This is a genomic window from Exiguobacterium sp. NPDC077395, assembly GCF_050269125.1.
In the GTDB taxonomy this organism is placed as follows: Bacteria; Bacillota; Bacilli; order Exiguobacteriales; family Exiguobacteriaceae; genus Exiguobacterium; species Exiguobacterium aestuarii_A.
In genome coordinates this window covers 57,672-114,444 of record NZ_JBNNHU010000003.1, presented here as the reverse complement: position 1 = coordinate 114,444, position 56,773 = coordinate 57,672, and the positions used below count along the sequence as shown (strand labels likewise).

Genomic DNA, 56,773 nt, shown 5'->3' with positions numbered 1-56,773 from the left:
GCTTCATATAACATCAGTCCCGTCGCCGTTCCACCGACTTGATCATGCACATTTCCATTTTGGAAAGCGACTTGATTCGTCCCCATAATCATCGCACCCGTCAGGTTATGATGTAGTTCAGGTACAGAAATCATAACGTCAGTCGGAAACATCAAGTGAATGCCATAGCGTGAATGCGAGACGACTGGTCGCACAATCGTGTGCTGAGATCCGTTTTCTATGTATATCCCGTCTCGCACCTCTTTCGCGACGACTCCTCTGAGCTCTGACGCTTCGCTATTGAGAAGTACAATCCCATCTGCCTGTCCGTTTCCTTGAATTGATGTTCGAATGACACGTACGCCGTAACCATTCTCAATCAATAGTCCAGTGCCCGAGGATTCGATAGACACATCGATTAGTTGGTGTCCGAGACCCGACATTTGAACGGCGGGTACACGATCACCCTCGCACTGTTGAACCGACACACGTTCAAGAAGAGCACCCGTCCCTCGAAGAATGAACGCCGGGTGTCCACAGCTTGCATATGTTTTTCCGATCCCATCAAATATTTCGTTTGATTCGATGACGATTGGTTCAGTTAATGGAGTCAGCGTTCCTTCCGCATTCACATGCGGCATCCAACACATAAATAGAATCCCCACTAGTAATCGTTTCATGCCCCCTCCTTCTCTCAACCGCTTACATCACTTATTTTACTGAAACCCCCATAGGTATGTGTGTGGTTTATATGGGATTCTTGTGACAGTTTCTTCATAAAAAAAACACAGACGGTGAAGGGGTCGTTTCACCGTCTGTGCGTCGCTTATTTCACTTTGTCTTGCCATACTTTCGTGAAGTCTTGAAGCATCTCTTCACCTGTTTTTTGTCCACCGACATATGCCTGCATGAGTGCACCGTATTCATTCACCGCACCATCCGGATACTTGAACCAGTTCCACGAGATGGTCTTTCCTTCATTCGAATATGCAAGGATGTCATCTGCGAGCGGTCCGAGGTCGTTCGCTTCAATCGACTTGAATGCAGGGATGAACTTGAATTTGTTGACCATATAGTCTTTCCCAGTATCAGATGTCGCCATCCACTCTAAGAAATCTTTTGCTTCTTCTTTATACTTTGAGTTCTTGTTGACGACCCAGTTGTTCGGGACACCAACCGGAAGACGGTCCATTTTCTCGGCATCGTCGTTGATTGGAATTGGAACGAAGCCCATTTCCATATCCGGATTCACATCGAGAATCATCTGTTGTGCCCAGTTTCCTTGTTGGAGCATCGCTGTCTCTCCTTGGGCGAACTGTGTGACTTGTGTATTATAGTCTGTCGTCAATGGATTCTTATTCCCGTATTTGATCGTCAAATCAAATAGCTTCAAAAACTCTTGGAACTGTTCGTTGTCTTCAAACTTCGCTTTATTTTCGTTCAGTGCTTGAATGAACGCATCCGGATCATCTTGCTGCGCCATCGGAATATTTAAGAGATGAATGCCTAAAATCCAAAACTCTGCATAACCGACAGAGAATGGTGTGATGCCCGCCTTCTCTAATTTTTCTGCTGCTGCAGTCAATTCAGAAAGTGTTTTTGGTAACTCATCAATGCCAGCTTTTTCAAACAATGCCTTGTTATAAATAAAACCGTATCCTTCAAGGTTCATCGGCATTCCGTAAAGTTTACCATCCATCGTCATCGGTTCTTTGGCGACTTCCGTCAAATCTCCGACCCACTTCTCGCTCGACAAGTCTTCAAGTTTGTCTTTCCACGTCTGTGCTTCTGTGAAGCCACCGTTATTAAAGATGTCCGGTTCATTGCCCGAAGCGAATTGAGACTTGAGGGCCGCACCATAGTCCGCACCGCCACCGACCGTTTGAACGGTCACTTTGACGCCAGTCTCTTCTTCATACTCTTTTGCCATCGCTTCAAGATCTTTGGCGATCTCCGCTTTGAACTGGAAGACATTTAACGTAACGTCTTTTTTGTCACCGCTATCCGCACTACCTTCAGAAGACCCTTCGTCTGTAAGAGATCCTCCTCCACAAGCCGCTAATGAAAGTACCATTCCAGCAGTCATGACCGCAGTCGACAATTTCCACTTCCGTTTCATTTCATTTCCTCCCTTAACCTGATCCATTCTTTACAAAATCAACTTTAAATGAAAACGCTTCCATAATGTAGGTGTCAAATTTGACGAATAGGGTGGAAAATGTTGCACAGAAAAACAGGACTCACGTTTGGAGTCCTGTTCCGTGTTTCTTCTTATTATATTACAACAAGCTGATGCCAGCTGCTTCGCACGACTGAATCACTTCTTGTGGCCAAACCGACGTTTGTACTTCTCCGATATGGCGCGCACGCAAGAGATACATCGCCACACGTGATTGACCGATTCCTCCGCCAATCGTCAGTGGAAGCGTGCCTTCGATGACACCTTGGTGGAATGGATATGCCCGTTTCTCGTCCGCATCCGCTTTCTTTAGCTGTGCGTCAAGAGCCGTTTCATCTACCCGGATCCCCATCGATGATAACTCAAATGCCGACTCGAGTTCTGGATGCCAGACGAGGATGTCACCGTTGAGTGACCAATCGTCATAGTCAGCCGCACGTCCATCGTGCTTCATGCCAGATGCGAGAAGGTCACCAATTTGCGAGATAAAGACGGCGCCATGTTCTTTACAGATGGCACTCTCACGTTCTTTCGGTGTCATCGTCGGATATGCGTCCTCTAACTCTTGACTCGTGATGAAATAGATGGCTTCCGGAAGAATCGCTTCAATGCCATACGTTGTTTCCACTTCCGATTCTGTTTCACGGAGTGCCGCATAGATCGACTCGACCGTTGCTTTTAAATATTCCATCGTCCGCTCTTCCCGAGCGATGACCCGCTCCCAGTCCCACTGATCAACGAAGAGAGAGTGTGTCGCATCGAGTTCTTCATCACGGCGAATGGCGCGCATTTGCGTGTATAACCCCTCTCCGACTCCGAATCCATAACGTCCGAGTGCCTCACGTTTCCATTTCGCAAGCGATTGAACGATTTCAAGTTCATGTCCTGGATACATCGTATCGAACTGAATGATGCGCTCCACGCCGTTTAAATGGTCGTTGACACCACTTGCCGACTCCACGAATAGTGGTGCCTGCACTTGCGTGAGTCCGAGTTCACGTGAGACCTTCTCCTCGAAGAGTGCCTTTACTGTTGCGATTGTCTGCTGTCTTTCCTTCATCGTGCTTGTTGCTGTTGTCATTTTCCGTTTCCTCCAATTGTGGAATATTTGAAAATGAAGCCATGAAAAAAAGCCCTCCATTCCCATTGAACATGGGACGGAAGACTTCGGTTCCGCGGTGCCACCCAAATTAGTAGACGAATCTACTCACTTTTTCGAGACAATCATCTCGTAACTCCGATAACGGGGAGCGGTCCGGCTACGTCTACTGGCAAAGCGTTCGGGTAGCGACTCCAGGAAGTTTTTCGACGAAGGGTTAAGACCGGGCTCACACCACCCCCGGATCGCTTGACTCACTACCTTCGTGTACTCGTCCTTTCGACGTCGTTCACAATTGAATTGAGTTCATTATTATAAATATTCAGACTAATGTCAACGACTTTTTTCAAAAAAAATTAATCCTCCGTGTAGCGAACGGAGGATTCCCTTGGGAGGGTTATTTAATCGAGCCACTTGTAATCCCTTTGATGATATGTTTTTGCATACCGAAGAAAAAGACTAAAAGTGGAACGATTCCTAACACTAAACCAGCTAACGCCAAATCCCATTGCTTCGTGTACTGCCCAAAGAAATAGAACGTTGCGAGCGGGATGGTCCGCAACTCCACATCACGGAGAACAAGTGATGGCAATAAGAAGTCGTTCCAAATCCATAGGCTATTCAAGATGACGATCGTCACCGTGATCGGCTTGAGTAACGGGAAGACGATGCGCCAAAAGACGCCCCATGTTGAACAACCATCGATGATTGCGGCTTCTTCAATCTCTTCGGGAATCGATTTCATGAATCCGTGGTATAGGAACACGGAGATTCCAGAACCAAATCCGAGATACATGACCATCAGTCCCCAATGACTGTTGAGTAGCCCGAGAATGCTTGAGACTTTCACAAGCGGAATCATGATCGATTGGAACGGAATGACCATCGCTGCCACGAATAAGAAGAAAATCATCGTAGAAATCCAATGCTTCGTCCGAACAAGTTTCCACGCTGCCATCGATGTGAAGATGACGATGATTGCATTCGCCCCGACTGTAATGAACAGCGAGTTTAAAAACACACGTCCATAATTCATCGCTTCCCATGCTTCCGTATAGTTTGACGTCAACCACTCATTCGGCAACGCCGATGTGTTCGTAAAGATTTCAGCCATCGATTTAAACGAATTGGCAACAACGTAATAGAACGGGACCAAATAGAGAAGTCCAAGCAAGATGGCGACGAGCTCAATGATTCCAAGGTTCCAAGAATATGTTCCCGGGCGAAGTGGACGTTGCGGAACGCGCTTCGGTGTTTTCTCTATGTTTCTCTCGACATGTTCCAATTTCTCAGTCGTCATGCTTCTACCTCCCGTTTCTTCGTCACGTACACTTGTGTCACCGTAATCGCAGCCACGACCAAGAAGAAGATGACCGCTTTCGCTGACCCAAGACCATAGTTATTATTCACAAAAGACTCCGTATAAATATTTAAAGCTAACATCTCCGTTGATTTGAACGGTCCGCCGTTTGTGAGTGATAAGTTCGTATCAAACACTTTGAACGACCAAGAAATCGTCAAGAATAAACAGATGGTGATGGACGGCATAATCATCGGCAACGTGATGTGACGAAGCATTTTGAAACGGTTGGCTCCGTCAATCCGAGCCGCCTCCATCAAATCCGTCGGTACATTTTGTAGCGCCGCGATGTAGATGACCATGACATAACCGCCTCCTTGCCAGATGGCGACAATGACGATTCCCCAGAATGCTGTTTGCGCATCCCCGAGCCACGGTAATTCAAATAAACTCCAACCCGTCAACGCTCCGATTGAGGCAAACCCTTTAACATAAATGAACTGCCAAATGAATCCGAGAATCAATCCACCAATCAAGTTTGGCATGAAGAAGATTGTACGCAAGAAATTTCGTGTTTTAATATTCATCGTCAACAGCAATGCCAACGAGAATCCAACGATGTTCGTCAGTAAGACAGAGATAATCGTATATTTTGTCGTAATCCAAAATGAAGCGCGGAACTGTTCATCTTCAAAGAATAGTCGCTGATAATTATCAAATCCGACAAAATTCAATTCTCCGGTCACACCGTTCCAATCCGTAAAACTATAGTAGATCCCATTGAAGAACGGAATGAGCACGATCGCGACGAACGCTAGAAAAGCAGGTCCGACAAATGCTACAAAACTCGCTGGTTTCTTCCAATTTCGTCTTCGTTTCATCCGTTTCGAAGTTTCAGTCATGTGTATCGCCTCCACTATCAATGTATCGTGAAGAATCTTTTATGAAAACGGATACATTTGACGGAAAGGGTGGAAAATATTGAACGGAATGAATGAATTTCACGATCTGATGAGTTATGATAAAATCAATGATATTACGAACGGGTTGGACATGAATTCATTCGTTTCGTGCTTAAAAACACCAAAACCGAATATTAAATAATATATAAAAACATATCGTTCGAAAAACGGAGGTACTTTTTTATGACAACAACGAAACCATTATCTGACCTAACCATCGCACAACAAGCTAAAACATTGCCCATCAAAGAGATTGCAGCAAAAATCGGATTACAAGAAGACGATCTTGATCTTTACGGAAAATACAAAGCCAAACTCTCTTATGATGTCCTCGAGCGTGTGAAGACAAAAAAAGATGGAAAACTTGTACTCGTTACAGCCATCAATCCAACGCCAGCTGGAGAAGGAAAATCGACGGTTACGGTCGGACTCGGCCAAGCCTTGAACCAATTGAATAAACAGGCAATCGTCTGCCTTCGCGAACCTTCACTCGGACCGACGATGGGCTTAAAAGGTGGAGCGGCTGGCGGTGGTTTCAGTCAAGTTCTTCCGATGGAAGACATCAACCTCCACTTCACAGGAGACATGCACGCCATCACGTCAGCTCATAATACGATCAGCGCCATGATTGACAATCACCTTCATCAAGGAAACGACCTCGGCATCGATGTTCGTCAAATTGTTTGGAAACGCGTGCTCGATTTGAACGACCGCGCCCTTCGTCAAGTCACTGTCGGTCTCGGTGGTCCCGCTCATGGCGTACCACGTGAAGAAGGATTCGATATTACTGTCGCCTCTGAAATTATGGCCATTCTCTGTCTCGCAGATTCTTTAAAAGACCTCGAAGATCGGATTAAGCGAATCGTCGTTGCTTATGATCATCAACAAGAACCGATCACCGCTGAACATATCGGAGCAGCTGGTGCGGCAACATTGCTGTTGAAAGAAGCGTTCAAACCAAATTTAGTTCAGACGATTGAACAAACCCCTGCCCTCGTCCATGGTGGACCGTTTGCGAATATCGCCCACGGCTGTAACTCGCTCATTGCGACAAAAACAGCATTAAAACTAGGCGAATATGTAGTGACAGAAGCAGGATTTGGAGCCGACCTCGGAGCAGAAAAGTTCTGCCATATCAAGTCTCGTGTTGGAGAATTAAATCCAAATGCGGTTGTGCTCGTTGCGACCGTTCGTGCTTTGAAAATGCATGGCGGTGTGGCGAAAGACCAACTCCATATCGAGAATGTCGGTGCGGTCGGTAAAGGGATGAAACTGCTTGCGAAACATATCGACACGATGAAAAAACTTGGTCTCCCGACTGTCGTTGCCTTAAATCGTTTCAATTCAGATACCGAAGAAGAGATCGCAGCGGTACTTGACTGGTGCACAGCACATGAGATTCGTGCTTCACTGAGCGAAGTATGGGCAAACGGCGGACTCGGTGGGCAACAACTCGCTGAAGCTGTCATTGATGCGGTTGAGTCAAACGAAAGTAAACTATCACCACTTTACGAATTGACCGATTCGATTGAACAAAAGATTAAAACGATTGCCCGGGAAGTATATGGAGCGGCCGATGTCACGTTCACAGCAAAAGCTAAAAAACAAATGCTTGAGATTGAACAGAAAGGTTGGGCAGACCTGCCGATTTGTATGGCGAAGACACCGTTCTCTCTATCGGACGACCCTTCCAAATTCGGTTATCAACAAGGATTCACCATTACGGTACGCGAATTAAAACCATCAGTAGGAGCAGGTTTCCTCGTTGCTCTCACAGGTAACGTTTTAACGATGCCGGGCTTACCGAAGCATCCGGCTGCCCTCAATATGGGTATTGACGAATCTGGAAAAGCAATCGGACTTTTCTAATAGGAGGATGACACATGGTTCTTTCGGAGTTGACGTATCCAGACGGATATCAGACAGAAGTAATGGAAATTCGAGCAGAGCAGTCCATTGGAAAAATATTCATCTTCCATGGGATGCTTGAACACCATGAAAGATATATTGAATTCGCTCATTTTCTAACAGAAAATGGATACGACGTGTTCATATGCGACTTACGAGGTGCCGGTTCAAGCGCCCACGAACAACAGACTTATGGACACCTCTCTCCGGGCGAGGGCTTTCCGCAACTTGTCGAGGATGCTCAATATCTGATCAACCGTTACGAAGATGAGCGCCCTACTTATGTGTTAGGCCACAGTTTCGGTTCTCTGCTCGCTCGTCGACTCGGTCAAATCATGGGACATGCCTTGACTGGAGTGATTATCGTCGCTCCGCCTCCACACCCTGGGGTCGCAGGTGAAGTCGGGCATCGTTTAATCGCTACCGTCATGAAACGTAAAGGTGCCACGCATCAATCACGTTTCTTTGAACGCCTCTTGTTCGGGCGCTACAACCTTAAGTTTTTGCCTGCTCGAACGGATAGTGACTGGCTATCAAGCGTCCCCGAGGAAGTCGATTCGTATATCGATGATTCGAATTGTGGGGGGCTTCCCTCACTCGGATTTTTACATGAAGTGACCCGTGCCTCACTTGATGTCACGACCGTCGCACGCATTCATGAGCATCCGAAGTCTCTCCCGATGTTGCTCGTCGCCGGGATGGACGACCCTGTGATCCATGACGGGGAGGGATTGAACGGAATCATCGAAAAATATCGCAAGGCGGACGTCGAACTGTCCGTTGCGACATATGACGATGCCCGACATGAAATTTTGCGTGAAGCGGACCGGGAACAAGTATGGTCAGACATACTCATGTGGATGAAACAAAACAAAACCCATTAAATGGTTTAAGCTCCTTTTTGAAGGAGCTTTTTTATTTTCCATTTTTCATACATTTCACTTCAAGGATTCACCTCTTTTTTAAAAGATAACCTTCTTATCAAAATTTAAGTACGTTATACTTAGACCGCATAGTGAAAATTATCTACATCGACCGATGACCAATCGGTTGGTGAAAGGAGTAAATAGACTTTGAAATCAAACCTTACACGATTGAGTGCAGCCGTCCTTGTTTCGACCTCGTTATTTAGTGGATTGGCTCCCACTCCATCATACGCAGCAACATATGAAGGAACCGTCAACACAAAGATTTTAAATGTTCGTTCTGACTCGTCTACGACTTCATCGATTGTTGGGAAACTAACAGAAGGAACAACGGTAAACGTCTATTCATCAAATAACGATTGGGCACAAATCGAATTTGAGGGTCAAACACGTTATGTCGCTTCCGAATATTTAACCGTCAATACATCTATTTCCAAGTCTTCTACATCTACTACTTCTACTGCTTCTACTGCGCTATATATCGCTAAAGAAGCGACAAGTATGTATTCATCGATGACGACCTCATCTTCTGTCGTAAGCGCAATCCCGAAAGGTGCGACCATCACTTACATATCGACGCATGGGGCGACGGGTTCGTGGTACAAAATTTCTTACAATGGGAAGACGGGTTATGTCGCTCAAAAATATTTCGCTGAACAGTCATCTGCGAAGCAATATGTTGCGGAAATGAACGTCAATTTAAGAGCTGAAATGACGACTTCTTCTGCTGTATTGACGATCATTCCTAAGGATGCGGTCGTGAACTATATTTCGACGCACGGCGCGACGGGATCGTGGTACAAAGTTTCTTATAACGGGAAAATTGGTTACGTCGCTCAAAAATACTTTTCTGCATACGAAGGTGGAAGTGTGACACCTCAAGTGAATCCGACACATATGACAACTGATTCAACAAAAGTATATGCATCGATTACGACGACTTCTCGTGTATTGACGACTCTCCCGAAAGGCGCGAAAGTCAGTCTTCAATCTTTATATGGTGCGACAAATTCGTGGGGTAAGATTTCTTACAACGGAATTACTGGATATGTGGCCATGCGCGACCTCCAATCGCTGACGGCACCTAAACCGATGTATATTAGTAATCAAACGACGCTTTACAACTCTATGTCATCAACTAAAAAAGCTATCCGTACGTTAACGCCTGGCACGGCGGTATCTCAACTTTCGACTCATGGCGCGACTGGATCATGGTCTAAAGTGACCTATCAGTCTACGACAGGATATGTCCCGACACGTGATCTATCTGAGAAATTCACGCAAGTGGTGACACCGTATTACGCTCAACAAGAAACGAAGTTATATTCTTCGATGTCTAGTTCTAAAACGGTGCTACAGACCATCCCAAAAGGGGCTAAAGTTGATCAATTCGCTAAATTTGGAGCGACTGGTTCATGGTATCAAGTGCGTTACAACAATACGACTGGTTATGTCGCTGCTCGTGACTTTGCGTTGACGCCACCGACAACAACACCGACTGAACAGTACGGTCCAGAAGCCGAATACCGGATTTATGTAGAAGGTGGAAGTACATTAAACGTACGTTCTACTCCTGCACAACTTCCAGACAACCTTGCTGGAACGTTGAACACCGGGACGATTGTCAGTGTGAAACCAATCGTCGGTTCAGATTGGGGATTATTAACGAACGGTACGTATAGTGGAAACTATATTCATATGGATTACGCAATTCCTGTCACGACAACGCCCCCGGGAAGCGGTGTCATCAAGAACGTATTCTATACAAGTTATCCGATGACTGTTCGTGACATGGCAGAGCGCCAATATAATCAAATCGCCTTGACAGATTTCCATCGCTACGAAAAAGCTTATTTGCCAAGAGCTTGGGTCAGTGTCACTGATAACGTGGGTACCATCGTCAATCAGGATATGACCGTCATCTCAAATGTGGGTGCTGCGTTAAAATCATCTGCCACATCAAGTTCTGTGACAGTAGCCACTATTCCAAAAGGAGCAACAGTTCAATATGTAGAACGCGCTTCCTCTTCTTGGTATAAAGTCAAATACGGTACGGCAACGGGTTATATCACATTGAGTTCCGTCGTCGGTAAGGCCAATATTTTAAGCCAACCAAGCCTTACATCTCATCCATACGGTCAAATCAATCCGGGCGAAAAAGTAACCATCACTGGACAGACAGGCACATACTATACAGTTTCTTACAACCGTCCATCCGGTCACAACCTTCGTGTGTTTGACAACATGTGGCGTCGGGCATCGCTCAATGAAGTGTTGACATATGTTGACCCGACTGGCATCGACCCGAATTCGCGCACGTTCTATCAATTTTTGGATTTATCGAAGAGTGCTGGAACGACAGCGACAACGCTCAATAAATTACTGTTGTCGAAAGGGACGCTCAGCGGATTAGGTCAAGCGTTCGTAGATGCCGGCAGTCAGTATAATATCAACGAAGTCTATCTGCTTTCACATGCACTTCATGAAACGGGTAACGGTACCTCAAAACTAGCGTCGGGTGTACCCGTTGATAAAGACGGAAACGCCTTGATTAACTCAAACGGTGACCGCATTTATCCCGAGCGACCTGTAGCCGCTACCGTATACAATATGTATGGCATTCAGGCCTTCGACAGCAATCCACTTGGAAGCGGAGCCAAGTATGCATTTGAACAGAAATGGTTCACGCCTGAAGCAGCAGTAATCGGTGGAGCCTACTGGATTGGTTCTAGCTACATTAATCATCCGACTTATAAACAAAACACACTTTATAAGATGCGTTATAACCCTGATTCACCAGGCACGCATCAATACGCAACGAATATTGCTTGGGCAGATATTCAAACGAGAGATATTTATAATGTCTATCAAATGCTTGATTCGTACACACTCAATTTCGATGTTCCAAAATATCAGTAAAAAAATGAGACACGCGCCTATGACTTGGCGTCGTGTCTCATTTTATGTCCATTCGACTGAGTCGATGATCGATTCGATCTCCATCTTTTCATTCGTCACTTGATCGGCGACATACGTCATGAACAAAAGACGTTTTCCGTCCGTCAACGACCATACATCTAGATGCATCCCGTCTTCGATGCCGCTTGCGTAAGCTGTCGTCATGTCACCTGTCTCGTCAGTCACGCTTGGCGCAATTTTTACGTCAATCGGGAACTCTCCTAAAAAGGTGTTTAACTCGCGTAAGACAGCTTCTCTTGGTTCTTGTGAATCCTCAGACTCATAGATGGAGATTTGAAGCGTTCCTTGCGCATCCTCTTCTGTTGAATAGAAGCTCACGTAGTCTTCTTCTTCACTGTATTCGTAATGTTCCGGATACGTCAGGCGGAACCACCCATCAATTTCATACTCTTTCATGCTGTTTTCTCCTTTACTTGCTTAAATGCCAGTCCTGTGACCATTTTCGCTTGTAGTGCATATTTTAGTCGTTCGGTCACATACAGACGTTGGCTATTTACATCTTGGGCAATCATATGTCCAAATAAGTTCATTCGAACCGTTTGATTGGATAGGAAATAGAATCGATCCGTACTCAACGGGCGAAATTCGTTCGAGTGTTCGAGGTATTCGATTTCAAAGCGTCGGAGCACATTAAGCGCGCAATACCGATCAGTCTTCCCTGTACTTGTATGAAGCTCGACACGGACGAGCTGAACGTCATATGGACAGACATTCATAAAGATTGGACTGACTCGCTCATGAATCAAGAGGATGCCCATATCGGTTTCAATCAGATCAGGTAAAGACCCTTCATCTTGCGAAATGCTCAGGACGACATACGGCCGGTTCGATGGTGCGAGCAATTCGCCTTTGTAAAATCGAAATCGCTGAATCCCTGTTAGAACCCGGGCCCGCCAAGCACTCCCTCGTGCTTCCGCTTCCATTCGATACAACCTCTCTTCACTCACGCTTACTCCCCCTTCACTTGTTTGAGCGCATCGACGAATGTTTCCCATTCTAGGTTGTCACAAACAACCTTATTTTCCAATCCCCATTCTTCATCGATTGTCAAACGTACTTCGTTCGATTCAGGGTGACGTATGATTCGAAGATTCCCAATTTGAATCGAATCAAGAGCAATATCAAATGTATGACTCGGCAATCCGACCCACTTGACACGATTCGAACGTAACACGACATACCATTCATTATCATGATGAATCGAGAACGTCCAGCTTCGAAGAGACACTGTTTGATCCGTTTGTTTGGACTGTTTCAACATTCGAAATCCTTCGCCCATCAGTTGTAAATATGATTTTCGTTCACTCATATTTGATTTCTCCCCTTTTTTCTATTATCTTCGTTGTGGATAGGATTCTGCAACCTAAAAAGTTTTTTAAAAAAGGGTTTGCAAATAGAATCTGATATGCTATTATATCAAAGTAACGTTAAGACGTAACGCGGGTGTAGTTTAATGGTAAAACCTCAGCCTTCCAAGCTGATGACGAGGGTTCGATTCCCTTCACCCGCTCCATATTTTTTCTTCATGCGGGTGTAGTTTAATGGTAAAACCTCAGCCTTCCAAGCTGATGACGAGAGTTCGATTCTCTTCACCCGCTCCAATATCGACATATACGCGAGAGCTTCTCGCACACATACAATGCACGGTTGAGACCTTGCAAAAGCAGAAAGTCATCTGACTTTCTGCTTTTTTGTTGTTCCATCGATTGTTTTGGGGAAAAGAGTGAATGACTCTAATCAGATGAGGAGGAACTCTTTTGATTCAAGCGAAACTTCAATCATTCACGATTTACGAAAGTGCGTTGATGCGAACGACATCCACCTTAATCGATACACCAGACGCCATGCTTTTGATTGACCCCACATGGCTTCCTGAAGAAATCGCCACGATTCGTCGGGATATCGAGCTAAGACGAGATAATCGACCACTTTACGTCATCTTCACCCATCATCATTTCGACCACATTATCGGTGCTTATGGTTTCAAGGATGCGACAACGATTGCCTCACAGGCATTTGTAGATGCGGACTCGTCCGATCAACTCGATGAGATTCGTGAATTCTATGAACAGCATTACATCGATCGCCCGATTCAAAAACCTGAAATCGATATCGTGATTCAACCGAATCAGACACTTCTACTTGGATCGTTACCCGTTACGTTCATCCCGACACCTGGCCATGATGCAACTCACCTATCTGTTCTAATCGAGCCGATGCACCTACTCGTATGCGGAGATTACGGTTCGAATATCGAGCCACCTTTTATCGAGCATGATCCGACCGCATATCTCGAAACATTACAAACGTTGCAAACCCTCATTTATGAACATGAAGTTCAATGGTTCGTGCCTGGACATGGTGACCTATGCGACAATCGTAGCCAAATGATTGAACGTTTGAGTGCGGCAGAAGAATACATCTTAGCACTTCCCGAAGAGCGCCACTGGTCTCCTATGTGGCCAAAACATTCTTTTTTCGACCGTGTCCATGAACGTAATCGAAAAATGGTGGAACAAAAAGAGACCGATCGCCGGTCTCGTCAACAAGACTATTAAAAAAATCGCAACGTCTCCCCAAGACGTTGCGATTTCCCCCTATGTAGACCTATTTCTTTGTGACGCGTTCTGAGCGGACCGTGAACATACGGTCAACCCCATAGATCGTTACTCCCGTCAGAGCGAGTAACCCAATCATTGCAGAAGAAAACATGACCATCCCCCCATTGTTCACAGTTTCGTCATAATCACCCCGTGCTTTCATTATAGAAGACCATTTTAAAAAAAGAAAGCGTTTTCTTCAAACTTCCTTCACATTTATCAAATTTATCCTCATGCGTTTCTTGGAATAACTTCCCTTATCCGATTGGACAGACACTCGTAAAAATGTGTAGCTTTTGTGGAATGTGGGAATACATGATGTAAGGATAAAAAGAGACAGAAGCTGCTCGTCGAGGAGGAAGAGGCATGATTAAGTACGGTACATTGGTGCGAATCGAGGGAAAATATGCCGTATTGAGATGGAATAACGGCTCAAGTTTCATTCCTAGACGATTCTTACCTTCCGAAGCACGTGTTGGTGATACAATCATTCGAGACAATCATCATTATTATCTTGAAGAAGATATGACCCCAAATTTTGATGCATTGATCAAGCAACACTATAAAAGCTGAACGATCTGCTCTCCCATTAAGGGCAGATCGTTCAGTTTTTTTTGAAATATCACATTGACGTCTTTTCGATCTGTTGCTGAATCCACGCTTCGTCGACGGGACCTGTCTGCTTCGCAACAATGACTCCTTGTTCATCTAAAACGTACGTTGTCGGTAGCGCGACGACACGATACTGTTGCTCTACGACCGCTTCTTCATCTAACAAGATTGGAAAATCAACCGGGTACTCCTGTAAAAAAGCCTCGACGTCCGCTTTTCCTCGTCGTTCATTTTTGGTGACATTCACACCGAGAACCGGAATGCCTGTCGCTTCTTCAAACGAAACCAGTTCAGGGAACTCATCTCGACAAGGCGGGCACCAAGAAGCCCAAAAATTAATGACTACCGGCTGTCCTCGGAACTGTGAAAGGGTCAGACCCTCACCCTCTAGCGTATTCAAGGTAAAGTCCGGAGCTTGTTGCCCCACTTCGAGCCCTCCTAATACCGATTCATTTTGGACGATTGGAACCGCTTCTTCTTTCTTTTGTGTCGTCATATATTCTTCGTAGCCCTTGTAGGCAAGCCCAGCAATCAATAGAAGGATGAGCGTTCCGATTACGATTCTTTGTAAGCGCATCATTTACCCCTTGTTTGTTTTACTTAAGATTTCTACACTTAACTTATCACAAACCGTAAAGGAGCGTATGTATTGTGCAACTTCAAAACAAAAATGTTCAGATTACGTTAAAAGCACAGGGTGCTGAGATGACTAGTTGGAAAATAAACGAAACGGAATACTTATGGCAAGGTGATCCTACGTTTTGGGGACGACAGGCCCCCATTCTTTTCCCGATTGTAGGGCGATTATTGGATGATCAATATGTATATGAAGGCAATACGTATACGATGAGTCAACACGGATTTGCTCGTGACGCGATTTTCGACATCGAATCATCGACTGAAACTTCCGTTCGTTTCACCTTGAAAGATACACCCGAATCAAGACAACATTACCCTTTCCCGTTTACTCTGAACGTATCGTATCAACTTGTAGGAGAAGAAGTCATTGTCACCTATCGTGTCCATAATCCGGGCGAAACCATGTTACCGTTCAGTATCGGTGGTCATCCCGCATTCAATATCCCTTTTAAGGGTGGTGCGTTCGAGGACTATACAATCGACTTCGGAGAAGTACGTACACTTGACCGCTATCTATTAGAAGGACCTTATTTGACAGGAGCCTATCAACCACTAGGCGAACGGCAATACATCCCACTTACCCGTTCTCTATTTGACGACGATGCATTGATTTTCGAAAATGTGGAGTACGCCGCGCTACGTCATCAACCGTCAGGAACTGCAATTGTGATGGAAAGCCCTTCATTTACTCACTTTGGCATTTGGTCACCACCCCATAAGGATGCTCCATTCGTTTGTCTTGAACCGTGGTTCGGTCACGCAGATTACAAAGGACACCGAAAAGATTTTCTACACAAAGAAGGAGTTCAACTCCTTGCCCCAGACGAGACGTTCGAAGCAAGCTACACCTTATACATCGAAAAATAAAAGCAATCCGACAGTCATGTCGGATTGCTTGTTTTCGTTAAAAACGATCTTCTTGTTCCGCCTCATATTCTGATGGCGGCTTTTTCATGATGATGGCCAGAACGATATAAATCAGAAGCCCTGGACCACCTAAGAGCGCCATTGCCACAAACAGAACACGCATGATCGTGACGTCCACTCCTAGATAGTTCCCAAGCCCTGAACAGACCCCGGCAATCATTTTATTATTCTGATCTTTATACAATTTTCGTTCCATATCATCTTCTCCTCAACTCGTTATGATCGTTGTGGTCGGCGTAACGTCGTTCTACCTCCGTTTGCCACTTCTCCACGGCCTTCAAAATCAAGCGCTTCATTAATCGGCGTACTACCCGACTTGATTTCGATTCGGCGACCGTATAGTCCACGGTTGTCAAGAGATGCAGAGATGACAGTCGCGACATCTGTCTCGGAAATCGTTGCACCGTCTGCATCGTTCAAGTCTTCAGATGCTTCGATGGAACCTTTACTCGGTTCATCGACAATGGTCACTGGGCAAATGATCGTATAGTTCAAACCGCTATGTTCGATGTATTCGTCGGCGGCATTGTTGGCTGACAGAAAGTTAAAGAGTTCCTTTGGTGCGGAATTCGGTTGGTCCGCGCCATATGCACTGAGCAAGACGACGTGACGTACTCGTTCTTTTTTAGCAGCATCAATCGCGTTCATCGCGACGTTTCGGTCGAGCAGTTCAATTTCGGTACTCGATCCGTCTGCGCCAGCAGTCGCCGCAATGATGACTGCATCTTGTCCACTTGTCGCCTCATGAACCTTTTTCTCAAGTTCTTTCTCGACATCAACCGTCAATACGCGCGCACCCATTTTCTCGTACTCTGCTTGTAGTTCAGGATAACGAATTAAAGCGGTCACTTGATGGGTCTTCGCTAGACTTTTCAATACACGTTTCCCGATCTTTCCTGTTGCTCCAATGACTAATACTTTCATTCAAATTTCCCTCCTCAAAAGAGTAGTTCATTTGTTTAAAATTCCTCTTTCAAGTCAGAATCAAACCCTTTTCTTAAAATTATCTGACCGTTCCCCACATCGATAAATCGAGGGCATCCCGAATGGATTGCACACTCTCTTCTAACGGTTCGTAGTAATAGACATTGTTGATATAAGCATCTTGTCCTTCAATTTGCATCTTATTCACGTCCGGGTTCGAGATCATCGTCAGACCGACAGACGCCATTTGTAAGACATTCATCTCAAGACCCATTTCCTCTTTCATGAAACGATACGTTGCCGGAATCTTCGTCCAGCCCGAAGGACTAGCCAATTTTTCTGCGACGGCTGTCATGACTTCGGTTTGACGATTCGAACGGGCACCGTCCGTATCCGACTTACGGTGTCTCGCATAGGCAAGTGCCATGTCTCCATCCATCGCATAAGAGACACCTTCCGTATATTCATACGTCTGGTTGAACCCTTTCTCACTGAACGAGTGTGTTGCCGTCACATTGACACCACCAATCAAATCAATCAATTCCATGAACGACTCAAATGTGATCACGACTTGTCCATCAACCGACGCATCGGTCAGTCCTTCAACAGCACCTACCGTACACGTTGCACCACCATAAGCGAAAGCATGGGTGATTTTATCGCCATCCCGGTCTGGCTCACATGGAATGGCCGTATACGTATCGCGTGGAATCGACACGTTTTGAACAGTACGTGAACGAGGGACAAATTCCATCAATTGTAGAGAATCTGTGCGGGACCCCGAGAGGGATTCCCCCACCCGTGCGTCACTTCCCATAATGAGGAACGTGAACGGAGAAGTCGCGACATACCCTCCGACAAGCAACATGAGAATGAGAAGAAGGGCCACTTTCCCTTTCCATTTACGCTTTCGTTTAGTTGCTGGTTTTGCTGATTGATCGACTTCACCTTTTGATGGTTTTGACGGATTGGACGGTCTTGATTGCTGCGCAGCATGATTTGACTTAGGTCGAGACGTTTTGCGCTTTGGTTTTGAGAATGACAGCATTCGAGGCATCCGTTTTCGCCGGTTTTTCGATGTTCCCTCAGTTGACTTCGACGCTTCTGACGATTTCTCGTTTAAGAAAGGATGCTCCGACTGAGAAGTCGTCCTTTCTTGATGTCGATCCGGTTCCGATACTTCATTTATATTCTGTCGCTCGTCCGTTGATTGCTCATGATTCAAACGAGACGCTTCGATTTCTTGTTGTTCGAGTTCGCGCTTTCTACGTTCTACACGCGATAAACGTTGATCATCTTTCATATTTTCAATCCTCAACTTTATCAATTTTTCTCTATTATCCCGAACCCGCATTGATCTGACAACGTTTCTAAGGAAAATCCGTCTTAAGCATGAGACCATATGATTGTTTCAGATGAAATCCGGGAAAGGAATAATAATTGATGTCTGCCCAAATCAGAGATGCATACAACAAGTATGAATGAAAGGAGGAGAGCTGATGCGCATCGGAAAATTACGCATGTTGTTGGAGCAATATGGTGAGGCGACGTTACGTGATTTATTGGTCGAGATGTATCGTCATACTCCAAAAGATGTGATTGATGATCAAGACTTTGATTTTATGATCAGCCAGTTCACACGCTATAAAGAAAAAAAACATTCGGAAGAGCGTCATTCGCTCTCACAAACGATTACGTTAGCTGAACGTTTTGTCGATTCAGCATATGAACATTTATATATTCGTCCCAATCAAGTCATGTCCGATCGTGATCAAAAAAATTGGTATATCCACGCCAAAAAAATCATCCGCGATTTAGCCCACTATGCCGAAGAATATACAGAGGCACGCACGATGTATGAAGAGATGTTTTATCTTCTGTCAACGTCAGCCGGAGAAGAACCTCTCTTTTCAACGAGCGACCCGTTTCGCCTATTGAAAATCTCACAAGTCACGATGCTCCAAAAACTCATCCACTACTACCAACTAGACGCACCCATTGATACCGTCTGGATTGACCGCGCTTTATATACTGCCCTCCACGTGCCAAAAGACGTGGATTCCACACGAATCGATTTACTATCAACCTTGCCGATTGAACACAGCCAAGCCAACACGAGAAAGATTCTTCACGCACGCATTCTCAAACTGTGTGAGCGGATGTTAGAAAAATCCCAGACAGAAGATACCGCACTTGAAAACTATCAAGCTCTTAAAATGTTAGAGCTCCGCCTCCTCGTCGCCGAAGGTAACTTACAAGAAGCCGAACAGAAGCTATTTTCAGAGTATATCCCTTTCTTTTCACATCGTTCCGAACCGTTCCGTGTCTACGTCGATTTTTTAGAAAGTCATGGTCATACGGATGAAACAAAGCGATTAAAACGATTAGCAAAAGAAAAACGTATTCGATTTTAGATCAGACAAAAAAAGGGAGTCAATCGATGACATCGGTTGACTCCAATACATGATATGAACGAGGGGTGTTCATTTGAAAAGGAGGACAGAAAGTTGGTGCAGAACTTTCTTCCTACACAAATAAGTATAAAGCAACGTTTGTAACCGTTACCAAACGACTTATTGCGTTTTTGTGAACGTTTTCACGTTATTCGATCGTGTTCATGATTCCTAAACCAACGACAGATAATAACACGATTAATACGAAGACATATACCATCTCATTGGGTGATTGAAATCCTTCGTGAATCTCTACCTCTTCTTCGACAATGATGTTCTCATGAATCACTACTGGTTCAGTTTCGGCCATAACCGTAGTCGGAGCAGCAATCATGAACAACATAGCGACGAGAATCAGTTGATAAATATATTTCATCATAAACTCCTAATTGATTGGTTTCATTGTGTTTAAGTATATCATGTCTTCGCCACACGTCACGTCTGACATTTGATGAAACTCACAGACCAACATGTATAATTAATCATTTATTCAAAATCATGTGCGAACAATCTATTTTATTTTATTTTTTTATGAAGGATGTTGATTATTTTCATCCATCAGGTGTCATGAAAATGCCATACAACTTTAATTAAGATAGCGCTTACAATTTAATTGTACTTATTAACTCATACAGAAAGAAGGATTCTCCTTGAAACGAGCGCTACGCTTTGTAGAATGTAGGCAATTACCTATCCAGAAACGTATCTCCATTCAAACATTATACCCTTTATCGAAGACACCCCCGCTTCTTTCCTTGCCGCCCCATCATCACGTGTATAGCGCCTTAAATAAAGATATACCGTTAGCTGCATTCGCTGCGAACGACGAACATCTAGAAGCGTTTCAAATCATTCAACTCTCAAAGGTCTCATATATTGATCGTCATGTGTTTCGCGGGTTGCTTGACCGAATCATGTATGAACGAAGTCGTGAAAACACACACCCAATTACATACTATCTTCAGGAAGAGGACTATCATAATCAAGATAAGCTTCGAATATATGAGGCAACTGGGTTTCAAGTATTCCATCAAACGAATACGTATCACTTGCCATTCATTCCTTGTGAGAAAGCATCGCATACGTACTGGACCCTCGAATTGATAGACTATTCACGAAGAGCGGATTGGCTCACTTTTCGTAATGCGCATTGTCATGTCTTACCGGGCGCCATCCCGATGACGGATGAACAATTCGCACATGAAACTCGGCAACAAACACTGTTCTACACATTAAACTGGTGTGACCAACCAATCGGAATCATGAAAGTACGACTACATATGTATCACGTGTGCGTCCAAGAAATTCAGTTAGATTGTGACGAATCTATGTTGCGGGATGCCCTTTCCTTTCTTCAACAAAAGTTTTACGATGCGTTCAGATATATCGACGAGGCTCGTATTTCTACGACCAACCTGCAATCTGACTTGAATTTTGCACTTCGAAAGCAAGGTGCTCAAGTGTCGTCAGGCGGGATATATATGCTTACACAACAAGTGCTACCGACTCCACTCTATTGATCAATAAAAAAGACGTCGATTGTATCAACTCGTTCTCACACGAAAAAGTTGTTCATTCGACGTCTTTTATTCTGCAGCAGTTGTCGACTCCATCGCCAAAGGCGGCATTTCCTTAAACAGTTCTGTCCGGAGTCCCGTGTCTCTCAAATCGAGCGATTCAATCCGATCAAATTTGATTTGGCGATCTACGACACTGAACCAATACGTGATGTTCGGTTCATCCTTGAAACGAATCGCATAATTCGATCCGTTCAAATGAAAATCGACCTCGGTAGACAGCAACTCCGTCGGACCAATCTGTTTATGGGTGGTTAACCGTTCGAGCACAACTTGCTCTTCATTGATGCGATAATCGACAAACGTCGCAAGCGAGAGTCCAAACACAAATGATACTAGGGCGAACATGCCCACCAATCCCATTGTGATTTTTCCGTTCATTTCGCTGTCCCTCCCTCTCTTATTATATCGGATATGGTCGAAACGTTGTGAAGTGACATTTTGTTCAACTTTAGGCAAACTGAAGGTGGAGGAGGAATGTTTATGCAAATCGATCATACTGGAATCGCCGTCCGTGATTTAGACGAAGCGATCACATTTTATACAACTGTGCTTGGCGGAGAACTGATTGACCGTTATACGAATACAGCCATTGGGGTGGAAACCGAGCTAGCTGTCATTCACATCGGTGAAGATGTCATCGAATTGTTGCGACCAACAAGTAATACGAGTCCGATCGCGCGTTTCATGAAAGCACGAGGAAAAGGCGTCCATCATATCGCATATCGTGTAGAAGATTTAGACATCGCCATCGCTACACACAAACAAAATGGCATCACTTTTTTAGAAGACACACTACGTACGACCGCAAAGGGTCGACGTTTGATCTATATGGACCCACGTCATTCAGGCGGTGTCATCACCGAGCTCTGTGATTATCCTACGCAAAAGCAGTAAGAGACGTCGCTCTTACTGCTTCAATAAAGTGTCTTCTATGATTTGACGGTTCTTTTCTTTTAGACGTTCGTTATGAGAAGAGACCATTGCCGTAGCGGTCGCATTCGGGTCAATATATGTTTTGGCCCGATTCACCGCATTCGCCGCATCTTGGAATGCCCCTGCAATCAAATGGACCTTTCCTTCATGCGTCAGAATATCACCTGCAGCATATAATCCCGGAACGGACGATTCACTCCCCGCGTTCCCTTTCACATAAAATCCATTGACCATTTCGACGTTCAATTCACTGTTCCTAAGGAGTTCCGCATCTTGTTCATACCCGTGATTGATGACGACCTCATCGACATCGACCACACTTGTTTCTCCCGTGTCAATCTGTGTTAACAGCACTTGCTGAATCGATTGCCCATCATGAGAAATCAAGTCCGTGACTTTTGACTGGGGGCAACAATCGACTCGGCTTTCTTTAACCTTGTCGACTTGCGCTTCATGACCTCCGAGCTCTTCTTTTCGGTAAACCAAAATGACTTGCTCCGCAATCGGTTCGAGTGCATTGGCCCAATCGACGGCACTATTTCCACCACCTGAAATCAAGACTCGCTTCCCTTTAAATCGTTCTAGTGACTTCACCGTATAATGAAGGTTTGACAATTCAAATCGCTCTGCACCGCTGATTTCGACCTTGTGTGGTTTCAGAATACCGCTCCCGGTCGCGACAATCACCGTTTTGGATACGTGATGACCATTCGACGTGTCAATCCCGAATAATCCATCCTGGCGTTTTGAAATCGACTCCACTTTCTCCCCTAGGATGACCGTCGGCGAAAAAGTGAGGCCTTGTTGGACGAGTTGATCGATCAGATTTGCTCCCGTCGTCGGGAGGAGCCCCCCTACATCCCACACCATTTTTTCTGGATAAACGTGCAGCTTTCCACCTAGTTGAGGTTGAAATTCGATTATTTTTGTTTTCATGCCTCGTAATCCACTATAAAAAGCAGCATATAACCCTGCCGGACCCCCACCGATAATCGTCACGTCAAATTGTTCTTCGCCCATCGTCGTATCCTTCCCTTCTATGTAGATGATCTATTCACCTTAAAAATGATAATCATTCTCATTAGATGATAACCCGTTTCTTTATCTTTTACAAACTTTTTCCCAACACCTTCCTCCATTGGTTTTTCTTCATTGAAGGTCGGGTAAGGAAAGATGAATCAAAAGGAAGGATGTGCGCTATGGAGTGGATGGATCTTGCATTGATCATCGTGTCCTGTTTTTGGCTTGTGGAGACATGGAAATTTCGTAATCGAAAAGAGGCAACGGACGGTTCCGTCGAGCGAAAAAGCTTTTATTTCGTCGCGTCGACGATGCTTGTCATGTTCTCTTTGTCTATCATCTATTCAATCTTTGTTGAGGCGCGTCCATCAATGGCTCAACGCATACTTGCTCTTTCGTTTTACATAGCGGGTGTATCATTACGGTATTGGGGAATTTTCCACCTTCGTCATCAATTCACCCGACACGTTGTCGTTCGTCCTCAAGACGAGCTCGTCAGCTCTGGCCCCTATCGTTTCTTACGCCATCCCTTATATACAGGATTATTATTCATTACGTTAGGCTTCTCATTGTATTTTCTTCATTGGGCAGTCGCTTTGATCGGTACCGGTCTTACGGCTCTTGCGTTACTACATCGGATTCGGATTGAGGAAGGGATGCTGACCCGTCACTTCGGTCAATCGTATGTATCATGGTCAAAGTCACGCAAACGATTATTTCCGTTTATCTATTAAAAAAGGAGTCCGGTGATCCCGGACTCCTTGCTGTTTTATACGGAGTAGCGACTGAGCAATCGGACGACAACAATCCCTGCGATGAACGCGATGACACTGAGTCCCCACATGAGCCCCGTAGCCGGCACTCCTGGAAATACGACGGCGAGCGAACCCACTACCAATCCGATGATGACCGAAAACGTCATTCCTGGGAAATTCGCCAACAAATAGCGAATCACTTTACTACTGACAATAAAGCCGACCGCAACGCCTGCCCCAACAATTCCGATAATGAGTAAATTGAAGTTCGAGATGGCGCTGATCACTGTCGGATAAACCCCAATCAGCAACAACACGAACGATCCGCTGATTCCAGGAAGTAACATCGCCATACTTCCTAACCACCCAGACAAGAACAAGAGGAGCGCTGTTCCAAAGGTAACGTCCGTAATGATAGACGAATCAACCGGATTGAGAAACGCCATGCTCGCTACAAGTACCGTTGCTACAATCATGGCAATCACATGAATGGGACGAATCGATGCACGTGACTTAAACTCTACAAAAAGTAACGGAATGATCCCTAAAATCAATCCGATAAAGAAGAATTGTGTCGGTGCATAATACTCGAGCAACAAATACTCGATAATTCGACTTAAGGCGATGATGGCTGTTCCCATCCCAATCGCTAGCGGGATTAAGAAACCAATATACTTTTTCCAATATCGGCTGAATACACCGCTGATTGCTTCAATCAATTGATCATAGATGCCTAAAATAACTGCGATGGTACCGCCGCTTACACCAGGAATCAAATCACTCGTTCCCATGGCCATTCCCCGCCAAATGTTCTTCCACTCCATAATGTATCTCCTTTACATATATCTTTCCTCAAGCACTTAGTATAGTCGAGAACGAGCGTTTGCGCATCCGCTTTTAGACCGAGAAAGGAGTCGAGCGTGTCTCTTTTTTCATATAGTCAAAACGAGATCCCGAAATCATAATTTCCTTTTCTTTTTGGAATCCGAGTCGCGTATACAAACGATGAGCCGCTTGATTGTCTTGATCTACATTCAAGGTGACGGCCGGGACACCACGTTCTGCCGCGACAGTACAAATCTGTTCAATCAACTTCGTCCCGATACCACGGCCACCATATGCCTCTAGTACAGCGAGTGAATCGATGTATTGAACGAACCCTTCCGTCTCAACATCTAATTCCACTTTGCTCCCATGCGCCGTCAACCATTCCCGAATCGGGCGATCTAATGCTTCCGCCTCGTCCCCTCGATACGAAATGATCATTCCCGCCACTTCCCCTTCTACATCGGCGACCCATATGTTTTCGTGGCTTAAACGATTCTTCGGTTTTTCCACCCACATCGCCAATCGCTCTAATACTTCATCGGTATTCGTTGACCCCGTCAACGTATACGCGATGTCATGAATCGCCTGATACATGAGCGGTGCGATTTGTGTACAGTCTTGCTTCGTTGCTTGTCGAATATTCATCATTGATCCCTCCATCACCTAGTCTAGCATAGGCAAACACATCGATTGTTTGTCCACGCCCGTTTTGTGGCATGATATAGAGAGAAAGGGGCGACATGAAATGAAAGCAATCATTACTGGAATGAACGGCACGGTAGCACCGGTTGTTGCCGAAGCGTTACAGCGTCATGGCATTGAGGGGATTGCATGGAATCGTGAGCAAGTGTCCACGACCGACGAGCAGGAGATGCGACAATTCATTGAAAGCATCCGCCCGGACTATTTTTTACATATCGGTATGGGACCGGTTGAATGGGCCGAGACGCTCGCTCGTTTATGTGGGGAGATGAAGATTCCGTTCTTGTTCACGAGTACAGTGTCGATTTTTTCAGATGATGTGACTGGACCGATTTCACCGGACACGGCGCCAGATGCTGAAGATGACTACGGAAAGTATAAACGTGACTGCGAACGAGCCATCGTTCGTGTCAACCCGGGTGCTCAGATTGTTCGTCTTGGATGGCAGATTGGGGATGAAGCCGGATCGAACAATATGATGGACTATTTTACGAACGAGATGAAACAACGAGGGGTCATACAAGCGAGTGAGCATTGGTATCCATCTTGCTCATTTTTACCGGATACAGCGGAAGCTTTATTCGAAATCTTGACGAAACGCGGACCCGGCATCTATCAGCTAAACGGGAATGCGAACTATTCGCTTTATGACATTGCCGTCGGACTAAAAGAGCTTCATGACGCCGATTGGCAGATTGAATGCACGGATGAACCGAAACGGGATAACCGAATGATTGACCCGTCCGTCCCAATTCGTCCGATTTCAAAGCGTCTCAATTTACAAACAAAATAAACCGCACTCTATACTAAACGCCTACTCCATCAAGAGTAGGCGTTTGCTTATTCGATTCATTTTACATCAGTCAAACGCAGTTTACTTTTCGGTAGACTCGGCATATCAACGAAGCTATAACTCAAATCTTGAGGAGGAACGGTATACGAGAACTCCTCCTTGACACTCCCACGGCTAAAGCCGCAAGCTCACCCTTCCGGATGAGTGGGATTCTGAAGTGCTTGTGCGAGCGCAGTCCATTTCTGTTTTGCTCAAACCTCCAGATGAGGGTGTGCCATCACCCCTCCTGAGACAGATCATATAGATTCACAGGCTGATTGACTTTTACCATCAACCACAGGTGCGTATCGGATATTCATCGCACCAACTACATCTCGATGTTTATTAAATCCGCAAGAACACGAATAGGCACGGTCTTTCGCTTTATTCCGACTCCCGCAAGAAGGGCATGTTTGAGATGTATATGCAGGATTGACATATTCAACCTTGATTCCTTCTAGTTTCGCCTTGTAATCGATAAATAATGCCAAGCGATAGAACGACCATGTATGCAGATTCTTATTGTTTTTACGGCTTGTTCTTGCCGTCTGCCGGATATTCGCTAGCTTCTCTAGGCGAATGACAGAAATATTGTTCTCTTTTGCGAAGTCGACAATCTCACGGCTCACCTTGTGATCCTTGTCTTTCATCCAACGCTGCTCCTTGTTGTTCAGTTCCTTGATTGCGTTCAGCTTCTTCTTTTGACCGAGTTCTTTTCGTTTCGCCCGAAACTTGCGTTTCATGTACTTGTTTTCACGACCGTTCCCAAAGAATCTTACCTTATCGCAATCAGTCGATGCGACCGCCGGGACTTTTAGACCGAGGTCAACACCAAGAACCTTCGTATCGGTCTTCTCCGTCGTGGGGATTGTGACGGCGATTTGGGCAATCCACTTATCAGACTTTTTCGTAATGCGCACCGCACCCAACTTGTTATTCAGAAGCGAGAAGTTGCGATTGTGTTTGTCGACCATTTCTGCTCTAATTGGTGTTTTCTTTGCTTTTCCATCTACCATGATAGGAAGGGAGATTGACTCGAAGTCAAACGAATAGTTCTGATTGTTCCATGTGCAGTAAGGTTTCTTCAGGACAGGGACGACCCTGTATTTCGACTTCTTCACTTTCCGGAAGACACTCTGGGCATCTTTGATGACCTGGTTCTTGACGGCACTAGGCAGATGGGCGCAAACACTTTTACTTGTCAATTTGAGCATCGCTTTAGCATCCACCATATCAGAGATAAGTTGATTGACCGTCTCGATATATGTTTCTGCCATGCTTTTTAACACAACTTCCTGTTCTTTTGTCGGCTTCAGTTTAATGTTAACTGTCAGCGTCTGAGACACGGTGTCACCCCCTTGTTTTTTGTTGTCCGACATAACGTTTAATCGTTTCGCTCGATACATTTCCAGCGGTGGAGACGAAATAGGATCGTGTCCAGAGACTCGGCAAATGTTGAAGATGAGGAAATTCTTCTCTTAACTTTTTAGACGTTACTCCCTTTATTTTTGCCATGATGTCAGCAGGACTCAGTGTTGGAGGGGCGTCAAGGAACATATGCGTATGATCTGTATCGCATTCCAAGGCTATCATTTTGATATTCAGTTCTTCGCATATTTCGGACATCAAACCTTTGAAACGTATTTCCACATCGTCACGAAGGAATATCTTTCTTCTGTATCGAGGACAGAAAACAAAGTGATAATTGATTAGAGAAACAGTAGTATGAGTTCTTCTATAGTTGGTTTCCATATGAATATCGTGTCAGTTTAACCAACAAACTGCAACAAGAAGATTTCCAGATACTGAAAGCGCCAAAACCTTCGGATTCTTTTCCATTCACGGTCCGTCAATCGAAGCAGACGATCGATGTTTTCTTTCGTCATCAATGACATGAACATTCGTTTTCGGTGTGTATGGGCCGTCCCATTCAATGTTTGCACCCCATCTCCCCCGAATAAAGTTTTGAGAAGACGTTTCGGCGCGGCATCCTGACGTGTGAATTTGTCCGCATCATAGAACAAGGCAGCGGCGTCCTCTCCTCCGAGACAAATCACGCGTTCCCCGAGCAAACGCGTTTCAAAAATATTCGACTGAAAACTTTTACGTCGATTCGCCACAAACAAATATCCTTCCCGTAGAAAATCGACACTATGGTCGAGCCCTTCTTGCTTTGGAATGACTTTCCCCATCCTACTCACCCTTTCTCTTTTTTCGAACTACAAAGGATGTTCCCCCGTTGTTAGCGAACAAACCTAATATCGAAAGGAGCGAGTGACATGCTACCGTTCTTACTGACATTACGCCGGATTGTCCGCGGGATTTGGCGCGGCCTCCGCGACCCTGAATTTCAAGTGCTATTTAGCCTCGCCTTTCTTACCGTTCTGTCCGGTACCCTTTTTTACACACGGTTCGAGGCGATGCGTTGGTTAGACGCACTTTATTTCAGCGTCATCACATTGACGACCATCGGATATGGTGACTTCGCCCCTCAAACAGATATCGGAAAAATTTTCACAATCGGATATGTGTTAACGGGGGTCGGCATTATGGTCGGCTTCATCACAAAAGTATTTGACCACTTACAAAAGGCACGACTCGATGAATTAGAAGCGAAACAAAAGACGCCACCCTCTGATTCATGAGGATGGCGTCGATGCGTTTAGGATACTTTTCGATTCTCAATTTCAAGCTGTTGGTTGAATCGTTTCGTTTCGGCGATGACAACGCCTGACAAGAACAAGAGACCAATCAAGTTCGGAATGGCCATCAAACCGTTGAAGACATCGGATAGCGCCCATACCAAATTCAAGTTTGTCGTCATGGCACCGAGACCGGCGACGAGCACGAAGGCAATCCGATACGGAAGAATCGACTTTTGCCCAAACAAGTAATGGATGGACCGTTCGCCGTAATACGACCAACCGAGAACGGTCGAGTAAGCGAATAGGACGAGACCGATCGTGACAATGTAGCCACCTGCCGGACCGAGGAACAGTTCGAATGTGGCCGAAGTCAATTCGACTCCTTCTAGTCCTGTCCCGATTTGACCACCCATGACGAGTGTCAACCCTGTCACCGAACAGACGACAAGCGTGTCCAAGAAGACTTGTGTCATCGAGACGAGCGCTTGACGACCAGGCATATCTGTTTTCGCTGCCGCTGCAGCAATCGGAGCGGAACCAAGACCTGCTTCGTTTGAGAACACACCACGTGCGACCCCGTAACGAATAGCTGCCCCAATCGCACCTCCACCGATGGCTTCTGCACTGAACGTACTGCTAAAGATCAGCGCGAATGCATCTGGAATAAGCGAGTAGTTCATGATCATGATCAATAGGCCGCTACCTAAATAAAAGGCGATCATGACAGGAACAAAATAGCTGACTACTTTTCCGATCGAACGCACGCCTCCAAGAATGACTGCCCCTGTAAAAATCATGATCAGAATACCGGATATGTAGAGTGGTACGTCAAATGTCGTTTTGAGCGCTAGCGCGACAGAGTTCGTTTGGACCCCATTCCCAATCCCGAACGCCGCAATCGAGGCAAATGCCGCAAATGCTACGGCTAACCAACGTTGATTCAATCCTCGTTCCAGATAGTACATCGGTCCACCAGCCATCTGACCGCGTTCATCGGTGACCCGATACTTAACAGCCAGAACAGCTTCCGCATATTTTGTTGCCATCCCAAAGAATCCGGACACCCACATCCATACGATGGCTCCTGGTCCTCCTAACACGACTGCTGTCGACACCCCGACGATATTCCCCGTACCGACGGTCGCCGCAAGCGCGGTCATGAGCGCCTGGAAGTGACTGATATCCCCTTTAGAGGATTGATCCTGGTTTTTCGAAAATGCCAACTTCAACGCATACGGTAATTTGGTGATTTGAATACCACCTAAACGCACCGTCAAGTAAATGCCTGTCCCCACAAGCAAAATTAAAAGCGGTGGTCCCCATACAAAATTGGATGCCGTACTCACCCATTCACTAAATGATTGCCCCATACAAAGTATCCCCTTTCCCCGAAAAATAGTGTACATCCCTATTTTTTCAGAATACTTAGAACAATGCAAAAGTATTGTGCTAAAACAACTGTTCGAAACGTACATCTGTATACAAACAGCGAGACGAATTCACTCGTCTCGCTGCGACTCAGGCTTCTCTCGTTGTAAAGGCGCTTTCCAATCAAATGTATCCGGTACATAATCGAGCCCACCTGGGTGAAACGGTTGGCAACGGATCAGTCGGCGAGCGGTTAAATAACTCCCTTTGACGGCCCCGTGTTTTTCAATTGCTTCGATCCCATAATGCGAACAGCTCGGATAAAATCGACATGTCGGCGGCTTTAATGGTGAAATAAAACGTTGATAACCTTGAATCCCTTTTACTAGTACACGTTTCACACGATTTCGCCTCACTCTTTTGAATTAGTGCCATCATAGCGCGATTTGAAACGTTTGTCATGTGCATCGTTTTATGTATCAAATCCTTTTCCATCTCCTTACAAATGAGCAAGATGGGCGATATTCGAGAGCAGGTTTGTTATGATAGTCAACATAACTATTGACCGAATCGAAAAGAAGAGGTGACGGATGATGAAACAATTACTAATGGTCGGCGCAGGATCTATGAGTGAGGCACTCGTTCGAGGATGGATTGACTCTGGGATCGAACCGACAAACATCACGATGACGAACCGAAGCGACCGGGAACGATTGCTCGCACTACAAGACGAACTCGGCGTACACATCGTTGAAGAAGAAAATGTCAACGACTATGAAATCGTCGTATTAGCGATGCAACCGGACGGTGTCATTCCATACGTGGAGTCGAAAGAGTGGAACACCCCACTTCTTGTATCTGTCGCGGCACACATCGAACCGAGTCAATTAGAAGAAGCTTCAGGGCTTCCTGCCGTATGCGCGATGCCAAACACGCCTGTCGCATATCGGAGCGGGATGACAGGCTTATGGTTCGGTCCTGAAACAGATGAGACCGATCGTACAAAAGCGACTGCCCTCTTTGAACGTGTCGGTCGAACGGCCATCACGGATGCGAAGACGATGTCGGCATTCATGGCAGCCGCAGGTTGTAGCCCAGCTTTCTTCTATGAAATTGTCGGTGCGATGACACCGGTCTTGACCGACGTAGGATACGACGAAGCAACGGCTCGTCAAATTGTCGCCCAGGCGATGAAAGGCTCTGCAGAGTTGCTGTCACACGAAACACGCGAGACGAACGAACTCATTGCTGACGTCGCTGCTCCAGGTGGACCGACGGATCGTGGAGTCGGCGTGCTACGCGACCGCAACCTTGCCGATGTGATGTCTTCAGCCTTACGCGAAAGTGCCAAAGAAGATCATGAAACAATTGAGAAACCATAAAAATGGACGGAAGCGTGGCTTCCGTCCATTTTTTTACGTCGTCATCTGTATGACCGATACAATAAGTGCCACGATTAAAATTCCCGGCAATAAGTTGGCCACGCGAATTTTTGTGATCCCGACCAAGTTCAAGCCAATCGCCACGATCATCACACCACCGGTCGCAGTCATTTCTAAAATAAAGCTGTCCATGAGCGACTCCGGAATGAACTTCATGATTTGAATGGCGAGTAGTGCAATCCCACCCTGATACAATAACACCGGAACGGCCGAAAACATGACACCGATGCCGAGCGTCGAACTCAACACGAGGGCTGTAAATCCATCAATCAACCCTTTCGTATACAGGACGTCATGATCGCCACGTAACCCACTATCGAGCGCCCCAATGATTGCCATCGCGCCGATGACGAAGATGAGCGTTGCCGTAACGAACCCTTCCGCTACACTCGATTGACTTCCAAGACGCCGCTCAAGCCGGTAGCCGATTTCATTCAATACTTCATCTAGCTTCCACCATTCCCCGAGCGCAGACCCCACGACAAGACTTCCGATGACAATCAAAAAGTTTTCACTTTTCATCCCCATTTGAATGCCGAGCAAGATGACCGCAAGCCCGATTGCTGCCGTCACCGTCTCTTTCATACGCTCTGGAATGCGGTGAAATAAGAGACCTAACAATGACCCGATGACGATTAATCCGGCATTGACGAGGGTTCCCGTTAGCACCATGTCGCATTCCCCGTTTCTATATGTATTGAGAGGAATATACCAATTGCTTTCGTGCCGTGTCAATATACAAAAAAAGAGCCACTTCTCGCAAGAAGTGGCTTCGCGGAAACCCATGTTCCGGTGGGTTTCTCGAGGGTTTGGCACCCAAGTGATTCTGACTGGGCTCGAACCAGCGACCTCTACCCTGTCAAGGTAGCGCTCTCCCAGCTGAGCTACAGAATCAGGTCGTGTCCTCTCTTAAGGACACTATTAATATATCAAGAAACTATTAAGTTGGCAACAACTTTTTAAAAGTTTTTTGTACTTTTTTTAACGCGTCATTTGTTGGCGATCAATATGCCGGCAGAGGCGTTCCAAATCACCTGCATAAACGGATACGAGCATGTTCTGATATAAGGTGTCACGGTCCCAATGAAGACCGTTCGCTTTAGCCACACGCTGAGACGGAACGTTTTCTGGATGAATGAGTGAAATGATTTCCTTCTCTCCTTCAGTGAAGGCATACTGCATCAATCGCGCGGCCGCTTCACGTCCGTAACCCATATGCCAATGCTTCGGTGACAACCAATAGCCGACTTCTAGCTCGAGTTTACCGTCTAACTCATGAAGCAACGTACCTGCATGACCAATCGGTTCATCACTTTCGAACGTCATCAGCTTCAATAGTCCCGTCTGGCGTCCCGTTTCATAGCGGGCCAATTGACGTTCGAACCATTCGATTGTTTGTTCGTCTGTATACGGTCTCCCATCCGGACTGATGAAGCGCATCACCCGAGGATCTTGGAGAAGCGACTTAACAAAATAGAAATCAGAGATCGTGTACGGTTCAAACCGCAAACGTTCGGACTGCAACTCGACAAGATGCATCGTTTTCCGCCCCTTTCTTCCATCTCATAATCTGAATTATTCAATTCCCGTTTTCAGCTTGTTTCAATCCTTTACGATACAACTTTTAAACCGACCACACTGCCGATAATCATCATTAGATAAAAGATTCGCCAGCGGCTTTTAGACTCATTTAAATAGAGCATACCTAGAATGACCCCACCTGCCGCTCCGATTCCGACCCAGATGGAGTAAGCCAAGCTTAACGGAATGTCTTCAAGCGACTTCGATAGCCAATAAAAACTGAGCGCGAACGACAAAATCGATAAGATTGACCATTTCAAAATTTGATACCCTTTCGATTTCCCCATAAAGAAAACGGCTGTCATCTCAGCAATCCCTGCACCGATCAAATATACCCAACTCATGCTTCTTCTCCTCCTGTCACTTGTTTCAACCCGATGATTCCGATGATCAACGTCGTCACAAGTAAAAGTTTCCAGCCGCTGAGCGCCTCGTCAAAAAGAAGAGCACCGACAATCACCGTTCCAACCGCTCCGATTCCCGTGAAGACGGCATACCCTGTACCTGCAGGTAAAACCCGGAATGCTTTGGCCAGTAAGCCGAAACTGACAACCAAGAGTACAATCGTCCATAACGTCGGACCAAGAACGGTAAATCCTTCAGACAATTTCATCGTCGTTGCCCAAATGATTTCAAGCAATCCTGCGAACAAGAGAGAAATCCAGGCGACTTTTTCTTTATCCATTCCAGCCCACACCTTTCTTGAAGATTCGGAAAGCGGCTTGTTGTCGCATCTCCCGCTCATCTTCAAATGTAAATAGAGACAATAAGGCACCATCTAGAAAGCAATAGTACGCAGCATAGAGCTCATCGAGTGGTTGCGATGGTAAGTCTCCACGCTCCATCGCGAGACGAAACTGTTCTTTTTCAAACCGCTTTAACTCCGTCTCTACCTTTCCGATGACTTCTTCAATATAGTCCCGAAATTCTGGGGGTGGTACGAGGAGCATCCGTTTCGTCAACATCCACGTCTCGTGATCGCTAAAGAATGACGTGAGCGTACGAACGATCGACTCAATCCGTTCTAAAGGTGGTCGGTCCTCGGTATCCTCACATGTCTGTCGCCATGCTTCTTCGTAACGATTCGCCATATCGGTCACGACTTGCTTAAACAATTGTTCTTTCCCATCGATGTGAGCATACAAAGAAGCCTTGCGGATGCCAACGTCTTCGGCAACCGCCGCAAGTGATAATCCTTCATATCCTTCACGGGCAAACCGTGTCCGAGCGGATTGCATAATTTTCTCTTTTGTATTCACGCGTCTCACTCTCCTTTCTCCTCACTTTACCTAACGAACGGTAGGTAGTCAAGATTTGTGTTTGTCTTTTCGCTCATGATTCTCCACAATACAAGGTGAAAGAGGTGATGAAGAATGATTGATCAATTGAACGTATCGATTCCAACGGAGAAGGTCCGTGGTCAAAAACGGATCGTCCGCGTGTTTCGACCAGACTGGGTCAATGCCGACACCCCACTTCCTGTCCTTTATATGCATGATGGGCAAAATGTATTCTCAGGAAGCACGGCTACATATGGAGAAGGATGGGAAATTGACCGTTGCATCGATACACTCCAGCTTCCACTTATGGTCGTCGCCATTGCAAGTGCTCCGAACTGGTTAGATCGTTATGACGAGTATTCATATGAAGAAGATGAGATGTTATATCGCCGTATCGGACCGGAACTTGCGAAAACGCGCCCAACCCTTGGTGGTCAAGGTCGTTTGTATACAGAATGGCTTATGAACGACTTAAAACCACGAATCGACAAAGAGTATGCGACAGATCCAGAAGATGTCGGCGTCATGGGGAGCTCGATGGGAGGTGTCATCTCTTTATATATGATGGCAACCTATCCTTCCATCAAAAGAATCGGATCTCTCTCCACCGCTGCATGGGCGAATCTGGATCCATTGATCCAGGCTATTCAGGAAACCGATATCTCTGGAAAACTGTATATGGACATCGGAACGAATGAAGAGAGCGGACCGATCACAGCGAAGGATTACTTGTTCACGAATGCAAAACTGATTGAAGCCATCGCTAAAAAGAGTATCGCTTTCCGATATGAAGTGGAACCGGATGCGATTCATCACGAATCATCCTGGCGCCGCCGTTTACCTCACGCTCTTCGTTATTTGTACGACGTCACATGAAAAGAGCGAATTCCTTTTACGGAATTCGCTCTTTCGTTTAGATGACCCAGTTGCCGTCACGCATGATTGCTTCGCGCGTGCCGTCTTCCCGTTCACCATCGATATTCATTTCAGCTGACCCAATCATGAAGTCAACGTGTGTCATCGAGTCATTCGCGCCGTTCGCCGCGAGTTCTTCTTGCGACATCGAAGGACCACCTTCGAGACATGTCGAGTAAGCACGACCTAATGCCAAGTGGCATGATGCATTCTCGTCAAACAACGTGTTGTAGAAGAGAAGACCTGAGTTTGAGATTGGCGAATCATCTGGAACGAGTGCTACTTCACCGATGCGGCGCGCTCCCTCATCCATGTTCAACAACTCATCAAGAGCCGCTTGTCCTTTTTTCGCTTCTGCCTTGACGACTTTCCCACCTTCAAACCAAAGCGTGAACTCGTCAATCAAGTTCCCGCTGTAGCTGAGTGGCTTCGTGCTCGACACGTGACCTTCCACAGAATCTTTATCCGCGAGCGTGAACACTTCTTCTGTCGGCATGTTCGCGATAAAGTCGATGCCATCGACGTTTGGACCGCCACCGCCAAGGAAGACGTGCTTTTTCGGAAGCCCGATTGTAAGTTCAGTGCCTGGTGCTTGGTAGTGCAACTTCGCGTACTTCTTCTCTGTCAGCAACTTCGCACGGCTACGGAGTGATTGATCATGTGTATCCCATGCCGCGACCACATCTTCTTGATCCATACGTGTTGCTGCGAAAATCGCTTGCCATAAAGCTGCGACCGCATCTTCACGCCCCGGGAATACTTTTTCAGCCCACGCTTCTGACGCACCCGCAACGATTGACCAACTCACGTTGTCACTCATCACATATTGACGCCATTTCGCAAGTGCTTGTCCGGCTGCACGGTTCGCATCCGAGATGCGTGACGATTCGACACCATTCAAGGCATCTGGGTCATCACTGACGATTGACAAGAATGCCGTCTTCTCTTCAGCCAATTGTTCAAAACGAGCCTTTAACCAATCTGGAAACTCTTTGAACGAGTCTGCTGGTGCATCGAAATAACGAATCTTCGATGTCTCCTCATCGCTCCAATTGACAAATACTTGTTTCGCGCCTGCCGCATACGCGGCTTTCACCACGTGACGGACAAGTGGTGCCTGACTGATATCGGCACGTACCTCTAGCTGTTGTCCTGGTTGAATGTTTACACCTTTTTTCACAGCTAGCTCTGCATAGCGTGCGAAATCTGCCTCTGTCGGCATAGAAATCATAGACATATGTATCGTTCCTCCTTTTCAGTTATCTTTATTTTCTTAAATTTCAGGAAAAGTTGCAACCAATGCGCAAAAACGGGCATATTAGTAGATGAAGAATGAAGGAGGAATTTACTATGGCAGATTGGAAATCAACCTACACACACTTTTTGAAACAAGCGAAAGAAGACATCCACGACCGCGAACAACTCGGTGACTTACTCGTCCAAGGTGAACGCGCCCTCGCAAAAGTGACCGTAGACGTGGCATCCAATGAGATCAGCAATATCGAGCGCGAAGAAGAACTGACGCTCTACTTCCAGATGAAACAAATGCTGAATATGTTGCGCGCGCTATACAATGATCAATTTGAAATGCAACCTGACAAACAAGAAGAGCTCGTCGCGGCAATTCTATACTTCGTCTCACCGTTCGATGCGATTCCGGATGATGTACCACTTGGCCTATTCGATGATGCTCAAGTCATCGACTATGTGCATGAACAATTAGCGAGTGATATCGACCGATTCCATAACGAATTGTGACTTGAAATGAGGAACGAGTAGCAGTACGCTAGCAGAAGACTTACCAAAAGGAGGCGTAAGGCCTAGCCATTATCTATGTATGCTAAATCTCGAAAACGGGTTGCCCTTGAAACGGTACTGTTCATCATTGCCGGGACAATCCTTCAGTCTGTCTTTGTCAGTTTACTGCTCAAACCTAATGAAATCGGTTCGGGGGGAATCGTCGGAATCACGTTGATTACGAACGAACTATTCGGAACGCCAATCGGGATGACCCAGCTCGTGCTCAATATCCCACTCTTCATCTTAGGGTTAAAATACTTGGGACGTCGCTTTATTTTGATGACGGGGATTGTTGTCGTACTCTCTTCTATCTTAATCGATAGTTTACCTGTCCTTATTCCGCCGACTCCACTTGACGATCCGCTCGTCGCTTCCGTGTTCAGCGGAATCGTTTCGGGTCTCGGACTTGCCCTTCTTTTGTTCGCAGGCGCATCTACCGGCGGTCTCGATATTTTAGGGAAAGTCATTTATATGAACAACCGAAACTTGTCGTTACCTAAAATCTTTTTGACACAAGATCTCATCGTTTATGTAATGGTCTTCATCGTCTTTGACATTAAAGCGGTCATGTATGCCCTTGTGTTAAGCTTTGTCCGGTCACGCACGTTACTCACGATTCACAAGTTCTTCTCCGCTCAAAAGCAATGTTTCATCATTTGTCAGAAGGCGGATGAAATCAACTTGGTCATTAAGCAGAACTTAAAACGTGGCGTCACCATCATGGATGCGACAGGCGGATATTCGAACGATTCGAAAAAAATGCTGTACGTCGTCGTCCAGAACAATGAAATCCCTCGACTTCGTCAGATTGTTTCCGAGATTGACTCTGAGGCATTTGTCACCGTATCAGAAATCGATTCCATCGTAGGGAACTTCAAAGAACACTCGTATACACTCTAATATTTACCTGTTCGACAACAATCTCGTATTGTTGTCGATTTTTTTGTGTAATCTTCGGTCACCTGTTCCGATAATAAATAAGAGACCCCTATATATAAAGAAGGAGGTGCATGAGTTGTCAGTTCACTCGTTGCGCCAATACGTTCCGGCGATTCTCATCGGAACGTTTTTGACCGGACTTTTATTGTTATTTTTGACCCCTCATGATCTGCGAAACAGCACGTTGCTCATCTATTATCTCGTCATTTCAGGAGCAGCCATCTTATTTAGTGGAGTAGCAATTGTTAAACATAGAGGGATGAGAAGATTTATTCATGTTTTGATTACTGCGGGAAATGTGTGCTTCGCACTTTATATACTAATGCACTATGATTCGACAGGTGCGAATACTCAATACCTCTTGTTTTTACAAAATTTCTTTTACTTAATCATGGCTCTGATTGTCATTACTCAATCCATTGAGATTCGCACATTGAAATTACGTACGTTTGACTTGTTCGCCTTATTTAGTTTCTTTGTGATTGGTGCACTACATATATGGTTTTATTCAACACAAGACGTGTCACTCGTATCTCAGTTGAGTGGCTTTGAAGAGCAGATGCTCCTGATCAGCCTGTACATGATGCTATCCTTCTTGTATTTAAATCGCGTCGTCTCGGCTGGACAGCAATTCCGGATCCTTGTACTCGTCGGAATTTTAAGCTTCACGGTCGCCTCAATCGCGAACACGCTCTTTGTATTTTCAGGCATCACACATGAACTAGTTCATCTCGTTCAAGTCAGTAGTATCCTTATGATTTCCATCAGTTATTGGGTTGAGGATATATCGGAAGACGCCCTTGCTTACGATTCCATTTTGGATTACATTCTGTACAGTATCGTCGTCATGCTATTTTTACTCGCTTCAGACCGCCTTCTCGGTACGTCTGTAACCGATTCAATGATTGCGAATGCCGTGCTTCTCTTGCTCATTCGCCAGTTCGTCGTTTCAAAACAGAACGCGCTCATCAGCCATCGTCTTCATTCCGTCAATACAGATTTAGAAGTGGCCGTGTCGACAAAGGCGCATGAACTCGAGATTCGTGAACAGCAATACCGCTCGCTCTTCGCCTATCATTCAGAACCAATTTTCTTATTCGATTTGCACGGCGAAGTGTTGTCGGTCAATGAGGCAGGAAGTTCGATTCTTGGATTGACGACGGACAAGTTACTTGGGTCAAACATCCTCGACATCATCGAATCGAAAGATCGTGCACCGTATACGATTATTCTTCAAGAGTTATCAAACGGTCGACCGAGAACGATTGATGTACGGATTATGACCGAAGAAGGCGAGACACGTGTTTGGCAACTCGTCAATGTTCCCATGATTATCGACGGGGAAGTCGAAGGTATTTACGCTATCGCGAAAGACATCACGCAAATGATCGAGCAGCAAGAACAAATTTTATACCAAGCCAAATTCGATAGTCTGACAGGGCTTCACAACCGTTACGCGCTACAAGAGCAAATTGAACGTTTGATCGAAGAAGGTCGCACGTTCACGCTCATGTTCTCTGACTTAGACGGCTTCAAAGAAATTAACGACCAGTTTGGCCATCATATGGGAGACGAGCTTCTGCAGCATATCGGAAAACGACTGCGGACCGCACTCCTTCCAAACGAATATGCCGGACGTCTCGGTGGTGATGAATTTATTGTCGTCGCCGAGCACGGTGATGATGAAATGTTGACAGAACGCTTACGGCGTCTCGTCTATCGCCCACCTTATTATATGGCTGGGACACTGGTTGAAGTGCATGCCTCGATTGGAATCGTCCGCTTCCCGGAGCATGGTAAGAAATTGAAACACCTGCTCTCGAACGCCGATCTCGCCATGTATCGCGCAAAAGACAAAGGTCGTGACGAAACCGTCATGTTCGAACCAGAATTACGGGAAGACAAGGAAGAACGGAAAGTATTGATGGAAGGACTTGATACCGCACTTGAAAAAGGAGAGATTTCACTTTTCCTCCAACCTCAAGTCGATGCGTCTACGAAGGCAGTCATCGGAGCGGAGGCGCTCATGCGTTGGCAACATAACGGGACGTTCATTCCCCCGAGTCAATTCATTCCGATTGCTGAAGAAACCGGTCATATCCACGATTTAGGTCGTTGGATGATTCATGAGACGTTCCAACTGATTCACGTATTCGAACAAGGGGATATTCATTTGCCGAAGCTTTCGGTCAACTTGTCCGTTCGGCAATTGTTTGATGAGCATTTAATTGATTACTTGAATACGTTGTTCGAGCGATTCCCAATTGATCCGTCCCGACTCAATTTTGAATTAACCGAAACGGTCGCCGCTCATCATTCCGATCGCGTCTTGAATCGAATCCTAGAATTAAAGTCGCTCGGTATCAAACTTTCGATTGACGATTTTGGGACAGGTTATAGTTCGCTGGCCTATCTCGTTCGTTACCCAATCGATGAATTGAAAATCCCTCGTGAATTCACGATGCAACTTGAAGAGAATCGTGAATATCAGATGGTCACGACGACCATCGTCGCCATGGCACGACAACTTGGTATGGCACTCGTCGCCGAAGGTGTAGAAACTGAATATCAAGAGACGTTCCTTCGTAAAATTGGATGTGACTCCATGCAAGGCTATCGCTATGCAAAGCCGATGCCACTTGATGAGTTCGTCATTTATTACATGAAACACGCAACGCCCTGAACCGAATGATGTATCGGTTCAAGGCGTTTTTTCATTTCATCTCATACACTTTGACTTCACCAGGTTTTAAATCGACATGGAGATTCCATTGTTCATCAAACGCATGTTCCGCATATGGCCACGAAGTCGGTGAGTAGACCATCTCTGCAAAGCGACTAGCGTTCCAATTTCGGCGACGTACACCATCAAGGGAAACCACGCCTCGTAACGACTCCCACATATTTGTGTTCGCTACAACGAGCAACGTATCGTTCGTCTCCGGACGTAACCACGCGAACCCGATAAACGGTGCAAATGGCTCGTCTAAAATAAGTGGTTCAAAATGGTTCGGATCAACGAGTACATCAAGCCAACGGCGACGAATCTCTGCCACTTGATGCATCACTTCAATCATCTCATCTCGCTCCGGATGATCCCAATGGAACTGATACGCATCAAAGAACGCGAGTTTTCCGAAATACGGGTCAGTCGGGAAGAGTTGATACGCTTCTTCAGGACGGCAATCGAGTCCGGTATTCATCGGCTGCGTTTCATATAATTCAAGTCCAGAGTTTGTCATCGGGACGCCATTCGGCATAAAACCGTTCAGGACTGTCAACAATCGACTTGCTTGTCGTCCCCCTTCTCGCGTAGCAAGGCGACGTGTATCCGCTGTTTCCCCTGCCGCGAATACTGGAAGTGGTAAAAAGCGTGAGTCGTATAAAAATTGATGGGTCTCATGCGTCTCGAATCGAGGTTCTTTATAAAAGCCATATCCGATAATCATGTTATAACCGGCATCTTTCGCCGCCCATGCTCCTGCTTCAATCAATTCTTCCGCGATAAAGCTAAAGTTTGAGTCGAGTGAGCGTGGTTTTGCTAAAATGCGCTGTGCCAAATCGACAGGGAGTGCATGTCCCATGTCGATGCGTGCGCCATCAATGCCATATTCGCGTTGATAGTGTGGAATGATATCGGCGAGCATCTCCCAGAGTGGCTCGTTGATCACATTTCCCTGGAATTGATTGGACTTGATTGAATCAAACAGAATATAAGGAGCGATATTCGCATCGTTCACATAAGGAGCCGCCGCAAGCGGATGGTCTAAGAAGAGACGGAAGTAAGTCACATCCGACCAAGGCGGTTGCGGATCGTTGATACAGTCTGAAAAGGCAGGCGCTGTCGTCAATCCGAACTCTCGTTCAATCGTCGCGAGGACGTTCTTTTCTGGATGATTGATCAAAAAAGCGCGTACCCGCTCCCATTTTTCAGCATCAAGTAAGTTCGGAGCCATCGAGAACCGTCTTAAGTGTTGCCAGACATCTTCTGAGTTGTACACCATTGGTAAGAAAGTAAATTCTGGTTTTACATTCTCTCCAATCCCTGGCACAGATGGTGGATGATAATAATCGACTTCGGCTAGCGGAATCCAATAGAACCACTCCGGATTTTCAAGGATGAGTCGATTGTCTCGCGCACATGTCCGAGGAATGACGTCGATGACGACACGAATCCCTACCATGTGACAAGCTTCCACAAATGCTGAAAACTCTTCTTCGACAGTCATCGAATCGCCAGTCAATGTTTCCTTTAACTCTTCATCAATGGCAAAGAAATCTTGAACGGCATAAGGAGAGCCAAATTCACCTTTCTTATTTTTATGACTATGCTGAGAAATCGGTAACAGGAATAATGTATCAATCCCCATATAAAGGAGATGTGGAATGAGCGCAAGCGTTTTCACAAATGTGCCCGTGTCTTTCATTCCTAGTGAGTTCTGCATCTCCACATAACCCGATCCATCGTGATCCCAAGAAGTCGATGTACGAACTTGCATCGAATAGACAGACGCACGCTTAATCCAATCGCCACCCGTCTGTAAATGACCATCCGCACTCGCGATGGACGTCTGATATTCTCGATTTTCTACCGCATATGGAAGAATCGCTTTCTCTATTGTTTCTACTAAAAAATCATACGGATTCACACGCTCGACCCCGTCACGAATCGGTTCAGAAGGAAAACGCATACGATTCCATAGACTCGGAATCTCATAAGTAAGATTCGTTCGCTGATCTTGTAACACCTGGTACAACTTGTGTAACGATGAATTCTCTGACATATTGACTCTCCTTAAGCTTCTAATGGTCTTCTGTTGTATAAAGTTCTTACACTAATTGATTATACATTTACCCGTTTTTTCCTTTTTCAAAAAAATATTTTCTGTCGACTTTTCCAAAATCATGTACGATGGAGTAGAAAGGAGGGTCACGATGTCACAACGAAAGTGGATTTTACTATGGATCAGTCTATCCGTGCTATCCATCTCGATCATCGGTATTTTTATTTTTCAATTGAGAGAGACGAATGAGCGGCTCGAAATCATACAAGATGAACAACTCGGTTCTTACGAGGCGATTGAAGATATCATGTATTATAACGTCGAGCGAGCAAACGCCATCCGTGGTTTACTCGCCTACGAAGACCGACACTTTTTAGAAATGTACTATAGCATGTCTCGACAAGCCAAGACGTTAAAACAGTCCGTCATCGATGACCCGGACACACCGAGTTCCGTCCTCGATTTACTCGAGCGAGATGCCATATGGGAAAAAGAAGCCGACCGTGTACTTGTCATCTATGAAGAAGGCGACCTGACGAAAGCCACTGCAGTAGCAGAGACGATGACACAGCAACGTCAGACCATCCTAGAAGACTTACGGTCGCTCAAGCAGATGCAGTATAAAGATATCCAGAAAGAGTTGATTGCTGCAGAAAATCAAGTCTCATTCTTAACTCAAGTACTGTTCACCATCACGTTCTTATTGATTGCGATCATCGTCATCCTTACCTTTTTACTGGTGCGCATTAAACCTGAACATGAAACAATCGAATAGAGAAAGGAGTGTTTCAGACTGATGCTGAAACACTCCTTTTGTCATGATGATGTCATTCGTAATAATCTCGTCGCATTCGCGATGGCAAGCAGTGCCACACCGACGTCCGCGAAGACAGCTTCCCACATCGTAGCAATTCCGAATAATCCTAAAATCAAAACGAGCGCTTTCGTCCCGAACGCAAAGAAGATATTTTGCCAGACGACACGTTTTGTCTGCTTCCCGATCTCGATGGCTCGGACCACATCGCTCGGGTCGTCATGCATCAAGACCACATCCGCTGCCGTGACCGCTGTATCACTTCCGACTCCCCCCATAACAAGCCCGACATCGGCTCGTGCTAACGCTGCCGCATCGTTCATTCCATCTCCGACAAATGCAACTTTTTGGGAGGAGGTCATCCGTTCAATCGCTTCTACTTTTTCGTGCGGAAGCAATTCGCCTCGTACCTCATCTAGTCCGAGTCGTTCGCCGATTGTTGTAGCGACTTCGCATCGGTCTCCCGATAACATCACCGTCCGGTATCCGGCATCCTTCAACGCTTGGATTGCAGGATACGCATCCGGCTTCACCGTATCCATTAATTCGATTTGTCCTAGCCAACGATTGTTTTTCATCACGTGAACACTTGTCCCAATCGATGTATCCTCAATCGTTTGACCTAAATACCTCATATACCGGGCGCTACCCACGTAAATATGATCATCGCCATCATGGGCATGGAGACCATATCCGGGCTCTTCTTGAATCGATTCGAACGGCTGAACGTCTCCGACTCGATTGACGATGGCTCGCGCGAGCGGATGATTCGATGCTCGTTCGACGCGAGCGGCAAGGTGCAGCAATTCTTCAGCGTGCACCCCTTCTGTTGTTACAACGTCCGTCACTTCAAACCGTCCTGTCGTCAACGTTCCTGTCTTATCAAAGACGACAGTGTCCACTTCTGTTAACGTGTCTAAATATTCTCCACCTTTTACAAGAACACCTTGTTTAGAGCCCGCTCCAATCCCACCAAAATAACCTAAGGGAATCGAAATGACGAGCGCACACGGACAACTGATGACGAGGAAAATGAGCGCACGGTAGACCCACTCTGACAAGTCTCCGACAAACAGCGGTGGGACAAATGCGACGAGTGTCGCCATAACGACAACGAAAGGTGTATAGACTTTCGCCAATCGGGTAATCATCTGTTCTGTCTTCGCCTTTTTCCCGTTCGCCTCTTCTACGAGGGCAATCATCTTTTGAAGGCTCGATTCGGCGGCGAGCTTCGTCGTCCGGATGACGAGTCGTCCCTCCAAATTGATCATCCCCGCCAACACCTCTTCACCCGCTCTCACTTGACGAGGAACCGCCTCACCTGTCAATGAAGCTGTATCGAGTGAACTCGCACCACTGAATACAACCCCATCCATCGGAACGAGTTCTCCGGCACGGACAATCAGGTGTGAACCGACCGCTACATCTTCTGGCAATCGCTCAACTTCTTCCTCACCAACTAGTACGCGAGCGAGTGTTGGTCTCATGTTTAACAAAGATTGTATCGACTTCCGCGAAGCGCGCACCGCACGCCCTTGCACGTATTCTCCAAGTTGATAAAACAACATGACCGCTACGGCTTCCGGATATTCGGCAATCGCGAATGCCCCGATGGTCGCGATAGTCATTAAGAACTTTTCGTCAAACCATTCCCTGTGCCATACATTTCGGACGGCACCAGAAACGACATCATATCCAGCCAGCCCATACGCTACGATGTAGCCTGGAATGGAATCCATCCAAAGGGCAATCGAAAATATGAGGGCAGCCGCAAGGAATCGCCAAAGGACCGTATCTCGTTGTTCGGTTTGATCTTCCTCTGTTTTGATGAACTTCGCACCCGGTTCGATTCGTTTCATCGTCTGCTCGATTGACTCGAGCATCGCTTTGCGTTCAGAGACATCAATCCATTCAATCACCATTCGACTCGTCGCGAAATCAATTTGACAAGATGCCACTTCTTCGCGTTTCGTGATATCCCGCTCGATTTTCGCAGCACAGTTCGTGCAAGTGATTCCAGACACAGGTAACACGTCTCGATTTTTCATTCCACTCCCCCTAACATTCAAACGTTCATTTGAATATATCGTATCGCGAAATGAAATTCATGACAATAGGAAAAAATGACCGAATCCCAAAAGGATCGGTCATTGGATTCAAACATCTTTCTGTTCTTCGCTATGGGCCAGCGCAATTTCAACAAGCTGCCTGACATGTTCGTCGTCTAATGAATAATACACGACTTTCCCCTCTTTTCGATATTTCACTAGTCCTTGTTCGAGTAACGTCCGTAAATGATGGGATGCGGTCGCATTTGAATGACCGATGACGGCGGCAACATCACAAACGCAAAGTTCATGTTCGAGCGTCAGGACATACAGTACTTTCAAACGAGTCGGGTCAGCGAACGCTTTAAACAACCGACTGACACGCGGGGCATCCAATTGTGCCAAGGCAGTTTGTAGCGTCGGTACGTCTTCTGATTGGATCCCAATCGTCTCACATTGGGGCACTTTCATATTTCTCACCTCGTCTTTTATGTGTATATAGTGTAGCAAAAATTCGTTGATATATCTGTTATATATTATAGTTGACTTATACATTTCTGTTATAATACAATCATGACAACAACCTAAACTGTCAGACAATTTACCGAAGGAGGCATTTTCATATGAATGAATGGGCGAGCCGACTCGAATCATCTGTCGAGTTTTATCAAAAATTACCGGATAAGACATGTCAGGAATGCGGGAACCATATGGACGAACAGTGCGAGTCATACGAAACGACATGTGCTTCATGCACAGAAAAGCTTCAACACGCAGAATAAACACAACACCCCTTCGATTGAAGGGGTGTTGTCAGGCTGTTGACGAACCAAAACGCCATATGGTGTTTTGGTTCGTCTTTTTTTATGTTCAACGAGATTGAGGCGCTCTGCCCGACATAAAATTGAAGAGATGCTATGTAGTCGGTCCTTTCTGGCCAACAGGTTGGCCAGCTTCTTCATGTTTTGTGCGGTGGCTGCCACCAGATTGGCGCGCTGAACCTTCGCGGTCCCCCTGTAGAAGGTGAACCGGAGCCCATGTAGTTCTTTCCCGTCGGCGAACGAGCGCTCGACGGTCTGCGGTCGCAGCCGGTAGAGCGACTTGCCTGATGCGGAAAGTCGGTTCTCGTTCACCTGCTCGCGGTAGTGCTCGTCGACGTGACGGGTGATGTCCCGTCGGTGCGTCCGGCTGGACGTGCACTTTTCAAGGAGCGGGCAGTTCTGACAAATCGAAGGGTCGGAGACGTAATGGTGATAGCCGTGACGGTCCGTCGTCTGATAGGTGAGGCGCTGTCGCGCCGGACAGAGATAAGCATCCTCCTCGGGTAGATACGTGTACCGGGTCTTGCGGAACATTCCCTTCTTCCCGCCGAAGCGCCGCCGGGCGATGACCCCGAAAACACCCCGTTCGACGAGCGCCTTCGCGATCCCGGTCGTGAAGTAGCCGGCATCGAGCGCGACCGCCTCGAGTGGGAAACGGAAACGTTCGAGGACATGGTCGAGCCGATCGAGGTAGACGGTGCTGTCCGACACGTTTCCTGGCGTGACGTGCACGTCGACGATGAAATTGTGCTTGGCGTCGACCGTTCGATGGGCCAGCCAGAAAAAGCCTTCCGGCTTCTGGTCGCGATACATGTAACCCGCATCCGGGTCGGTCCGGCTCACCTTGACGAGCCGACGCTCCCTCTTCTGAGATGCCGGTTTCAGTTCTTTTTTCCTCGTTCGGCCCGTTCCTCGTTCACGCGGGTGAGGAGCTCGTCCTCGATGGCACCGACGACCCGTTCGACCTCGACCTTGTCGAATTTCTTCTTGTTCGCGTTCGCCCGGATGTGCGTGGAGTCTGTTATCAGGATGCGTCCGGAGACGAGCCCGTGGGATTCCGCCTGTCGGACGATATCCTCGAAGATTTGCTGGAACACGTCGTTTCCCTGGAAGCGTCGGCGGTAGGCCTGGCTGATCGTCGAATGGTCGGGCACCTTCTCGTCGATGCCGAGACCGAGGAACCAGCGATAGGCGAGGTTCGTCTGAACCTCCCTCACGGTCTGGCGCACGGAACGGATGTTGAACAGGGGCCCGAGTAGGATGATCTTGATGATGATCTCCGGGTCGATGCCGGGCGTGCCGGTGTTCGAATAGAGCGGGGCGCAGAGACGGTGCACGATCGAGAAGTCGATGTGGCGGTCGAGTCTCCGGACGAGATGATCCTGCGGGACCAGCTGGTCCAACGTGGTCTTCGACTGGATCGGTTCATGTCGTTTCTCGGGATGGGCGCGGTACATATCGGGTTCCTCCTTTTGATGACGGGCGGACGTGGCGTTTACCTATCTACTTCCCCGTTTGGACCGGTTCGAAGTATGTATCGGGCTTTTTCTTCGGCCGTCGAGGCCTCAGAAAAAGACAAATGGCCGCCAAAGGTGGCGACCATTCGTGTGGCTCGTCCCACGGCGCCCCGACTCCTGCAGGAAAGCAATCCGACGGAGACCCAGCAGCGACTTGAGTCGCGATGCGGCTCCGGGATTGCCTGCGGAAAGCGTGGGCGCCGGAAGGACGAGCTCGAACATGTTATTTGTCAACAAGCTGACAACACCCCTTCGATTGAAGGGGTGTTGTGTTATTACATCGACCAACCGATGTAAGCCGCAATGAGTCCGAACAGATAGGTCGCAAGCAAATAGAGGCCGAATCGAACCCAGTCTTTTGTCGCAAACCGCATCAATTCCAGTTTTAAAGTCGAGAACGTCGTAAACGATCCAAAAAATCCGATGCCTAAAAAGAGGATAAGCGATTGGTAATCGGTGTGCGCGTACAAGTACCCGAGACCAAATGACCCTGTCACGTTAACGAACAACGTCGCCCAAGGAAAAGTTGAAGCAGACCACTTTTTCATGACCTGACCGATTGCGAAGCGGAGAATCGAACCGATAAAGGCGCCAGCTGCAATCCAAATAAGCGTCATTTCACTTCACCTCTTGTCGACGTTTTTGTTCCAACGCGATAGCCGACCCAAGAACTCCATAAACCGAGCGTGATGCTGAGGAATACATATGCAACAGCGAGAAGTACGTGATCATTTTCAAGTAATTGGATCGTTTCTACACTAAACGTGGAAAACGTGGTAAATGACCCAATCATTCCGGTTCCGACAATCGTGACGATTTGAGGAGAAGGTTTTCCCGTTTGTAGAAATCGATGCGTCAGCCATCCTAACAGAAAGCTTCCAATTAAATTGATGAGGAGTGTCGCGACTGGAAACGGGCTCGTTCCGAAAGAAGCGACTAGTAATCCAAGTCCGTACCTTGCCAACGCTCCAACTGCACCTGCTAACCCAACGTATACGTACAGCATCTCATGCCCTCCTCCACGAAAAAGACACCTGCAACATGCAGGTGTCCATTCAACTGAGGCTATTATACCAAGCTGTCGCTATTTACGAAATAGCTGCCGGAGCAAGAACTGCTTCGATTGCTTCAAACGCTTGATCGAGCTCTTCTTTCGTGATGACGAGAGGTGGCGCCAATCGAATGACTGTCTCATGCGTTTCTTTGCAGAGGAGTCCACGTTCTTTCAGTGCTTCACAATATGGACGAGCCGCTTCCGTCAATTCGATACCGATGAATAATCCACGTCCACGGACGTCGCGAATCATCGGATTATCGATTGATTTCAAACGTTCCATGAAATACATCCCTAGCTCTAGTGAGCGTTCGACAAGTTTCTCTTCTTCCAACACTTCGAGCGCTGCGACCGAGACCGCGGAAGCGAGCGGGTTTCCACCAAATGTCGAGCCGTGGGATCCTGGATTAAACACAGAAAGAATTTCTTGATCCGCGGCAACGCATGAAATTGGGAAGACACCGCCTCCAAGCGCTTTTCCGAGAATGTACATATCCGGTGTGACATCTTCCCACTCGATGGCAAACCATTTTCCTGAACGACCAAGCCCCGACTGAATCTCATCAGCGACGAACAGGACGTTGTGTTGTTGACAGAGTTCAGATGCACGTTTCAAGTAGCCTTCTGGTGGAATGATAATTCCTGCCTCACCTTGAATCGGTTCCACGATAAACGCTGCTGTATTCTCTGTGATTGCCGCTTCAAACGCATCGATATCGCCATATGGTACGACTTTGAATCCTGGTAACAACGGTCCGAACCCACGTTGGTACTCTGCTTCAGTCGACATCGACACAGCAGCCATCGTACGTCCATGGAAGTTTCCGGTGCAGACGATAATTTCGGCCTGACCCGGAATCCCTTTTACTTCATACGCCCAACGACGGGCTGTTTTTACCGCTGTCTCTACGGCTTCTGCGCCCGTGTTCATCGGCAACACCATTTGTTTCTTTGTAAGCGTTACCACTTTGTCGTAAAAGCGTCCGAGTTGATCGTTGTAGAAGGCACGTGACGTCAACGTAATCTTATCTGCCTGATCTTTGAGCGCTTGAATGATTTTCGGATGGCAGTGTCCCTGGTTGACTGCAGAGTATGCACTTAACATATCCATGTAGCGATTCCCCTCAGGATCGGTTACCCAAATCCCTTTCGCCTCCGAAATAACAATCGGTAGTGGATGATAGTTGTGTGCCCCGAATTTTTCTGTCAGCTCAATCACATCATGTGTTTTTGACATATTGCTTCCCCCTTATTCAAAACTATCTTACCCTTTCAGTATATGATGTCCGTCTTTCTTTTGACAATGACGAACTTAAGCATTCCTTGAATTGGCAAAATCAGGTACACTGACATTAGAATATGCATTTAGCATGACAGATTGGAGGAAATGATGTGGCTTCATTGCGTGATTTATCGGTAGACCAATTCATCGATGCTTTATCTGTACCGTGTTGTTTTATTTCTCAAGATGGTACGGTTCTGTTATGGAATACACATGCCGAAGTATTGTTCGGCTGGGAACGTGAAGAAGTCCTCCATCAACCACTTCCTGTCGTTCGGCAGTTGGGACATGCTTTAAAAACATGGACACCGCTCCTCCTTCAGTATCCGTTTTCGACGACGGCGATGACGCCGTTCCAACATAAAGATGGGTCCGTCATCTATGCGACCGCATACTTGCAATCTTTTTCGCTCGAAGGCATTTATGGCTATTTCCTCGCCTTCCTGCCAAAAGGGTTTGGCCCGCTCATCAGTACAGAGCAATTCAATTTGCTCCATCATTTTCAAGAAATGATCAAGCAATCGACCCATTACTTGGCGACGAACGCAAAAGGTGAAATCGTCGATATCAATCCATCCTTGTGTCGTTTGCTCGATACAACGGAACAACAATTAATCGGGAAAAACTGGTTCGAGCTCATTCATGACGCAAACGATCAAGATGGTATTTCACGTGACGTCTTAACGTCGTTGGCGACGAACCGCATCTGGAACGGGGAAATGCCGATTTCATGCAAAGAGCACGATGATGAGCCTTGTTGGCTTAATTTGACCGTCGTGCCGATTGTGAGTGAAAAAAGTGATGTGATTCAGTATACGGCGTTCGGATTCGACGTTTCAGAAAAGAAACGCCTCGAAAAAGAGGTCCGATTCCTGGCTTATCAAAACGAGTTAACAGGACTCTACAATAAAAAAGGCTTCTTACGTCAATACGATTCAATCCTTCAACAAATCGATGAACGGGAAGGGCTTCTCCACATCGCCTTATTTGACATCGATCGTTTCAAGATCATCAACGAATCGTTCGGATCTCGTGTCGGGAATGAGCTCCTCGTCCAAATCAAGGAACGTGCACTTCACCTCATTCCAGAATCCGCTTTATTGTTCCATCCGACGGGCGGACTGTTCGGTGTCATGTTCTTTGAAGAGTCGAAAGAAGAAGTGTTTCAATCACTCCGCCATTTGCAACACGAGTTGCAACGTCCATTCCGAATCTATCATCACTCGATCATGGTCTCGATTTCGGTCGGCTGTGTATTTTATCCGTCTTCTGCGAGTTCACTCGAGGAACTGTATACGCGTGCAGAAAGTGCCCTCTTCAAAGGAAAACAGATCGGGGTCGGTACGATTCAATTCGTGACAAAAGATATGGATGCCGCATTCTCAAGACAAATTCATATCGAGAAAGCCTTATACCGTGCGTTAGAAGAAAAACATTTTTATCTCGAGTATCAGCCGAAATATGAGTTGGCGACAGACCGTCTCATCGGCTTTGAAGCACTCCTTCGCTGGCATCACGAAGAATTGGGACAAATCCCACCTTCCGAGTTCATTCCGCTCGCAGAAGAGATGGCGCTTATCGTTCCGATCAACAACTGGGTCATTTTAGAGGCGACAAAACAATTGAAGACATGGAAAGCTGAATTTGACCAGCCTCTCTCGATGGCGATCAACATTTCACCAAACCAGTTCCGAAGCGACAGTTTCTTGAATACGCTTCGAAACATCAAGCAACAACTCCAACTCGACACATCAGATGTCATTTTAGAAATTACGGAAAGCTTGGTCATGCAACAAACCGATGAAATCATTGAACGCATGGAGCAGATCAAGCGACTGAATTACCGCCTGTCGATTGACGATTTTGGAACGGGCTTCTCGTCCTTGCAGTATTTAAAGTCATTCCCGGTCGATGAACTTAAGATTGATAAAGTATTTCTCGACGATTGGATGACATCTAAATCTCACTTGCTTGACGTCATCGTCCATCTCGGAAAGAGCTTGAACCTTCATGTTGTGGCCGAAGGGGTCGAAGACGAAGAAATGCTTCAACATTTAAAGTCTACCGCATGTGATTCATTCCAAGGTTACCTGTATGCAAGACCTGCTTCTCCAGCGGCAATCGAACAATTACTCCGGTCATCAAAAAACTCACCGAACGCATGAAGCGTCGGTGAGTTTTCTTATAATGCAATCGATGATGTCCAGAGACCATATATGCCATATGTGGCACATAACAAAATGATAACGGCAATCATCGACTGTGTGCGCGTCAAGAACGGTCGTCCCTGTTCTCTTTCGGCTAGAAGGAAGACGAACACACCAGGTGCGTAAAGAATCATTGCAATCAGGACGTATTCAATTCCCGATGCATACAGTAGCCATGTGGCGTACAACGTGGCGATGGCAGAGATGACCATCATCCGTAACGATGTCGTCCGCTTCGCTTCCATCCAACCATAAAGTGCCGAGAAGAGATATGGAACGAGCGCTGCGATCCCGGCGATACTCGACAAAACAAGATACGTCTGCTCCGAGAACAACGCAACAGCTGTGACGACTTGCGTAAACACTTGTGTGATCAATAATGCGTTCACTGGCGTATCGTTTGCGTTCAATCGATTGAACACTTTCGGGAAGACACCGTCTCGACTAGCGACGTACGAAATTTCGGTCGCTAAAATCGTCCATCCGAGCAATGCGCCTGTCAATGAGACGAGCAACCCGATATTAATCAATGTCGCCCCGAACGGTCCAACGACCGCCTCTAACACATAGGCCATCGACGGTTCTGGTAACGCCGCGAGCTGTTCTTGCGTCATGACACCGAACGAGAAAATCGAAATCATCATATAAATTAACAATGTGCCGATCAATCCAATCACTGTCGCTCGTCCCACATCTTTTTTCTGACGCGCGCGCGAGGATAAGACGACTGCCCCTTCAATACCGACGAACGCCCATAATGTCACGAGCATCGTAGACTTCACTTGAGGGAAAACATTTGCCCAAACAAATCCAGACTCGCCCCAAAAGTCGACCCGGAACGTGTTAATCTGAAACGCAAAGAGAATGAGCACGATGAACAAGAAAATCGGAACGAGCTTCGCAATCGTCGTGACGATATTCAACAGTGCCGCCTCCCGCATTCCACGGGAAATGAGCCAAAATAATCCCCAAACCAAAATTGCACTGACGAACAAACGGAACAATCGATGTTCTGCCGAGAATACAGGGAAAAAGTATGCCAACGTGCTAAAAATCAAGGTGATGTTTGCCACTGTCCCAATCCATGCTGACATCCAGTAACCCCAGCCGCTGTTGAATCCGACAAATTTGCCGAACCCTTCCCGTGCATAGGCGTAAATGCCACCTTCTAACTCAGGACGCGTGTCCGCTAAAAACTGAAAGACAAAGGCGAGCATGATCATCCCAATCCCTGTAATCCCCCATCCGATTAAAACAGGTCCTACACCTGCCCCTTGTGCCATAGCACCTGGGAGATTAAAGGCACCTCCACCAATCATTGTCCCGACGACCATGGCCGCGAGACCGAAAAAGCCGATTCCGGCTGAATGTTGTTTCAAATTAACGCCTCCACCAATCTATAATCTTACCGAATAACTATACAAAGATACTGTATAATCATTCGTCGATTTTTCTATTCTACTTCCTAAAAGGATTCAGGGATAGATATTCTAAATAAGTTTATATTTTCGAATAATTTGAAAAATTCCATTGCATATTCATCCTAGATGTAGTTTAATTACAACATATTCTAAATTATCAGAATTTTCGGGAGGTTGTATGATGCGTAACAAAAAATGGCTAGCTTTATCGGGGGTCGCTTTATTAGCGACAGCAGCTTGTAGTACAGGAGACGACTCATCGAGTTCGGAGGATTCATCTTCAAGCGATGCTAAAAAAGAAATTACGATGGTATCGGCGACAGATTTGCCACAGCTCGATCCAACACTTACGACGGACTCGACATCGATTATCGTGACGAACAACGTGTTCGAAGGGTTATATCGTCTAGACGAGAACAACCAACCGACACCAGGGATCGCCGAAGATGTCGAAGTATCAGAGGATGGTCTTACATACACGTTTAAACTACGTGACGCGAACTGGTCAGATGGCTCACCGATTACAGCTGAAGACTTTGTCTACTCTTGGAAACGCGCACTCAATCCAGAAACAGGTGCCGAGTATGCGTATATCCTTCAAGACTTAAAAAATGCAAACAAAATCCTTGCAGGCGAAGCGTCTCTTGACGATCTCGGTGCGAAAGCAATCGACGAGAAGACACTTGAAGTTCAGTTGGAAGCACCAGCACCATATTTCTTAGGATTGACTGGTTTCCCAACATACATGCCGCAAAAACAAGAGTACGTCGAAGAACAAGGCGAAGAATTCGCGACTTCTGTCGACAAGACGCTCTATAACGGTCCTTATGTGTTGAGCGAATGGCAAGACAATGCAGGATGGGTCTATAAGAAAAACCCAGAGTATTGGGATGCTGAAAACGTGAAGATGGATACGATCAACGTCAAAGTCGTAAAAGACGTATCGACGGGTGTCAACTTGTTCGAGTCAGGCGAAGCGGACTACACGCTTCTCTCATCTGAATTCGTTCCACAATTTGAAGACAGCGATGAATTTAAGACGCGTGCCGATGCACGGATCAACTTCCTTCGTTTCAACCAAAAGAACGAGGCGCTTCAAAACGTCAACATTCGTGAGGCACTTGCCAAAGGATTTGATAAACAAAGTGTGACAGATGTCATCTTGACGGACGGTTCACAACCAGCGAACTACATCGTGGCGAAAGATTTCACGTTCACAGAAGACGGCGCTGATTTCCGTGAGAAGCATCCAGACCTCCTCAGCTACAATGTTGATGAAGCGAAAGCCGCTTGGGAGAAAGGTCTTGAAGAGTTAGGAGTCGAAACAGTCGAGCTCGAATTCCTCTCACGTGACGAAGAAGCGTTCAAGAAAGTCAACGAGTTCATCAAAGGTGAACTCGAGAAGAACTTGCCTGGTTTGACACTTAACATCAAACAGCAACCGTTCAAAAACTTCCTTGACCTCGAAGGAAAAGGTGAATATGACGTTTCTGCTGCTGGATGGGGCCCTGACTATCAGGATCCAATGACATACCTCGACATGTGGGTCACAGACGGACCATTCAACCGTATGGAGTACTCAAACGACGAGTATGATCAATTGATCCAATCAGCGAAGAAAGAAGCCGATCAGATGAAGCGTTGGGAAACAATGCAAGAAGCTGAACGTATCCTTCTTGAAGAAGACTTCGCAATCGCTCCGATTTACCAAAAAGGTGAAGCATACTTAGAGCGTTCAAACATCGAAAACATGTATCGTCACCCGTTCGGTGCCGATGCGAGCTTCAAGTGGCTTGACGTCAAATAATGAGATAACATCCTTGATTCCATTTGGGTCAAGGATGTTTTTCTGTCGTGAAAGGGATTTAACTGATGAAGAGTTGGACGCTATGGCTCACCCTATTGGCTACCGCAATCTGCATCCTCAATATTTCTGGATTGGATGACAAGAACATCTTATTGTTTTTATCTTCGTCTCCATTCTGGTTGCTGGTTTTCCTCACACATCATCCATCCGACCTCCCTGCCTCAGTCAGCACTTTACATCATGACAGTCTCCTTCTGGTTCATTCTCGGTAGACTGTTCGACCGCCTCATTCATGTAGTGACAATCACAAAAAATGACTTCCATCAAATCGATGGAAGTCATTTTCATCTATTAAGCCTCACGCTGTGCGCGAATGTCAGCAGGTACTTTTCCACGTTTTGAAATCACTTGCGCGATTCCCACTAGTACCACAAACGAGATCAATGCCGCAAAGAACCCAATCCAAATCGATGCTGTGATTCCAAGTACCAAGTATCCGATCGCTGAGACGATTGCTGCAAGGATCGCATATGGTAATTGCGTCAACACGTGATCGATATGGTGTGAGCCAGCTCCTGTCGAACTGAGAATCGTTGTATCCGAGATTGGCGAACAGTGGTCACCGAACACCGCACCGGCCAACACAGCAGCGAGTGATGCGAGAAGAAGCTCTGGTTCAACTGCCATGATCAAGTCTGCCCCGATCGGAAGCATCAAACCAAACGTTCCCCAGCTCGTCCCTGTCGAGAATGCCATGATTCCAGCAATCAAAAAGAGAAGAAGTGGCAAGTACGAAGCGGCAATCGTATCCGTGACGAAGCTCGCCAAGTATTCACCTGTCTTCATATCACTGATGACTGCAATGATTGTCCAAGCAAACAAGAGGATGAGGACGGCTGGCCACATCGCAC

At 46.3% G+C, this 56,773-nt stretch carries 58 protein-coding genes, 3 tRNA genes, 1 pseudogene and 1 other annotated feature (2 of these 63 only partly in view); of the genes and pseudogenes, 23 read left to right on the top strand and 39 right to left on the bottom strand.

What is annotated here, in order from left to right; genetic code table 11:
- The 5 genes from ACQKD4_RS12725 to ACQKD4_RS12705 form a co-directional block, all read right to left on the bottom strand.
- On the bottom strand, positions 1 to 659 hold the 5' portion of the coding sequence (locus ACQKD4_RS12725; protein WP_427373579.1) for a NosD domain-containing protein. Its footprint begins 526 nt before the window's first position; only the first 659 of its 1,185 coding nucleotides appear in the window; it begins with the start codon at positions 657 to 659; its stop codon lies off the left edge, out of view.
- A gap of 146 nt (positions 660 to 805) precedes the next feature.
- Entirely contained in the window at positions 806 to 2,098 is a 1,293-nt protein-coding gene (locus ACQKD4_RS12720) for an ABC transporter substrate-binding protein (RefSeq protein WP_214785719.1), read from the bottom strand.
- 160 nt (positions 2,099 to 2,258) lie between these two features.
- Positions 2,259 to 3,239 (bottom strand): aspartate--ammonia ligase, encoded by a 981-nt coding sequence (asnA, locus tag ACQKD4_RS12715; protein ID WP_427373578.1) that lies wholly within the window; start codon positions 3,237 to 3,239, stop codon positions 2,259 to 2,261.
- A gap of 69 nt (positions 3,240 to 3,308) precedes the next feature.
- Positions 3,309 to 3,549, bottom strand: a binding site (T-box leader).
- A gap of 105 nt (positions 3,550 to 3,654) precedes the next feature.
- Complete coding sequence (locus ACQKD4_RS12710; RefSeq protein ID WP_083600080.1) at positions 3,655 to 4,557, bottom strand: carbohydrate ABC transporter permease; 903 nt, start codon at positions 4,555 to 4,557, stop codon at positions 3,655 to 3,657.
- Complete coding sequence (locus ACQKD4_RS12705; RefSeq protein WP_427373576.1) at positions 4,554 to 5,459, bottom strand: carbohydrate ABC transporter permease; 906 nt, start codon at positions 5,457 to 5,459, stop codon at positions 4,554 to 4,556. The genes ACQKD4_RS12710 and ACQKD4_RS12705 overlap by 4 nt, the downstream gene beginning before the upstream one ends.
- A 243-nt stretch (positions 5,460 to 5,702) precedes the next feature.
- Here ACQKD4_RS12705 and ACQKD4_RS12700 point away from each other — a divergent pair, with 243 nt between their 5' ends.
- The 3 genes from ACQKD4_RS12700 to ACQKD4_RS12690 all read left to right on the top strand — a co-directional run bounded on the left by ACQKD4_RS12700 (position 5,703) and on the right by ACQKD4_RS12690 (position 11,272).
- Complete coding sequence (locus ACQKD4_RS12700; protein ID WP_427373574.1) at positions 5,703 to 7,388, top strand: formate--tetrahydrofolate ligase; 1,686 nt, start codon at positions 5,703 to 5,705, stop codon at positions 7,386 to 7,388.
- Positions 7,389 to 7,402: 14 nt separating this feature from the next.
- Entirely contained in the window at positions 7,403 to 8,311 is a 909-nt protein-coding gene (locus ACQKD4_RS12695) for an alpha/beta fold hydrolase (protein ID WP_427373573.1), read from the top strand.
- Between the two features lie 189 nt (positions 8,312 to 8,500).
- On the top strand, positions 8,501 to 11,272 hold the full coding sequence (locus ACQKD4_RS12690; protein ID WP_427373572.1) for an SH3 domain-containing protein: 2,772 nt from the start codon (positions 8,501 to 8,503) through the stop codon (positions 11,270 to 11,272).
- 42 nt (positions 11,273 to 11,314) lie between these two features.
- Here the strand turns inward: ACQKD4_RS12690 and ACQKD4_RS12685 are convergent, their stop codons facing one another.
- From ACQKD4_RS12685 to ACQKD4_RS12675, 3 genes are read right to left on the bottom strand one after another with little or no spacing between them, the layout of a single operon-like run.
- On the bottom strand, positions 11,315 to 11,728 hold the full coding sequence (locus tag ACQKD4_RS12685) for a DUF3805 domain-containing protein (RefSeq protein ID WP_074033032.1): 414 nt from the start codon (positions 11,726 to 11,728) through the stop codon (positions 11,315 to 11,317).
- Positions 11,725 to 12,279, bottom strand: a complete 555-nt coding sequence (locus tag ACQKD4_RS12680) for a hypothetical protein (protein WP_224863319.1) — start codon at positions 12,277 to 12,279, stop codon at positions 11,725 to 11,727. Before ACQKD4_RS12680 ends, ACQKD4_RS12685 begins: the two co-directional genes overlap by 4 nt.
- Positions 12,280 to 12,281: 2 nt before the next feature.
- Positions 12,282 to 12,641 (bottom strand): hypothetical protein, encoded by a 360-nt coding sequence (locus tag ACQKD4_RS12675; RefSeq protein ID WP_214696459.1) that lies wholly within the window; start codon positions 12,639 to 12,641, stop codon positions 12,282 to 12,284.
- A gap of 130 nt (positions 12,642 to 12,771) precedes the next feature.
- Here ACQKD4_RS12675 and ACQKD4_RS12670 point away from each other — a divergent pair.
- From ACQKD4_RS12670 to ACQKD4_RS12655, 4 genes are all read left to right on the top strand, one after another.
- Positions 12,772 to 12,845 (top strand) — tRNA-Gly (locus ACQKD4_RS12670).
- Between the two features lie 14 nt (positions 12,846 to 12,859).
- A tRNA-Gly gene (locus tag ACQKD4_RS12665) sits at positions 12,860 to 12,933 on the top strand.
- A 156-nt stretch (positions 12,934 to 13,089) separates the two neighbouring features.
- A complete protein-coding gene (locus ACQKD4_RS12660) occupies positions 13,090 to 13,890 on the top strand; it encodes an MBL fold metallo-hydrolase (protein WP_427373571.1) in 801 nt (266 codons plus the stop codon).
- A 408-nt stretch (positions 13,891 to 14,298) separates the two neighbouring features.
- Entirely contained in the window at positions 14,299 to 14,505 is a 207-nt protein-coding gene (locus tag ACQKD4_RS12655) for a DUF3006 domain-containing protein (protein WP_015880796.1), read from the top strand.
- A gap of 49 nt (positions 14,506 to 14,554) precedes the next feature.
- Here the strand turns inward: ACQKD4_RS12655 and ACQKD4_RS12650 are convergent, their stop codons facing one another.
- On the bottom strand, positions 14,555 to 15,121 hold the full coding sequence (locus ACQKD4_RS12650; RefSeq protein ID WP_427373570.1) for a TlpA family protein disulfide reductase: 567 nt from the start codon (positions 15,119 to 15,121) through the stop codon (positions 14,555 to 14,557).
- Positions 15,122 to 15,195: 74 nt separating this feature from the next.
- On the opposite strand from ACQKD4_RS12650, the gene ACQKD4_RS12645 reads away from it, so the two are divergent.
- The gene (locus tag ACQKD4_RS12645) at positions 15,196 to 16,050 is read left to right on the top strand and encodes an aldose 1-epimerase family protein (RefSeq protein ID WP_427373569.1); all 855 of its coding nucleotides are present in this window, start codon (positions 15,196 to 15,198) and stop codon (positions 16,048 to 16,050) included.
- A gap of 37 nt (positions 16,051 to 16,087) precedes the next feature.
- Here the strand turns inward: ACQKD4_RS12645 and ACQKD4_RS12640 are convergent, their stop codons facing one another.
- The 3 genes from ACQKD4_RS12640 to ACQKD4_RS12630 all read right to left on the bottom strand — a co-directional run bounded on the left by ACQKD4_RS12640 (position 16,088) and on the right by ACQKD4_RS12630 (position 18,337).
- A complete protein-coding gene (locus ACQKD4_RS12640) occupies positions 16,088 to 16,306 on the bottom strand; it encodes a PspC domain-containing protein (protein ID WP_074033027.1) in 219 nt (72 codons plus the stop codon).
- Positions 16,307 to 16,326: 20 nt separating this feature from the next.
- The gene (locus tag ACQKD4_RS12635) at positions 16,327 to 17,034 is read right to left on the bottom strand and encodes an NAD(P)-binding oxidoreductase (RefSeq protein ID WP_427373568.1); all 708 of its coding nucleotides are present in this window, start codon (positions 17,032 to 17,034) and stop codon (positions 16,327 to 16,329) included.
- 79 nt (positions 17,035 to 17,113) lie between these two features.
- Positions 17,114 to 18,337: an LCP family protein gene (locus ACQKD4_RS12630; protein ID WP_427373567.1), complete on the bottom strand. Its 1,224-nt coding sequence runs from the start codon at positions 18,335 to 18,337 to the stop codon at positions 17,114 to 17,116.
- A 196-nt stretch (positions 18,338 to 18,533) separates the two neighbouring features.
- On the opposite strand from ACQKD4_RS12630, the gene ACQKD4_RS12625 reads away from it, so the two are divergent.
- Positions 18,534 to 19,448, top strand: a complete 915-nt coding sequence (locus tag ACQKD4_RS12625) for a hypothetical protein (protein WP_074033024.1) — start codon at positions 18,534 to 18,536, stop codon at positions 19,446 to 19,448.
- A gap of 187 nt (positions 19,449 to 19,635) precedes the next feature.
- Here the strand turns inward: ACQKD4_RS12625 and ACQKD4_RS12620 are convergent, their stop codons facing one another.
- Entirely contained in the window at positions 19,636 to 19,863 is a 228-nt protein-coding gene (locus tag ACQKD4_RS12620) for a hypothetical protein (RefSeq protein WP_074033023.1), read from the bottom strand.
- Between the two features lie 274 nt (positions 19,864 to 20,137).
- Between ACQKD4_RS12620 and ACQKD4_RS12615 the strand changes: the two genes are divergently transcribed.
- On the top strand, positions 20,138 to 21,007 hold the full coding sequence (locus ACQKD4_RS12615) for a hypothetical protein (protein WP_427373565.1): 870 nt from the start codon (positions 20,138 to 20,140) through the stop codon (positions 21,005 to 21,007).
- A gap of 66 nt (positions 21,008 to 21,073) precedes the next feature.
- On the opposite strand, the gene ACQKD4_RS12610 is transcribed toward ACQKD4_RS12615, so the two are convergent.
- A complete protein-coding gene (locus ACQKD4_RS12610) occupies positions 21,074 to 21,445 on the bottom strand; it encodes a hypothetical protein (protein WP_074033021.1) in 372 nt (123 codons plus the stop codon).
- A gap of 102 nt (positions 21,446 to 21,547) precedes the next feature.
- Between ACQKD4_RS12610 and ACQKD4_RS12605 the strand changes: the two genes are divergently transcribed.
- Positions 21,548 to 21,961 (top strand): VOC family protein, encoded by a 414-nt coding sequence (locus ACQKD4_RS12605; protein WP_371743058.1) that lies wholly within the window; start codon positions 21,548 to 21,550, stop codon positions 21,959 to 21,961.
- Positions 21,962 to 21,973: 12 nt separating this feature from the next.
- Here ACQKD4_RS12605 and ACQKD4_RS12600 read toward each other — a convergent pair whose 3' ends face one another.
- Positions 21,974 to 23,020: an NAD(P)/FAD-dependent oxidoreductase gene (locus ACQKD4_RS12600; RefSeq protein ID WP_427373564.1), complete on the bottom strand. Its 1,047-nt coding sequence runs from the start codon at positions 23,018 to 23,020 to the stop codon at positions 21,974 to 21,976.
- A 179-nt stretch (positions 23,021 to 23,199) separates the two neighbouring features.
- On the opposite strand from ACQKD4_RS12600, the gene ACQKD4_RS12595 reads away from it, so the two are divergent.
- A complete protein-coding gene (locus tag ACQKD4_RS12595) occupies positions 23,200 to 23,754 on the top strand; it encodes a methyltransferase family protein (protein WP_427373563.1) in 555 nt (184 codons plus the stop codon).
- Positions 23,755 to 23,789: 35 nt separating this feature from the next.
- On the opposite strand, the gene ACQKD4_RS12590 is transcribed toward ACQKD4_RS12595, so the two are convergent.
- Together ACQKD4_RS12590 and ACQKD4_RS12585 are read right to left on the bottom strand one after the other, a co-directional pair.
- Complete coding sequence (locus tag ACQKD4_RS12590; RefSeq protein WP_214696866.1) at positions 23,790 to 24,599, bottom strand: DUF368 domain-containing protein; 810 nt, start codon at positions 24,597 to 24,599, stop codon at positions 23,790 to 23,792.
- Positions 24,600 to 24,672: 73 nt separating this feature from the next.
- Entirely contained in the window at positions 24,673 to 25,248 is a 576-nt protein-coding gene (locus ACQKD4_RS12585; RefSeq protein WP_214696864.1) for a GNAT family N-acetyltransferase, read from the bottom strand.
- Positions 25,249 to 25,348: 100 nt separating this feature from the next.
- Between ACQKD4_RS12585 and ACQKD4_RS12580 the strand changes: the two genes are divergently transcribed.
- The gene (locus ACQKD4_RS12580) at positions 25,349 to 26,098 is read left to right on the top strand and encodes a sugar nucleotide-binding protein (protein ID WP_214696862.1); all 750 of its coding nucleotides are present in this window, start codon (positions 25,349 to 25,351) and stop codon (positions 26,096 to 26,098) included.
- Between the two features lie 296 nt (positions 26,099 to 26,394).
- On the opposite strand, the gene ACQKD4_RS12575 is transcribed toward ACQKD4_RS12580, so the two are convergent.
- From ACQKD4_RS12575 to ACQKD4_RS12565, 3 genes are read right to left on the bottom strand one after another with little or no spacing between them, the layout of a single operon-like run.
- The gene (locus ACQKD4_RS12575) at positions 26,395 to 27,483 is read right to left on the bottom strand and encodes an RNA-guided endonuclease InsQ/TnpB family protein (protein WP_427373561.1); all 1,089 of its coding nucleotides are present in this window, start codon (positions 27,481 to 27,483) and stop codon (positions 26,395 to 26,397) included.
- Between the two features lie 4 nt (positions 27,484 to 27,487).
- On the bottom strand, positions 27,488 to 27,889 hold the full coding sequence (gene tnpA, locus ACQKD4_RS12570; protein ID WP_427373559.1) for an IS200/IS605 family transposase: 402 nt from the start codon (positions 27,887 to 27,889) through the stop codon (positions 27,488 to 27,490).
- A 17-nt stretch (positions 27,890 to 27,906) separates the two neighbouring features.
- The gene (locus ACQKD4_RS12565; RefSeq protein WP_427373558.1) at positions 27,907 to 28,329 is read right to left on the bottom strand and encodes a hypothetical protein; all 423 of its coding nucleotides are present in this window, start codon (positions 28,327 to 28,329) and stop codon (positions 27,907 to 27,909) included.
- Between the two features lie 87 nt (positions 28,330 to 28,416).
- Between ACQKD4_RS12565 and ACQKD4_RS12560 the strand changes: the two genes are divergently transcribed.
- Positions 28,417 to 28,782 (top strand): potassium channel family protein, encoded by a 366-nt coding sequence (locus ACQKD4_RS12560; RefSeq protein ID WP_015880779.1) that lies wholly within the window; start codon positions 28,417 to 28,419, stop codon positions 28,780 to 28,782.
- 17 nt (positions 28,783 to 28,799) lie between these two features.
- Here ACQKD4_RS12560 and ACQKD4_RS12555 read toward each other — a convergent pair whose 3' ends face one another.
- Positions 28,800 to 30,152, bottom strand: a complete 1,353-nt coding sequence (locus tag ACQKD4_RS12555) for an alanine/glycine:cation symporter family protein (RefSeq protein ID WP_214747338.1) — start codon at positions 30,150 to 30,152, stop codon at positions 28,800 to 28,802.
- Positions 30,153 to 30,281: 129 nt separating this feature from the next.
- Positions 30,282 to 30,551 (bottom strand): membrane protein insertion efficiency factor YidD, encoded by a 270-nt coding sequence (yidD, locus tag ACQKD4_RS12550; RefSeq protein WP_074033011.1) that lies wholly within the window; start codon positions 30,549 to 30,551, stop codon positions 30,282 to 30,284.
- Positions 30,552 to 30,743: 192 nt separating this feature from the next.
- Between yidD and ACQKD4_RS12545 the strand changes: the two genes are divergently transcribed.
- Entirely contained in the window at positions 30,744 to 31,532 is a 789-nt protein-coding gene (locus tag ACQKD4_RS12545) for a pyrroline-5-carboxylate reductase family protein (protein WP_251125704.1), read from the top strand.
- Between the two features lie 33 nt (positions 31,533 to 31,565).
- On the opposite strand, the gene ACQKD4_RS12540 is transcribed toward ACQKD4_RS12545, so the two are convergent.
- The 6 genes from ACQKD4_RS12540 to ACQKD4_RS12515 all read right to left on the bottom strand — a co-directional run bounded on the left by ACQKD4_RS12540 (position 31,566) and on the right by ACQKD4_RS12515 (position 34,441).
- Positions 31,566 to 32,264, bottom strand: coding sequence for a DUF554 domain-containing protein (locus ACQKD4_RS12540; RefSeq protein ID WP_214785737.1), 699 nt, complete (start codon positions 32,262 to 32,264; stop codon positions 31,566 to 31,568).
- Positions 32,265 to 32,413: 149 nt separating this feature from the next.
- Positions 32,414 to 32,486 (bottom strand) — tRNA-Val (locus tag ACQKD4_RS12535).
- 87 nt (positions 32,487 to 32,573) lie between these two features.
- The gene (locus ACQKD4_RS12530) at positions 32,574 to 33,131 is read right to left on the bottom strand and encodes a GNAT family N-acetyltransferase (protein ID WP_214696843.1); all 558 of its coding nucleotides are present in this window, start codon (positions 33,129 to 33,131) and stop codon (positions 32,574 to 32,576) included.
- A gap of 71 nt (positions 33,132 to 33,202) precedes the next feature.
- A complete protein-coding gene (locus tag ACQKD4_RS12525; RefSeq protein WP_074033008.1) occupies positions 33,203 to 33,517 on the bottom strand; it encodes a DMT family transporter in 315 nt (104 codons plus the stop codon).
- Complete coding sequence (locus ACQKD4_RS12520) at positions 33,514 to 33,858, bottom strand: DMT family transporter (protein ID WP_214747352.1); 345 nt, start codon at positions 33,856 to 33,858, stop codon at positions 33,514 to 33,516. Before ACQKD4_RS12520 ends, ACQKD4_RS12525 begins: the two co-directional genes overlap by 4 nt.
- Positions 33,851 to 34,441 (bottom strand): TetR/AcrR family transcriptional regulator, encoded by a 591-nt coding sequence (locus tag ACQKD4_RS12515; protein ID WP_427373557.1) that lies wholly within the window; start codon positions 34,439 to 34,441, stop codon positions 33,851 to 33,853. The genes ACQKD4_RS12520 and ACQKD4_RS12515 overlap by 8 nt, the downstream gene beginning before the upstream one ends.
- Positions 34,442 to 34,546: 105 nt before the next feature.
- Between ACQKD4_RS12515 and ACQKD4_RS12510 the strand changes: the two genes are divergently transcribed.
- Positions 34,547 to 35,329, top strand: coding sequence for an alpha/beta hydrolase (locus ACQKD4_RS12510; RefSeq protein ID WP_427373556.1), 783 nt, complete (start codon positions 34,547 to 34,549; stop codon positions 35,327 to 35,329).
- A gap of 37 nt (positions 35,330 to 35,366) precedes the next feature.
- Here the strand turns inward: ACQKD4_RS12510 and ACQKD4_RS12505 are convergent, their stop codons facing one another.
- Positions 35,367 to 36,605 carry an aminopeptidase gene (locus ACQKD4_RS12505; protein WP_214785739.1) on the bottom strand — a complete coding sequence of 413 codons (1,239 nt, stop codon included), beginning with the start codon at positions 36,603 to 36,605 and terminating at the stop codon, positions 35,367 to 35,369.
- A gap of 113 nt (positions 36,606 to 36,718) precedes the next feature.
- Between ACQKD4_RS12505 and ACQKD4_RS12500 the strand changes: the two genes are divergently transcribed.
- The 3 genes from ACQKD4_RS12500 (at position 36,719) to ACQKD4_RS12490 (ending at position 40,790) form a co-directional block, all read left to right on the top strand.
- Positions 36,719 to 37,126 (top strand): YkvA family protein, encoded by a 408-nt coding sequence (locus ACQKD4_RS12500; protein ID WP_074033005.1) that lies wholly within the window; start codon positions 36,719 to 36,721, stop codon positions 37,124 to 37,126.
- Between the two features lie 75 nt (positions 37,127 to 37,201).
- Positions 37,202 to 38,068, top strand: coding sequence for a YitT family protein (locus tag ACQKD4_RS12495; protein ID WP_427373553.1), 867 nt, complete (start codon positions 37,202 to 37,204; stop codon positions 38,066 to 38,068).
- 115 nt (positions 38,069 to 38,183) lie between these two features.
- Entirely contained in the window at positions 38,184 to 40,790 is a 2,607-nt protein-coding gene (locus ACQKD4_RS12490) for a putative bifunctional diguanylate cyclase/phosphodiesterase (protein ID WP_427373552.1), read from the top strand.
- A gap of 31 nt (positions 40,791 to 40,821) precedes the next feature.
- Here the strand turns inward: ACQKD4_RS12490 and ACQKD4_RS12485 are convergent, their stop codons facing one another.
- Positions 40,822 to 42,891, bottom strand: a complete 2,070-nt coding sequence (locus ACQKD4_RS12485) for an alpha-amylase (protein ID WP_427373551.1) — start codon at positions 42,889 to 42,891, stop codon at positions 40,822 to 40,824.
- A gap of 151 nt (positions 42,892 to 43,042) precedes the next feature.
- On the opposite strand from ACQKD4_RS12485, the gene ACQKD4_RS12480 reads away from it, so the two are divergent.
- Positions 43,043 to 43,666, top strand: a complete 624-nt coding sequence (locus tag ACQKD4_RS12480) for a hypothetical protein (protein ID WP_427373550.1) — start codon at positions 43,043 to 43,045, stop codon at positions 43,664 to 43,666.
- Positions 43,667 to 43,707: 41 nt separating this feature from the next.
- Here ACQKD4_RS12480 and ACQKD4_RS12475 read toward each other — a convergent pair whose 3' ends face one another.
- Together ACQKD4_RS12475 and ACQKD4_RS12470 are read right to left on the bottom strand one after the other, a co-directional pair.
- Positions 43,708 to 45,753, bottom strand: coding sequence for a heavy metal translocating P-type ATPase (locus ACQKD4_RS12475; protein ID WP_427373548.1), 2,046 nt, complete (start codon positions 45,751 to 45,753; stop codon positions 43,708 to 43,710).
- Positions 45,754 to 45,861: 108 nt separating this feature from the next.
- Entirely contained in the window at positions 45,862 to 46,224 is a 363-nt protein-coding gene (locus ACQKD4_RS12470) for an ArsR/SmtB family transcription factor (RefSeq protein ID WP_214747369.1), read from the bottom strand.
- A 152-nt stretch (positions 46,225 to 46,376) separates the two neighbouring features.
- On the opposite strand from ACQKD4_RS12470, the gene yhfH reads away from it, so the two are divergent.
- Positions 46,377 to 46,535 carry a protein YhfH gene (gene yhfH / locus ACQKD4_RS12465; RefSeq protein WP_214747372.1) on the top strand — a complete coding sequence of 53 codons (159 nt, stop codon included), beginning with the start codon at positions 46,377 to 46,379 and terminating at the stop codon, positions 46,533 to 46,535.
- Between the two features lie 150 nt (positions 46,536 to 46,685).
- Here the strand turns inward: yhfH and ACQKD4_RS12460 are convergent.
- The 4 genes and pseudogenes from ACQKD4_RS12460 to ACQKD4_RS12445 form a co-directional block, all read right to left on the bottom strand.
- Positions 46,686 to 48,031, bottom strand: a pseudogene (locus tag ACQKD4_RS12460) (IS1182 family transposase); the annotation flags it as partial.
- Between the two features lie 335 nt (positions 48,032 to 48,366).
- Positions 48,367 to 48,708, bottom strand: coding sequence for a fluoride efflux transporter FluC (locus ACQKD4_RS12455; RefSeq protein WP_427373547.1), 342 nt, complete (start codon positions 48,706 to 48,708; stop codon positions 48,367 to 48,369).
- Positions 48,705 to 49,097: a fluoride efflux transporter CrcB gene (crcB, locus tag ACQKD4_RS12450; RefSeq protein WP_427373545.1), complete on the bottom strand. Its 393-nt coding sequence runs from the start codon at positions 49,095 to 49,097 to the stop codon at positions 48,705 to 48,707. The genes ACQKD4_RS12455 and crcB overlap by 4 nt, the downstream gene beginning before the upstream one ends.
- Positions 49,098 to 49,179: 82 nt before the next feature.
- Entirely contained in the window at positions 49,180 to 50,382 is a 1,203-nt protein-coding gene (locus ACQKD4_RS12445) for an ornithine--oxo-acid transaminase (RefSeq protein WP_427373544.1), read from the bottom strand.
- 155 nt (positions 50,383 to 50,537) lie between these two features.
- On the opposite strand from ACQKD4_RS12445, the gene ACQKD4_RS12440 reads away from it, so the two are divergent.
- On the top strand, positions 50,538 to 52,592 hold the full coding sequence (locus ACQKD4_RS12440) for a sensor domain-containing protein (RefSeq protein ID WP_427373542.1): 2,055 nt from the start codon (positions 50,538 to 50,540) through the stop codon (positions 52,590 to 52,592).
- 17 nt (positions 52,593 to 52,609) lie between these two features.
- Here ACQKD4_RS12440 and ACQKD4_RS12435 read toward each other — a convergent pair whose 3' ends face one another.
- Positions 52,610 to 54,013, bottom strand: a complete 1,404-nt coding sequence (locus tag ACQKD4_RS12435) for a basic amino acid/polyamine antiporter (RefSeq protein WP_427373541.1) — start codon at positions 54,011 to 54,013, stop codon at positions 52,610 to 52,612.
- A 223-nt stretch (positions 54,014 to 54,236) separates the two neighbouring features.
- Between ACQKD4_RS12435 and ACQKD4_RS12430 the strand changes: the two genes are divergently transcribed.
- Positions 54,237 to 55,862 carry a peptide ABC transporter substrate-binding protein gene (locus ACQKD4_RS12430; protein ID WP_214785749.1) on the top strand — a complete coding sequence of 542 codons (1,626 nt, stop codon included), beginning with the start codon at positions 54,237 to 54,239 and terminating at the stop codon, positions 55,860 to 55,862.
- 225 nt (positions 55,863 to 56,087) lie between these two features.
- Here the strand turns inward: ACQKD4_RS12430 and ACQKD4_RS12425 are convergent, their stop codons facing one another.
- Together ACQKD4_RS12425 and ACQKD4_RS12420 are read right to left on the bottom strand one after the other, a co-directional pair.
- Positions 56,088 to 56,210 carry a hypothetical protein gene (locus ACQKD4_RS12425; RefSeq protein ID WP_427373540.1) on the bottom strand — a complete coding sequence of 41 codons (123 nt, stop codon included), beginning with the start codon at positions 56,208 to 56,210 and terminating at the stop codon, positions 56,088 to 56,090.
- Positions 56,211 to 56,213: 3 nt separating this feature from the next.
- A protein-coding gene (locus tag ACQKD4_RS12420) for a Na+/H+ antiporter NhaC family protein (protein ID WP_427373539.1) crosses the window boundary here: on the bottom strand, positions 56,214 to 56,773 show its end. The gene runs 1,033 nt beyond the window's last position; 560 of the gene's 1,593 nt are visible here — the last part of the coding sequence; its start codon lies beyond the right edge, outside the window; it ends in the stop codon at positions 56,214 to 56,216.

What these genes read in the sequence shown, in the direction of transcription:
- ACQKD4_RS12520 (WP_214747352.1), bottom strand. Translation starts at nt 33,858, where the DNA reads ATGGATAAAGAAAAAGTCGCCTGGATTTCTCTCTTGTTCGCAGGATTG.
- ACQKD4_RS12695 (WP_427373573.1), top strand. Translation starts at nt 7,403, where the DNA reads ATGGTTCTTTCGGAGTTGACGTATCCAGACGGATATCAGACAGAAGTA.
- ACQKD4_RS12655 (WP_015880796.1), top strand. Translation starts at nt 14,299, where the DNA reads ATGATTAAGTACGGTACATTGGTGCGAATCGAGGGAAAATATGCCGTA.
- ACQKD4_RS12600 (WP_427373564.1), bottom strand. Translation starts at nt 23,020, where the DNA reads ATGGGCGAAGAACAATTTGACGTGACGATTATCGGTGGGGGTCCGGCA.
- ACQKD4_RS12470 (WP_214747369.1), bottom strand. Translation starts at nt 46,224, where the DNA reads ATGAAAGTGCCCCAATGTGAGACGATTGGGATCCAATCAGAAGACGTA.
- crcB (WP_427373545.1), bottom strand. Translation starts at nt 49,097, where the DNA reads ATGCTGTACGTATACGTTGGGTTAGCAGGTGCAGTTGGAGCGTTGGCA.
- ACQKD4_RS12430 (WP_214785749.1), top strand. Translation starts at nt 54,237, where the DNA reads ATGCGTAACAAAAAATGGCTAGCTTTATCGGGGGTCGCTTTATTAGCG.
- ACQKD4_RS12590 (WP_214696866.1), bottom strand. Translation starts at nt 24,599, where the DNA reads ATGGAGTGGAAGAACATTTGGCGGGGAATGGCCATGGGAACGAGTGAT.
- ACQKD4_RS12580 (WP_214696862.1), top strand. Translation starts at nt 25,349, where the DNA reads ATGAAAGCAATCATTACTGGAATGAACGGCACGGTAGCACCGGTTGTT.
- ACQKD4_RS12485 (WP_427373551.1), bottom strand. Translation starts at nt 42,891, where the DNA reads ATGTCAGAGAATTCATCGTTACACAAGTTGTACCAGGTGTTACAAGAT.
- ACQKD4_RS12720 (WP_214785719.1), bottom strand. Translation starts at nt 2,098, where the DNA reads ATGAAACGGAAGTGGAAATTGTCGACTGCGGTCATGACTGCTGGAATG.
- ACQKD4_RS12700 (WP_427373574.1), top strand. Translation starts at nt 5,703, where the DNA reads ATGACAACAACGAAACCATTATCTGACCTAACCATCGCACAACAAGCT.
- ACQKD4_RS12545 (WP_251125704.1), top strand. Translation starts at nt 30,744, where the DNA reads ATGAAACAATTACTAATGGTCGGCGCAGGATCTATGAGTGAGGCACTC.
- yhfH (WP_214747372.1), top strand. Translation starts at nt 46,377, where the DNA reads ATGAATGAATGGGCGAGCCGACTCGAATCATCTGTCGAGTTTTATCAA.
- ACQKD4_RS12565 (WP_427373558.1), bottom strand. Translation starts at nt 28,329, where the DNA reads ATGGGGAAAGTCATTCCAAAGCAAGAAGGGCTCGACCATAGTGTCGAT.
- ACQKD4_RS12685 (WP_074033032.1), bottom strand. Translation starts at nt 11,728, where the DNA reads ATGAAAGAGTATGAAATTGATGGGTGGTTCCGCCTGACGTATCCGGAA.
- ACQKD4_RS12530 (WP_214696843.1), bottom strand. Translation starts at nt 33,131, where the DNA reads ATGCATCTTGTCGAGTTGCAGTCCGAACGTTTGCGGTTTGAACCGTAC.
- ACQKD4_RS12475 (WP_427373548.1), bottom strand. Translation starts at nt 45,753, where the DNA reads ATGAAAAATCGAGACGTGTTACCTGTGTCTGGAATCACTTGCACGAAC.
- tnpA (WP_427373559.1), bottom strand. Translation starts at nt 27,889, where the DNA reads ATGGAAACCAACTATAGAAGAACTCATACTACTGTTTCTCTAATCAAT.
- ACQKD4_RS12495 (WP_427373553.1), top strand. Translation starts at nt 37,202, where the DNA reads ATGTATGCTAAATCTCGAAAACGGGTTGCCCTTGAAACGGTACTGTTC.
- ACQKD4_RS12455 (WP_427373547.1), bottom strand. Translation starts at nt 48,708, where the DNA reads ATGACGCTTATTTGGATTGCAGCTGGCGCCTTTATCGGTTCGATTCTC.
- ACQKD4_RS12555 (WP_214747338.1), bottom strand. Translation starts at nt 30,152, where the DNA reads ATGGGGCAATCATTTAGTGAATGGGTGAGTACGGCATCCAATTTTGTA.
- ACQKD4_RS12605 (WP_371743058.1), top strand. Translation starts at nt 21,548, where the DNA reads ATGCAAATCGATCATACTGGAATCGCCGTCCGTGATTTAGACGAAGCG.
- ACQKD4_RS12630 (WP_427373567.1), bottom strand. Translation starts at nt 18,337, where the DNA reads ATGAAAGATGATCAACGTTTATCGCGTGTAGAACGTAGAAAGCGCGAA.
- asnA (WP_427373578.1), bottom strand. Translation starts at nt 3,239, where the DNA reads ATGACAACAGCAACAAGCACGATGAAGGAAAGACAGCAGACAATCGCA.
- ACQKD4_RS12560 (WP_015880779.1), top strand. Translation starts at nt 28,417, where the DNA reads ATGCTACCGTTCTTACTGACATTACGCCGGATTGTCCGCGGGATTTGG.
- ACQKD4_RS12675 (WP_214696459.1), bottom strand. Translation starts at nt 12,641, where the DNA reads ATGAGTGAACGAAAATCATATTTACAACTGATGGGCGAAGGATTTCGA.
- ACQKD4_RS12505 (WP_214785739.1), bottom strand. Translation starts at nt 36,605, where the DNA reads ATGTCTATGATTTCTATGCCGACAGAGGCAGATTTCGCACGCTATGCA.
- ACQKD4_RS12425 (WP_427373540.1), bottom strand. Translation starts at nt 56,210, where the DNA reads ATGAAAATGACTTCCATCGATTTGATGGAAGTCATTTTTTGTGATTGT.
- ACQKD4_RS12710 (WP_083600080.1), bottom strand. Translation starts at nt 4,557, where the DNA reads ATGACGACTGAGAAATTGGAACATGTCGAGAGAAACATAGAGAAAACA.
- ACQKD4_RS12585 (WP_214696864.1), bottom strand. Translation starts at nt 25,248, where the DNA reads ATGAATATTCGACAAGCAACGAAGCAAGACTGTACACAAATCGCACCG.
- ACQKD4_RS12445 (WP_427373544.1), bottom strand. Translation starts at nt 50,382, where the DNA reads ATGTCAAAAACACATGATGTGATTGAGCTGACAGAAAAATTCGGGGCA.
- ACQKD4_RS12650 (WP_427373570.1), bottom strand. Translation starts at nt 15,121, where the DNA reads ATGCGCTTACAAAGAATCGTAATCGGAACGCTCATCCTTCTATTGATT.
- ACQKD4_RS12525 (WP_074033008.1), bottom strand. Translation starts at nt 33,517, where the DNA reads ATGAGTTGGGTATATTTGATCGGTGCAGGGATTGCTGAGATGACAGCC.
- ACQKD4_RS12705 (WP_427373576.1), bottom strand. Translation starts at nt 5,459, where the DNA reads ATGACTGAAACTTCGAAACGGATGAAACGAAGACGAAATTGGAAGAAA.
- ACQKD4_RS12480 (WP_427373550.1), top strand. Translation starts at nt 43,043, where the DNA reads ATGTCACAACGAAAGTGGATTTTACTATGGATCAGTCTATCCGTGCTA.
- ACQKD4_RS12540 (WP_214785737.1), bottom strand. Translation starts at nt 32,264, where the DNA reads ATGGTGCTAACGGGAACCCTCGTCAATGCCGGATTAATCGTCATCGGG.
- ACQKD4_RS12595 (WP_427373563.1), top strand. Translation starts at nt 23,200, where the DNA reads ATGGAGTGGATGGATCTTGCATTGATCATCGTGTCCTGTTTTTGGCTT.
- ACQKD4_RS12610 (WP_074033021.1), bottom strand. Translation starts at nt 21,445, where the DNA reads ATGAACGGAAAAATCACAATGGGATTGGTGGGCATGTTCGCCCTAGTA.
- ACQKD4_RS12625 (WP_074033024.1), top strand. Translation starts at nt 18,534, where the DNA reads ATGCGCATCGGAAAATTACGCATGTTGTTGGAGCAATATGGTGAGGCG.
- ACQKD4_RS12500 (WP_074033005.1), top strand. Translation starts at nt 36,719, where the DNA reads ATGGCAGATTGGAAATCAACCTACACACACTTTTTGAAACAAGCGAAA.
- ACQKD4_RS12640 (WP_074033027.1), bottom strand. Translation starts at nt 16,306, where the DNA reads ATGGAACGAAAATTGTATAAAGATCAGAATAATAAAATGATTGCCGGG.
- ACQKD4_RS12635 (WP_427373568.1), bottom strand. Translation starts at nt 17,034, where the DNA reads ATGAAAGTATTAGTCATTGGAGCAACAGGAAAGATCGGGAAACGTGTA.
- ACQKD4_RS12510 (WP_427373556.1), top strand. Translation starts at nt 34,547, where the DNA reads ATGATTGATCAATTGAACGTATCGATTCCAACGGAGAAGGTCCGTGGT.
- ACQKD4_RS12620 (WP_074033023.1), bottom strand. Translation starts at nt 19,863, where the DNA reads ATGAAATATATTTATCAACTGATTCTCGTCGCTATGTTGTTCATGATT.